The sequence below is a fragment of the Rhizobium sp. AP16 genome (genome assembly GCF_000281735.1).
In the GTDB taxonomy this organism is placed as follows: Bacteria; Pseudomonadota; Alphaproteobacteria; order Rhizobiales; family Rhizobiaceae; genus Rhizobium; species Rhizobium rhizogenes.
This window is the reverse complement of the sequence record NZ_AJVM01000018.1, coordinates 1-45,653: the sequence shown is the minus strand read 5'-3', so window position 1 is coordinate 45,653 and position 45,653 is coordinate 1. Positions and strand designations below refer to the sequence as shown.

Below are 45,653 nucleotides of genomic sequence, written 5' to 3'. Positions count from 1 at the left end.
TGCAGCCCTGGTCCGCCAGATAATTGGCGATCGCAGCAACAATCCCGCGTGTCGATTGACAGGAAACCGTGAGTACATAATGCGTCATGTCTCTTCTCTCTTCTGCCGGGGGGCGCCGGCCTGCTTTGGTGCCCGCCTGCTTAAATCAAATCGAAGGTATGGGGAACTGTCCCTCAACCCTGTTTCGGCTGTTACTTTAGGCGAGATGATCGGAAAAACCGTTCCCGTTGCGTCTTCGAACGGCGCATCCCCGCCTTAGCCGTTGGTGGCGAGCGAGAGCGTCTGCGGCTGCTTTGCCTGCGTGCCCTCGTTGAATTTCAGGAAGCCCACCAGAAGCCAGACCAGCCCGGCGGTCTTCATTGAGAAGATCGCCGTGGAACCGATCATCAGGTTCAGGAACAGGAAGAGGGAAAGGGCGTGGCCGAGGCGCCGCTGATTGATGGTCTCTCCTCCCGGATAGAGCGAGGCGTAGAGCCAGAACAGGATCAGGCCGAAGATGGTGGCACCATATATGATGTAGACATAGCCGCTGTCGTAGAAGATGCCGACCTGATCGAGCTGCAGGCCGATGGTGCTCTGCAGGTCCATGCCGAGGAAGGCTCTCACCGTACCGTTGATGCGGCCGACAAAATTATCGCCTGTAACGCCTGGCTTGAGGGCGTTAATGACGAAGCCGACGAGAATGATCAAGGGCATCGTCGTCAGGTCGAGTATTTTCGGAAGCCAGGGATAGATGAAATAGCCGGCGATGCTGATGAGGCTGAAGATCAGCATCGTGCGGGTATCGTTCGTCAGCAGGATCAGAATGACGGTCGACAGGAACAGCAGTCTGTCGGACAGTCGCAGCCGGCTGGAGAAGCTGATCAGATAGAGGACCATCACGCCGCAGAAATTGGCAAGCGAGACCTGTTCCAGGAAGATGGACGATGAGCGATGGTCTATCAGGCCGAAGGAGAACCGCCCTTCGAACCCCAGCGCACCACGGAACAGCCCGATATCGCTGTAGGTGGCGGGCGGCACGCCGCGCGTATTCTGGAAATATTCGGCCGGATGAAAGAGCGCGACATATTCCGTCACCGACACGATTTCGCAGATGAGCACGGCGAGCACGGCAATACAGGAAATCCTGAACGCCAGCTTCAGCGTGCGCTCGTTGCAAAGCCTGCCCATGATGGAGAACACGAAGATGATCATCACGTTGCGAAGGTGATCGACATAGGGCTGCTTGTTGATGGCGATGACGAAGACCGTCAGCACGATCGTGAGGAGCAGATAGAGGAGCGGCGCCATATCCTCCTCATAAATCCCCCTCTTCAATATATAGGCGAAGCTTGCCACCTGCAGGAGCACTTCGCTCATGACCACGGCGTTTGGCGTCAGCGGCGTGATGTTGTGATTGATGAAGGCGAGGATGCAATTATACAGGACCGCGAGCAGCGAGATGGCGAGAATGACGTAGTTTATGGGCTGCTTTTCGCCTGAGCTTTGCATGAAATATCCGGGGTCGTGGCGTCTCTGGCCGCGGGCACCATATCAGGCCGATGATTCGCGGCAAAGAGTCGGGTGCTCACTGCCAGTCAGTTTGCAGGCTTGATGAGGGCGCATGCTGACGCCAGCGAAACCTTCTTGCTCAGGCCATCCGCCAGCACTTTCATCTGTGGCTTGTCACGGCCGTCGCGCGGCTGGACGTTCAGCGGCTCGTCCGGCGCCCACCAGTCGCCGGCCGCCCAGTAGCTCCAGCCGAGCCAGACGTCGCTGTTGTCGTTCATGATGCCGAGCACCTGTTTGAGGCCCGCAAGACAGCCGTCATTGCCGGCCACGCCGAATTCGCCGAGGAAGCCGCGCTTGCCGTTCTTGCGCAGCCAGTCGGTGACGTCGTTCATACCTTTGGTGCCGTTGGCGGTGCCGTCGCAGGCCGGATGGGTACCGGAGCTGTCCGCATCGAGATATTGATGGAATTCGAAAGCGTAGAAATCGAGCGGATCCTTGACGCCGAGCATGACCGTGCCGTTTGCGCCGCCGCCAAGGACATCGGCAGACCAGCTATGCGCGCCGGTCCAGTTCGTGCCAGGCACGAGGATGAGGTTGCGCGCGCCGACGGTGCGGATGCTGCGGATGGCCGTGTTGGCCAGCTCCAGCCAATCGGGCGCCTTGATATCGTGCGGCTCGTTCATCAGGCCGAAGGAGACACCCTTGCGATTGGCGAACTCGACGGCGAGCCGCGCCCAGAAGTCGCCGAAGGCGAGATCGGTCGCCGGCATCTGCGGGAGCTGGATCTTGTCGTAGTAGCCGTAATTGTGCGGATCGAGGATGACGGCCATGCCATGCTTTTGAATGAGATCGACGGCATCCTTGAGGTTTTGCAGCTCCTTTCCGTCGAGCGGCTGGTTCAATACGGGCTGCAGCCGCTCCCAGCGAAAGGGCAGGCGCACCACGTTCATCCCCTTGCCCGCGAAATAGCGCACCGTGTCTTCGGAAGGGTAGATGTAATTGGTGCCGAGCACGCCGCCACGCTCGCCATATTCGGCGCCGGAGAGATTGATGCCTCGATAACAGAGCTGCGACGCAGCAAGGCTAGGGTCTGCCTCAGCGACGAAGGCGAGCATAACGGTAGCCGCAAGCGACCGGCGCAGCAGTCTCGTCATCGATCCGGCCATTGCAAGCTCCCGTTTTTCCGTCGCCTGTAAGCCCGCTTCATAGGGGCTGTCCGGTTGAATATTGATGAAGACAGGGGCTCCACGGAGCCTTACCGACGTTTGCGGGGGGACTTCCTGGGAATGTCCTTAATGGTCCGTTAGCCAAACATTTCTAAACTCCTGGCATCTGCTGCGCGGGATCCGCGCGAGCGGGTCCCTGGAAGTCTGGTATGAGTTCATTGGAACGAAACAAGCGATCGAGCCACTTTCCGAGTTGGCGCAGCAACGAGCCGTCCGAAGGGCAGGGCGAAGGCTTGCGCCTGCGCGGTCCCGTGGTGCGGCCGCGGGATTTCGTCCATGAGGTCCAACCCGTTGCCGCCGAGCAGTCGGTCGATACTGTAAAGCCGGCAATCCCGGCGCATCCGGAACCGCCGATTGCGATCGAGCCCAAGACTGAAGCCGCTTTGCCGCCGGAGGTCCGGCCGACGGTGGCAGGGGCAATCCCGGCTGCCGAGCCGGTTGTCGTTGCGCCACAGGTAGTTTCGCCAGCGCCTGTTGCCGACGCACCGCTTCTCGACCTGCGCTCCGCCGTCCGTTCGATCTGGGCGAAAAAGCGCCTGGTTCTGGCGCTTGCCGTGGCTGGGGCTGTGCTGGGTGCGGCCGCCATTCCGATGTTGCCGCAGAAATTCACGGCTGAGACCAGCCTCTATTTCGATCCTCGTCAAACCGGCGGCGTCGATTCGTCCCAGTCCCCGCCGATTGCGCCGGAACTGATCCTGACGATGATCGACAGCCAGACGCAGATCCTGTCCTCCGGCAAGGTGCTTGGCCGGGTGGTCGATGCGCTGAAGCTTGACCAAAATCCGCAATTTAACGGTGGCGCCAGTGGCGACGCTGCAAAATACATGGCGGTAACGGTGCTGGCGAAGGCCGTGCAGATTGCTCGCGAGGCCAGCACCTATGTCGTGTCGCTGAAGGTGACGACGCGCGATGCGCAAAAATCGGCTGCGATCGCCAACCAGCTTGTCGCCTCCTTCGTCGAGGAGGAAGGCAAGGCGGCGGCGAACAGCTATCAGACCAGCAATACCGCGCTGGACGGCAGGCTCGAGGATCTGCGCGAGCAGGTGCGAGCCGCCGAAAAGGCGGCCGAGGCCTATAGGGCCGACAACGACATGGTCGCCGTCGGCGGCAACCTGATGTCCGACAAGCGCCTGACTGCGCTCAACGACATGCTGGTGGTGGCGCAGCAAAAGACGATCGAGGCGAAGGCGCGCGCCGATGCCGCCGACAGGCTGAGCTTCACGGACGTCGTCTCCAACGGCCCTTCGGCAACGGCAACGGCCGCATCGACGCCGCTCAGCAGCCTGCGCCAGCAATATGCCGTGCTTGCCGCCAATGTCGGCAGTCTGCAAAGCCAGCTCGGTGCCCGTCATCCACGCCTGCTTGCCGCCAAATCCTCGCTCGATAGTCTCGCGACCGAGATCCGCAGCGAGTTGCAGCGGCAGACGACGTCTGCCCGCGCCGACTACGATCAGGCGCAGAAGGCCGAGCAGGATATCGCCAAGGAGTTGGCGGTGCAAAAGGCATCGCAGGTCAATACATCAGGCAAGCTGGTCGGTCTCAACGAACTCGAGCGCAAGGCTGCAGCCGCTCGTGACGCGTACCAGGCGGTTCTGAAGCGGTCTGGCCAGACAAGTGACGCCCGGGATCTGTCGCAGAGCAATATCCGGGTCATTTCCGAAGCCGAGCCGCCGTTGACGGCGGATGGGCCGAGCCGGAAGGTGATGATGGTGGCCGGATTGATTGCCGGCGCCTTGTTCGGCATGGGGCTCGGTATGGCCTTTGCCGTCCTCGTTGGCCTGTTTCGGCATCCGGTAATCCGCGGATATCTCGGAAAGTAATATTGTCGCCATCTTTTACGATAGATGTCCGCTTCAAGATCAGGGATGCAATTGCGTGCGCGCTGTTCTAAAAGTGAATGGACGCAGAGAATTTTTGCATTTTGCTAATGAAAGCATAAAGACAATCAGGCTGTGTCGTGCAATACATGATGGTGCAATTTATGCGAGAGAAGCGGTATGCTGGTCCGTCGACCGGCGCCTGGGGAAATTGACCGATGGTGCCCGCGGATAAGCTTGTCCTGCCGTTCCTGGCGCTGCCGCGCTCGACCAAGCGCGCGCTGGCGCTGCTTGTCGATGCCAGCCTGTGCGTGCTGACGGTCTGGTTTGCCTATTGTCTCCGTCTGGATGACTGGGTGATCCTGGAGGGCGTGGAATGGCTGCCCGCGATCGTTTCCCTGCTCGTCGCCATCCCGATCTTTATTGTCCTTGGCCTCTATCGCGCTATTTTCCGCTATGCCGGCATGTCGGCCTTCATGACCGTGGTCAAGGCGGTGGCGATCTATGCGCTCGCCTTCATGACCATTTTTACGGCGATCAGCGTGCCGGGCGTGCCGCGCACTGTCGGCATTCTACAGCCGCTCCTGCTGCTTATCGCCATCGGCCTGTCGCGCATGTGGACGCGATATTGGCTCGGCAATGCCTATCAGCGGCTCTTGAACCGCAATCAGCTGGCCAAGGTGCTGATCTACGGCGCCGGCGCCTCCGGCCGCCAGCTTTCCGGCGCCCTTGCCAACAGTGCCGAGCTGAATGTCGTCGGTTACCTCGATGACGATCGCAACCTGCATGGCAGCATCATGGGTGGCCTGCCGATCTATGATCCGACCGATCTCCCGGCGCTGGTGGTTTCCGGCGATATCAAGGGCGTGCTGCTTGCGCTGCCGAATGCGTCGCGGCAGCGCCGCAACGAAATTCTGGAAAGCATGCGCAAGGCCCGCGTTACCGTGCGTACCATGCCGGACCTGACGGCGCTCGCCCAGGGACGCGTCGCCGTCTCCGATCTCCGCGAACTCGATATCGAAGACCTGCTCGGCCGCAATGTGATCGCGCCCGATCGCGCCCTGATCGACAAGAATATCCGCGGCAAGGTGGTCATGGTGACCGGCGCGGGCGGTTCGATCGGCAGCGAACTCTGCCGCCAGATCCTGAAGAACGGCCCTTCCTGCCTGTTGCTGGTGGAGCAGAACGAATTTGGGCTTTATGCCATTCATGGTGAGCTGGAAAAAGCGGCGGCGACGTCTGGAAACAGCGAGATCCGCATCATCCCCTTCCTGGCCTCCATTCGCGACGACCGGAGACTGAGGCAGATCATGGAGGCCTGGCGGCCGAAGACCGTGTATCATGCCGCCGCCTATAAGCATGTGCCGCTCGTCGAATACAATCCCGTCGAGGGCATCCGCAACAATGTACTGGGAACGCTGACCACCGCCGAAGTGGCGCGCGACTGTGGTGTCGAGGACTTCGTGCTGATCAGCACCGACAAGGCCGTGCGCCCGACCAATATCATGGGCGCCAGCAAGCGACTGGCGGAGATGGTGCTGCAGGCGATGGATGCGGACCGCAAGCCCGGTGCCGACGGCACCAATTTCGCGATGGTCCGCTTCGGCAACGTACTCGGTTCCTCCGGCTCCGTCGTGCCGCTCTTCCGCCAGCAGATCCGCGACGGCGGTCCGATCACGCTGACGCATCCCGATATCACCCGCTATTTCATGACCATCCCCGAGGCGTCGCAGCTTGTCATCCAGGCTGGTGCCATGTCCGGCGGCGGCGACGTCTTCTTGCTCGACATGGGCGAGCCGGTGCGTATCGCCGATCTCGCGCGCCGCATGGTGGAATTGTCCGGCCTGACGGTCAAGGACGAGGATGAGCCGGACGGCGATATCGAACTGGAGATCACCGGGCTGAGGCCGGGTGAGAAACTCTATGAAGAGCTGCTGATCGGCGACAATCCACAATCGACGAGCCATCCGCGCATCATGCGGGCCAAGGAAGATTTCCTGCCCTGGCCGGAACTGTCAAAGAAGCTGGCCGCGCTTCAGGCGGCGCTTGATGAAAACGACGTGCCGCTGGCGAGGGGCTTGCTGCAGAGTTTGGTGTCCGGCTATGCGCCGAGCGGTGACGTGATCGATCTCGTCTTCCGCGAGCGTGAGATGGATCTGCCCCTCGACGAGCCGAGTTTCGACAACGTCGTACGGCTCTTGCCTTAGGTCTCGGTATTCTCCCGAGCCGGTTGGGGCTTGGCTTTGACTGTATAGCGCCAACGATGAAGCTGATCGCAGGCGCGGAACCAGTAGGCTGTTGCCCGTAGCAGGAAATGCCGCTTTACGGCACGGTAGTGCACGCGCTTGCCGATCGTCGTATCCGAGCGATGCGGGCTGAAGTCCGCAATATTTTCAAGGGTGGAAAAAGTTTCGACCCCGGTCGACCAACCGCGTTCGAGCGCGATGTCATAGGGCAGAAGCATCGGCTTCAACGTGATCAGCAGCTTCTTTGCCGCGGACCGGTTGACGATATAGCATGCAGCCGACCCCTGTGGCCCATGCATGCAGCGGCCGACGACATCGTTTTCCGTGGTTTCCGATAGCGGCTTGAAGCCGACCAGTCGGTGATTGACGAGCTTCACCAGGCGCGCGCCGCAAACGCTGTTCATGGCCGACAGCGCACGCGGGATCAGCCTTTCGTTGAGCTCGACATCATCCTCCATGATGATCGCTATCTTGTCGCCGCTGTCGATGAATTGCTGAAGGGCGAGCAGATGGCTGCGATAGCAGCCGTATTCCCCGGCCAGCAGCTTGCGTCCGTTGTGATAGACGAATTGCTGCTGCTGGAAATCGATGCGGTCGCCTTCCGGAATCGTGGCTCCGTCAATCGCGGCGACCCGAATGACATTCAGGCCATATCGAGCGGCCTGCCCACACAGTCTTTCCCAGCGCTCGCGAGAGCGATCGAGATTGATGACATAGATGCAGACCTGTGGTGCCAGACTGCCTGCGCCGGGTGCTTGCGTGTCTTCGATGATCCGATTGGCCTGTTCGAGAATCACCTTTACTCCCACAAGTAGAAATCTTGACAATGATAAACTATAGCGACACCCCTGCTAATATATAACAAGCTTCTTACTTTTCTCAAACTCGGATTGTACGGCAATTGCCCATGTTGAGGTAAAAGCATTCTCATCGCCGTAATTTACCGTGAACAGCTCTGTCGTTCACGTATGTGTTTCCGAGGCCGATTTTCCGGGGTCGGCTGTTGGCGCGCTGCGTGAGCGATATTATATTTGGGTTGGACGACGCGGCCATCGTCGCGCTCGCGCATGCGGAAGGATTGTAGGACGCCATGTGGACCAGATCGAAAATCGTCATTGCTGCTTTGCTCCTGGCAAACGCCATGCCGGTTGCGGCGCTTGCCGATAATCCGCTGCTTCCCAAGCCCTATGTCCGTCCCGTCTATCCCTATAAGAATCTGCCCGGGGTGATCGCGCCGAAAATGGCTGCGGACGAAAAATTCCAATGCCGCACGACCACCGTGCGCGTCCGCGATTTCCACGATGGCATTTTCTGGCGGGGCCTGCCGCGTCTCGGTTACGTCTGCGAGCAGAACGGCGTCATCTCCGAGAGCACCAGCAAGCCTAATTATCAATATTGGCAATACAACGGCCCGGGCAGATAATCCCTTTCGGTGTGCCAAAATAATCGGCAGAAGCATCAAATCTGACGCAATCGACCGCCTATCGCCTACGCAGGTTCATGCGTCAATCTGAAAATAAATTTCATCTTTTCCAGTATTTTATCGAAGCTCGTTGACGAATGCGAAAATTTGTCCCAAGTTGACGAAAATAAATTACGTCGTGGGAACGATACGAGTATGCGAGTGGGAATTATCGGACTCGGATTCCGTCTGGGATATCTGGGCTATGTTTTCAAGGCGATCGACGAGAATTTCGAAATCGCGGGCTATGTCGATCCGGCGCCGGCAGGCCTGCCCGGCTTGGTCGAAAATGGCATTTCGGCCGGCAAGGCCTATGCCACTCCCCAGGAGCTGATTGCCAACGAAAAGCTCGATTTGCTGATGATCGGCTCGCCGAACCATATGCATCTCGATCACATTCGTATCGGCCTTGAAGCCGGTCTGAAAATTTTTTCCGAAAAGCCGGTTGTCACCACCATCGAGCAGAGCATCGAGCTTGCGCGCCTGATGGCGAAATTCGGTCATGAGCAGCTGACTGTCGGCCTCGTGCTGCGCTATGCGCCGATGTATCGCGACCTTCTGGCCGCGCAGGCCGAAGGAAAGCTTGGCAACGTCGTTTCGATCGAGGCGTCCGAGCATATCGAGCCCTATCATGGCGCCTTTTTCATGCGCGACTGGCGCCGCTACGAGCATTATTCCGGCAGTTTCATGCTGGAAAAGTGCTGTCACGACCTCGACCTCTATAATGGCGTGATCGGAGCGCGGCCTGAGCGCGTCGCGAGTTTCGGCGGACGAAAGAGCTTCATCCCGGAAAACGATCCCGCCAAGGAAGGGATCAACGACCTGGAAATGTTCCATCGCAAGCCCAGCGGCTGGATGGGGTCGGACAAGGTCTTCGACAGCGACGGCGACATCATCGACTATCAGGTGGCGATCGTCGAATACGCCAACGGCGTCGGCATGAATTTCCATACCAATATCAACGTGCCGGACCAGTTCCGTCGCTTTGCCATCATGGGCTCGCGCGGCATGGCCGAGGGCGATTTCATCCGCGGCTACTTCAATGTTCACGAAATGCTCACCGGCAACAAGGTGATCGAGAAGACATACGCGACCCGGACGACGCTTTCCCAGCATTACGGTGCCGACGAGCAGATGGCCGCCGATATCATGGCGCATGTGAGGTCCGGCCTGCATCTGCCGGTCTCGACCCTGAACGCGCTGGAAGCCGGTATTCTGGCGCTGTCCATGGACGAGGCGCGCATGAAGAAGACGGTGGTGGACCTGCGCCCGATCTGGGACAGGTTCGACGAAGCGCTGCATTCTCGAGCTGCATAGAGAGGGGCGCAAGATGGGTGTTCAACGCAGCACGGTCATCTTCGCCTGGCTCCTGCTTCTTCCGGCTGTCCTCTACGTTCTCGTCATCGTTGCCTATCCGCTGGTCGACACCGTCATCCTGTCCTTCACCGATGCTTCACTGAAGAAGCTGACGAACTGGGTCGGCTTTGAAAATTATGCGAAGATCTTCAATGACACCTTCGCCTCGGTAATCGTCCGGACCTTCATCTGGACCTTCTTTTCGGTGTCGATCAAGATGATTATCGGCACTTGTGGCGCAATGCTTTTGAACGCGGCGGTTCCCGGCCGGGCGCTGTTCCGGGTGTTGACCATGCCGCCCTGGGTCGTGCCGATGGCCATCGGCATCTTCATGTGGGGCTGGATGTACAACGGCCAGTTCGGCATGATTTCCGGCCTGCTGCAGCGCTTTGGCCTCGTCGACAGCCCGGTAGCCTTTCTTGCCTATGGTAGCACGGCCTTCTGGGCAACGATCATCACGGACGTCTGGATCGGCGTGCCGATGGTGACGCTGTACATGCTGGCGGCTATGCAGGCGATCCCGCAGGATCTGCATGAAGCCGCCTGGACGGATGGCGCCGGCCGCTTCTATCGTCTTCGCCGTATCACACTGCCGCTGATGGTGCCCTCGATGGTCACCATGTCGATGCTGTCGCTGATCTCGACCTTCAATTCCTTCGACATCATCTGGATCTTGACACGCGGCGGCCCGAATGGCGAGACGACGACGATGATCATCGACACCTATCGCACGGCGATCGGGTCGTACAAATATGGGGAAGGCTCGGCCCGCGCAGTCCTGATCTGCATCTTCCTGTCGCTCTTCTGCCTCGCCTATTTCCGCCTGACCAGCCGCTTTTCAGCAGGAGCCAAGCGATGAGCCAGCCGATGATGATCAACCGCTACAGATGGTATGAGCTCGTCGGCATCTATGCCGGAATCCTGCTGTTTCTCACCTTCGTTCTGGCGCCTTTCGTCGAAGGGTTTCTGGTGTCGCTGAAGCCGCTGAGCCAGCTTTTTTCGTCACCTTACCGCTTCATTCCCGAAAACGGGTCGTTCGAGGCCTACCGGACGATGTGGACCAGCGTGCCGGGCTTCGGCTGGTATATTTTCAACTCCTTCCTGATATCCGGCACGATCACCATTATCGTGCTGGTGCTCGCAGTGCCGGCGGCCTATGCCTTCGCTCGCTTCGAGTTCAGGGGCGCCGGCCTGCTGCTTGGCGCTTTTCTTGCCGTCAAGATGTTCTCGGGCGCCGTCCTCCTGATCCCGCTGTTCCGGCTTATGCGTTCCTTCGGTGTGCTCAACACCTATTTCGCCATGATCGTGCCGGGCGTGGCCTTCATCATCCCAACCGGAATCTGGCTGCTGCACACCTATATGCGGCGCATCCCCCGGGAGCTCGATGAGGCCGCCTATGTCGACGGTGCGAGCCAGTTCTATACGCTGCGTCGCGTCATCCTGCCGATCGCCATGCCGGGCATCGTTGTGGTGGCGATTTCCTCCTTCATCGAGGCCTATGCGCAGCAGTTCATCTATGCGCTCACTTTCAATTCGAAGACCGAATACATGCCGCTGCCGGTAGGCTTGTTCGCCTATTTCGGCCGGCAGGAGGTCGTCTGGAACGAACTCATGGCTGCAAGCTTTGTCGGCATCGCGCCGGCGCTGGTCGTGATCTTCTTCCTGCAACGCTATCTCGTCAGCGGTCTGACCGCCGGCGCGGTAAAGCAATAAGCTAGACAATAACCACTAGAAAAAGGGGAGCTTAAACATGACAATCCATATCAAAACAGGGCTGTTCGCCCTTGCTTTGCTCGGCTCCACTGCGCTTGGCGCTGTGACCGTTCAGGCCGCCGACAAGGAGATCAGCTGGATCTATTGCGGCGACAGCATCGATCCGATCCATGTGAAATATATCAAGCAGTGGGAAGACAAGAATCCGGGCTGGGCGGTCAAGCCGGAAGTCGTCGGCTGGGAGCAGTGCCAGGATAAGGCGACGACGCTTGCCGCAGCCGGCACGCCGGTCGCCATGGCCTATGTCGGTTCGCGCACGCTCAAGCAGTTTGCCGAGAACGATCTTATCGTCCCGGTCCCGATGACGGATGCGGAGCAGAAGACCTACTATCCGGGTATTGTCGGCACCGTGACCTTCGATGGGCAGCAGTGGGGCGTACCAATCGCCTTCTCGACCAAGGCGCTCTACTGGAACAAGGACATCTTCAAGCAGGCAGGTCTCGATCCGGAAAAGCCGCCGACCACCTGGGCTGAGGAAATCGCCGACGCCAAGACGATCAAGGAGAAGACCGGTATCCCCGGCTACGGCCTGTCGGCCAAGACCTTCGACAACACCATGCACCAGTTCCTTCACTGGGTTTACAGCAACAACGGCAAGGTGATCGACGGCGACAAGATCGTGCTCGACAGCCCGGAAGTGCTGGCCGCCCTGCAGGCCTATAAGGATATCACGCCTTACTCCGTCGAGGGAGCGACTGCTTACGAGCAGAACGAAATGCGCGCGATCTTCCTGGATGGCAAGGTCGGTATGCTCCAGGCGGGCTCGGGCGCTGCCTATCGCCTGAAGGAAACGAAGATCAACTGGGGCGTTGCGCCGCTGCCGCTCGGCCCAGCGGCCAAGGGCCATGGGACGTTGCTCATCACCGACAGCCTTGCCGTCTTCAAGGGCTCGGGCGTCGAGGACAAGGCGATCGAATTCGCCAAGTTCATCACCTCTCCCGGTCCGCAGGGCGAGTATGAGCTACAGGGCGGCGCCGGCCTCACGCCGCTACGTCCATCTCCGCAGGTCGACGAGTTCGAGAAGAAGGACCCCTTCTGGAAGCCGTTCATCGACGGCATCAGCTACGGTGGTCCCGAGCCCTTGTTCAAGGACTATAAGGGCTTCCAGAACGTGATGATCGAGATGGTCCAGTCGGTTGTCACCGGTAAGGCCGAGCCGGCGGCTGCCTTGAAGAAGGCGGCGGCTGATCTCGAGCAGTATAAGTAAACCTTGCAGATCGTCGGGCCGCGCGCATTGCGCGCGGCCTTTCGAGCCCTGCCCGCCCTATGGCGGCGCCGTGCGGAGACAGAGTTTGGGACAGCTTCACCTTAATCAGGTCAAGAAATTTTACGGTCATTTCGAGGTCATCAAGGGCGTCGAGCTCGATGTGACGGATGGCGAGTTCATCGTCTTCGTTGGCCCGTCCGGCTGCGGCAAGTCGACCCTGCTGCGGATGATCGCCGGTCTCGACGATGTCACCAGCGGCGACATCATGATCAACGGCCAGCGCGTCAATGACTTGCCGCCGGTCAAGCGCGGCATCGCCATGGTGTTCCAGTCTTATGCGCTTTATCCGCATATGACGGTGTTCGAGAATATCGCCTTTCCGCTGCGCGTCGAAAAGATGCCGGAAGACAAGCTCAAGGCTCGCGTCGAGCACGCCGCCCGCATCCTGCATCTCGACCAGCGCCTGCAGCAGAAGCCGGGCATGCTGTCGGGTGGCCAGCGCCAGCGCGTTGCCATCGGCCGGGCGATCGTCCGCGAGCCAAAGATTTTCCTGTTTGACGAGCCGCTGTCGAACCTGGATGCGGCGCTGCGCGCCGATATGCGTATCGAGCTTGCCAAGCTGCACCGCCAATTGCAGGCAACGATGATCTACGTCACCCACGATCAGGTCGAGGCGATGACCATGGCGGATCGGATCGTCGTCCTCAATGCGGGCGAAATCGCCCAGACCGGCGAGCCGCTGGAGCTATATCATAAGCCGGCAAATAAATTCGTCGCCGGTTTCATCGGCAATCCCAAGATGAACTTTCTGCCCGTTATTTGCAGAGGCGTCAGCGAAGCGGGCGTCGAGGTCGATTACAAGGGCCAGACGGCACTGCTGCCGGTCGCGCCGCGCGACGGCGTGGTCGGCAAGGAGCTGACGCTCGGCATCCGGCCGGAGCACATACAGCTTGGCGACGGCGACATCTCCCTGACGATCATGCCGTCCGTGATCGAACGTCTCGGCGCGCAGACGGTCGCCTATGCGGCGCTGGAAGCGGATAGCGGCGAGAATTTCTGCGCCACGCTGTCCGGCAGCATCGCCATCCGCCCGGAGGTACCGCTCAAGACCGGCATCCGCGCCGCCGATTGCCATCTTTTCGATGAAGACGGCGTGGCTTTCGAACGTCGTGTCGAATTGACCGATATCGATATGGGGCTGTTGAGCCCGGTTGCCCCTTGACGCGCAAACGGTAAATCAGGGGCCACCCTCGTGGTTCGAGGCCCCGCCATCGCCAACGCTCTGGCGACCGGGCACCTCACCATGAGGATGGAGCTGGCTGCCCTGTTCGGCGCAAAAGCTCAGCCCTCACACTGAGGCGGGAGCGCAAGCGACCCTCGAAGGGCGAGGGCGGGTGAGACTCTCCTAGAGAAACCCCTTACCAGACCAGCCCACGCGCCGCGACGTCCTCGACGCGGGTGACGATGCCGTCGCGGTGGAAGACCATGCTGTCGAACAGGTTGGACACCACGCAGGTGTGGTTGGGAATGATGCGGACCTTGTCGCCGATCTCGGGGCGAGGGCCGGTGCATTTCGAAAGATCGATGACCCCATGCTCTTCCGAGAGACCGGTGATGACGGCCTCGGGATAGCCGACGACGACGCCGTGGTCTGAAAAACCGAGGAGATCGGAGGTCAGTGCCTTCGAGCCGGCATCGATGACGGCGCGGTCCGGCGTCGGGCGCGAGACGACGGTCGCGAGGATATGCATGGCGCAATCCTCCTCGCGGCAATGGCCGGCGCGCACCATGGAGCGGTCATTGTAGATATAGGTGCCGGCGCGGTGCTCGGTGGCAGCAGGCACCAGATGGGCGTCGAAAAGGCTCGGCGAGCCGCCATTGCTGACGATTGGGCATTCGATGCCGTTGCGCTTCAGAAGCGAGATGGTCTCGGCCAGAAAGGTCTGAGTGTCAGCGGCGCTGTTCGGCTTCGGATAGTTCATCAGTCCGCCGAAGACGAGGCCGGGCATGCCGGCAATATGTCTGGCGAGAGTTGCGGCCGCCTCCGGCGTTTGCACGCCGCAGCGCCCGCCACCCGTATCGCATTCCACCAGCACGGTCAGTGGCTTGCGGGTCGCGAACCATGCCGAGAGCCCATCGACGGTGTAGTTGCTGTCGGCCACGACTTTCAGCGCGGCGATGCGGTCGTTGAGCGCCGACAGACGGGCAAGCTTTTCAGCCCCGATGATGTTGTAGGTGATGAGGATATCTTCGAAGCCGGCATCGGCGAAGACTTCGGCCTCGGTGATCTTCTGGCAATTGATCCCCTTGGCGCCTGCCGCCACCTGGGCGCTCGCCAGCGCGGGGATCTTGTGGGTCTTGATATGCGGCCGGAAGTTCAGTCCATGCGCGTCCATGTAGGACTGTACACGAGCGATATTGCCCGCCATGCGGTCCTCGTCGATGATCGGGCGCGGCGTCGAAATGTCCTCGATACGATCGCCCGGCTTGGGGCTGATTTCCGAGACGATATCATGTGCCATGTCAGGCAATTCCCTCTTTTGCCGCGTGCGGATCGGCAACCATCGGCCAGATGTCCTTTGGCGCGCGGCGATAGGGCGTGCGCGCCGGATTGTTCGGATAGGGTGTTCCGGCCGAGCAGTAAAGGATTTCCGAAGCGATCTTGGAAAAGGAGGCATAGAAATGGTTGGTCGACTTGATCACCAATATCTTCTTCTGCGTGGGGTCGATGCCCATCACCGAGAAAAGCGTGGGATCGAAGCTTTGTGCCCGCGTCGAATTGAGGATGATATCGATGCCGTCGAGTTCGATATGGGCCGCGTCGCCGAAGGGCGCGAAGCTTTCACCGAAGCGCATCTCGGCATTGGCGACAAGGCGCATGATCTTGACGATGCCGTCGATGGGATTGCCGGTGCCCGGCGCCGATTTCGCGCCGAAGCGCAACGGGATCTCCGCGCCTTCGCCGGCGGCCATGCAGATCTGCACTGCCATCGGGTCCCAGATCGTGCCGATCGCCGTGTCGCGGGCACCTCGGTGGAGCAATTCCTGAAGGACAACGGTGGCGTCGCCCGCCGTGCCGCCACCGGGATTATCCCAGAGATCGGCGATGACGACCGGCCACGAAGTCGCGGCCATAGCCTCCGACACCGCCTGCTTCTCGTCGATCTGCGGCATGATGAAAGTGCCGCGCTTGGAAAAGAGTTCGAGGCCGAGGTCGCGGGCGAGAGCGGAGCCCTTATCCGGCTTGTTATCGGTGACGACCAGCAGCTTCGTACCCATTTCAGGGACGTCGCCGGCCATGAAGCCGTGGATGACGGAGATAGACAGGATATCCTTGTCGGCCTCTTCCATGGCCATGATCTTGTCGACGAAGGAGCGCATCGGCTCGCGCGAGGTCGGAAAGACATCGATCATCCGGCAATCGAAGACGGACATGACGGGCTTCACGCGGCCTTCCAGCGTGTCGACAGCGATGCGCCAGAGATCCTCGGCGCGATCGACGAAGTCCGTATGCGGGAATTCCTTGAAATAGACGAGGAAATCCACCGCCGCGAGGCGTTTTTTCGTCAGATGGCTGTGCGGGTCGAGCTCGGCGCAGAGCAGGATATCCGGCCCGACGATTTCACGGACGCGGGTGAGGAAATCACCTTCGGTGTCCTCATAGCCATCGGCGACCATCGCGCCGTGCAGGCCGAGCACGACACCGTCGACCGGCAGGGCGGCGCGAAGCTGGTCGAGGATTTCGTCACGTAGATCCTCATAGGTCCGGCGGTTTACCAGACCGGCCGGATCAGCCCAGGCGGCGGTGCCCTCGATCAGTTCCCAGCCCTTTTCGGCGGCGACCCTGCGGCCGACCGTGATCGGCGCGGAGCAAAGCGTCGGCGTTTCCGGATGCGTGCCCGGCGGCGCATAGAGAGAAGCCTCAAAGGCGCGCCGGTCGACACAGATCGGAGAAAAGGTGTTCGTTTCGGTCGCGAGCACCGCAGTAAAAATGCGCAACGCTGTCGCCTCTATTCCATCGGATTCGGCAGGTAACCGGTGAAGCCCGAGATCTTCCAGCGGCCCTCATGCAGGCGGCAGTAATAGAGTGTCTGCCATTTCAGCACATCGACGCCGCCATCGGCCTTCTTCAGGCTGCCGTCGAATTTCTTGCGCACCAGCGCCGTCTCGCCTTCGATCTCGATATCTTCGAGCGTCGTGGTGGTGAAAATGGCAGTGCGGGGGTCCTCGGCGAAAGACTGGCTCGCGAAGTCCTGCGCTTGGCGCAGCCATTCGTCGCGATAGGCGCTAAGTGTCGGAAAGGCGAGGCGCCATTTGTCCGGGCTGATCTCGCGGCGGCCGTCTATGCCGATAAAGCCGTCCTCGACGAAATCATGCGCCACCAGCGACCAGTCGGCGGCGAGAAAAGCGTCGATGTCGCGCGGCACAAGCATCTCCCAGATTGCATGGCGAGCGGTATCGTCGGTAGGGAAGGGATTTTGGAAAGGATCGCGCATTGGGCCAGCCGTATTTAAATTCTTTTCATAAATTACGATTTTCACTGGCCAAATTCCGCTTTCTATGGTCACTTGTCAACGTATCAAGAAAATAATTTGCAGGAATGGAAAATGCCCATCAAGCGTTATGGCTCCGGCCAGACGGGTGCCGGTGGTAAGCCGTTGCCCTTCGCGCGTGCTGTCGAGGCCAATGGCTGGTTGCATGTCTCCGGCCAGGTCGCCATGGAAAATGGCGAGATCATCGATGGCGGTATCATCGCCCAGACCCACAAGACGATCGGCAATGTCATCGCCATCCTTCAGGAGGCCGGCTACGGCCTGGAGCATGTCGTGCGCGTCGGCGTCTGGTTGGACGATCCGCGCGATTTCTGGAGCTTCAACAAGATCTATCAGGACTATTTCGGCGCTCATCCGCCGGCGCGTGCCTGCGTGCAGGCGTCGATGATGGTGGATTGCAAGGTGGAGATCGATTGCGTCGCCTATAAGACGCCGGACGCTTGATAGACGCCACGACAGGGGAGGGGCCGATGGATATTTTCACGACCATGCAGGAGGAGAGGGCGCGGCTTTCGCAATCGGAAAACCGCATCGCCGATATCGTCCTCAACGACTTCGAATTCGCGGTCAATGCCTCCATCATCGAGCTCGCCGGCAAGGCGGATGTCTCGCCGCCGACCGTCACCCGCTTCTGCCGTCGGCTCGGCTGCGACAGCTTTTCCGATTTCAAGGTCCAGCTCGCCCGCACCGCCTATGTCGGCATGCGCTATATCCGGCCCGAGCCGAAGAGCATCGCACCGGCTGATGTCGCCCAGGACATCATCACCAAGGCGCAGAATGCCCTCTTCCTGCTGCATCGCGGACTGGATATCCCGGCCATCGAGCAGGCGGCGAACCGGCTGGCCGGCGCCGAGATGATCTATGCCTTCGGCTCCGGCGGCAATTCCTCGATGATCGCCAGCGAATTGCAGAACCGGCTTTTCCGCCTCGGCCTTCGCGTCACCGCCAGCTCCGATCACAGCATGCAGCTGATGATGGCCGCCGCCGCCAAGCCGGCGGACGTGCTGATCGGCTCGTCCTTCTCCGGCCGCAATGCCGAGCTGGTACGCGCCTTCACGCTGGCGCGCGAAGCGAAGGTGCCGACGATCGCGCTGACGCAGAGCCAGAGCCCGGTGGCGCTTGCAGCCGACATCACCGTGCCCGTCGATCTGCCGGAAGGCGACAATATCTATCGGCCGACGTCGACGCGCATCGCCTATCTCGCGGTCGTGGATATTCTCGCCAGCCTGGTCGCCTACCGCATCCAGCCGCAGGCGACGGTGACCTTGCGCCGCATCAAGCAGCAACTCGTTGCCCATCGGGACGGCGACGACCGCCAGCTCCTCGGCGACTAAACCCTACTAAAGAGGAAGAGCCACATGAGCAGATCCGTCGCCATCGTCACCGGAGCCGCCGGCGATATCGGCCGCGCCATCGCGAGGCGCCTGGCGGATGACCACGATATCGTCCTGCTTGCCGATATCGACCCCGCCGCCGCTGAAGCTGCCGCTCGCGAGCTTGGGCCGGCGGAACGCTTCGTTGCCGTGAAGGTCGACGTCACCAGCGAGGCCGATACTGTCAACATGGCGAAGGTCGCGGCCGGGCTGGGCGTGGTCAGGACGCTGGTCAACAATGCGGGAGCGGCACGTGCGGTCAGCCTGCACGATACGACGCCGGAGATCTGGCGCGCTGACAATGCGCTTAATCTGGAGGCGGCCTTCCTCTGCTTCCGCGCCGCCGAGGACATGCTGAAGGCATCGAAGGGGTCGCTGATCAACATCGCCTCGGTCAACGGCATGGCCGTCTTCGGCCACCCCGCCTATAGCGCCGCCAAGGCCGGGCTTCTGCATTTCACCCGGCTGGTCGCGGTCGAATACGGCAAGTTCGGCATTCGCGCCAATGCCGTGGCCCCAGGCACGGTACGAACACAGGCCTGGGAGGCGCGTGCCAGTGCCAATCCGAATGTCTTCGAGGAGGCGCGCCGCTGGTATCCGCTACAGCGTGTCGTTGATCCCGCCGATGTCGCCAACGCCGTGGGTTTCCTGGCAAGTCCGCTCGCTGCGTCCATCACCGGCGTCTGCCTGCCGGTCGATTGCGGCCTGACAGCCGGGCAGGCGGAGCTTGCCCATACATTCTCACAGTCCGACCATTATTGAACGCTTGTTGTTATAAAAGGGAACAGACATGCAGCCAGCTTCCTATCATCTCGAACACACCTGGTCTCCCGAAGGCGGTCCGAACGGCCGCCTGACCTTCACGCTGATCAATCTGTCGGATGCGCCGCTCACGGGGTTTAGCATCGTCTATACGTCGCTGACGCGCGTCATCGATACCAAGGCGTGCGACAATGCCGTTTTCCTGCGCCGCAACGCCAATTTCCACGAATTCGCCCCGCCTGCCGGCCTGTCCGTTGCGCCCGGCGACAGCTGGACCTTCAGCGTCAGCGGTTTGCACCGCGTCGCGAAGCACTGCACTGATGGCGCCAAGTCCGCCTATCTGACGCTTGCCGACGGCAGCCATGTCGATGTCTCCATCTCCGACCTCCTGCTCGAAGGCCGTGTCAGCGAGCCGCCGCCGGTGCTGCTGCCGGAAGGCAAGCTCGACCTGCCCTTCGCCATCCAGCCCTGGCCGGCGGCGATTGACGTCAAGCCGGGCGAAGACTTTCCGGTCGCGCTCTACCCCGCCAAGGGAACGGATGGCGCCAGCCTGAAAGCGGTTGCGACGGCGCAGGCGCTCTTCCAGCGCCTGTTTCCCGTCAATCACACCCCGTTCAGCCTCATCTCTGTGCCACAGGGGCGGCCCCTGCGCTTCGTCGAACGGGCGGCCCTTGCCAAGGAGGCCTATGAGCTCGCTTTCTCGTCCACCGAGATCGTGCTTGCCTATTCCGCCGAGGCCGGTCGTCTCTATGGCCTGACGACGCTGGCGCAGCTTCTGGACGGCGCGCGGCGCGAACCGGGCAAGTTCCGCTTCCCGGTCACCGGCACAATTTCCGACCAGCCCCGCTATGGCTGGCGCGGCTGCCATCTCGATGTCTCCAGGCAATTCACGCCCAAGGATGATGTGAAGCGGCTGATCGATATCCTCGCCTGGCTGAAGCTCAATATCTTCCATTGGCATCTGACCGACGACGAGGCCTGGCGGCTGGAGATCAAGGCCTATCCGGCGCTGACCTCGACCGGCGTGCTGCGCGGCCCGGACGAGCCTCTGCTGCCGCAGCTCGGCAATGGCGCCGAACCCGTCGGCGGCTTCTATTCGCAGGATGATATCAGGGAGATCGTCGCGCACGCTCTGGCGCTCGGCATCGAGGTCGTACCGGAAATCGATATTCCCGGCCACAACGCAGCCACCCTTGTCGCCTTGCCGGATCTGACCGATGGGCAGGAGGCGCCGGAAAGCTATCATTCCGTTCAGGGCTACCCCAACAATGCCCTCAACCCGGCGATAGAGCTGACCTATGAATTCCTCGGCAAGGTCTTCGACGAAATGGTCGAGCTATTCCCTTCCGAATACCTTCATATCGGCGGCGACGAGGTGGCCAACGGTTCCTGGCTCGCCTCGCCAATGGCGCGCAAGCTGATGGAGCAGGAGGGCATCTCGGGCACCTTCGCGCTGCAATCCTACTTCCTGAAGCGGGTGAAGACGATGCTGACCGAGCGCGGCCGCAAGCTCTCCGGCTGGAACGAAGTTGCCCATGGCGGCGGCGTCGGCACGGAAGGCACGCTGCTGATGGCCTGGGAGAAGCCCGAGGTCGGCATCGAGCTAGCGCGCGAAGGTTATGATGTGGTGATGACGCCGGGCCAGGCCTACTATCTCGACATGGTGCAGGCGGAAGCTTGGCAGGAGCCGGGTGCGAGCTGGGCCGGCACCGTGCCGCCGGCGCATACCTATGCCTATGAGGCCGAGGGCGATTTTCCGGATGAGCTGAAGGATCGGCTGAAGGGCGTGCAGGCCTGCATCTGGCAGGAAAACTTCCTCTCTCGCGCCTATTTCAACCGTCTGGTCTTCCCGCGCCTTCCGGCCATCGCCGAAGCTGCCTGGACGCCTAGGGCGGGCAAGGACTGGCAGCGGTTTGCGGCCATCGTGCCACTCAGCCCAAGCCTGTAAGAACGACTTCCGAAAGCGTGACGCTGCCTGCGACATTGTGGGCAGCGCGCGATACTGTCACAAAAATGATATGGGGTACATAATAATAGGGTGCTTCTGATAGCGAAGTCTATGACTGAGAAGAGGAATCCCCCATGAAGAAGATTATACTGGTTGCGGCATTTGGGCTGTGCGCCTCGAGCGCGATGGCGATATCGCGCTATGATACCCAGGCCATGAGTTGCGCGGCCGTACACGACAAGGTCGCCCAGGAAGGTGAGGTCGTGCTGCAGCATCCCTCCAGCACCGTCAGCAACCTGACGGTCTATGATCGCTATGTGTCGAACTCGGCGGCCTGCGTGAACCGCGGCATCCCGACGAAGGTGTCGGTGCCGACGTCGGACGACCCGAGCTGCAAAGTGTTGCTTTGCGCGCCGGCCACGGGCAAGGGGCATAACCGCAAGGGCTGATATCGGATTTTATCCTTGGGATCGCCGTTGAGGCGATCCCAAGGAAGCAAGCGGGCAGACGGGTGCCGTTATCCGACCGCCTCGGCGATTACGGCCTTCACCTGCGCATATCGGCCACGAACCGATTTCTCGATATGGAGCGTGCCAGTGGGAAAGCGCGAATAGCTGGCGAAGCTGAGATCGATGAATGTCTCCAGCGAGATGAGACGATAATCATTGTGCATCTTGAAGAAGTAGGATCCCCGCGCGCCGAATGTTTCGGCAATTTCCGGATAGACCGGATAGCACGGCCCCTTGAGAAGATTGTCCATTGGCACGATGCCACCTTCGAACGTCTGAACGCCGAGGCGCTTCATGAAGGCGCGCGCAATATCATAGACGCAATGAATCTTCGGATGGTTCACCGAATACATGAAGGAATCGCCGCGAGACCAGTTCCGGAACGCGGATGAGATATCCAGCCCATGCTGCGCGAAATTGTTGATAAGATCCGTACGCTCTTCTTCCCAGCGCGTCAGGAAGCCGCATCGTTCAAACACATCCCGCCGAAATAGTTTGCGGGTCGCTTCTGCGGACAATCCGGCCTCATAAGCGGCCAATACGATCATTGAGTGATACGCGCTCATCGGCCCATCGAGCGGGCCGCCGCTTTCCGAAAAAGCATAGCAGACGTCGGGGTGATAAGCGTCGAACTCTATCGAGGGAATGATGTCGAGATTGCGCGCGGCCGTGAAATCGAAATCCATGGTCTGGAAATACGGATGGATGATCACCCTGAAATAGTCGGGCAAGGTTGCCCGGTATTTTTCGATACCATGCTGGAACGCATAGACATCAACCGCCTCGATATGAAACTTCGGATTGAGCAAATTCAGGGAATTCGCAAGCCCAAACGTTTGGCAGTTCGACAGCAGGAGCCATGTCTCCATCTAATCCGTCCTAAGATTTTGTTTTAAATAAACTTTCCTGCGCTGTGAGGCCGATTTCTTACATCGGTAAGGCCAGCGCGAGGAAGAGGCGTATAGATGTCACGCGCAACTATGTTTTTGCGACCTTGGCCTGTCTATATGAATAGCGTCACGGATGGGCAATTCGCGGCACGGGGGCGCCACCGGCGCCAACGGCCATAGGAATGATGTGCCAGACATGGAATGGCTGATGGGGGATGCGGAGGCCGATGGACGTCCTTGCATCGATGGATGGCGCAGCTGCCTGGGCAATTTCGCGCCCGCAAACCTAGCGGCTGGCGGGGAAAGTTATATCGAAGCCGTTCGGGGAAATATCATCGACATCCGTCTGGCCCCCGAGGGGGAACTTATCTGACAAAAATCGATGAAAGAACCAACGAAATCAACGTTGGAAAAATGGAATGGTGCCCAGAAGAGGACTCGAACCTCCACACCCTTTCGGGTACCAGCACCTGAAGCTGGCGCGTCTACCAATTCCGCCATCTGGGCGACGGACACGCATGTAAGGGGGTGGCTCTCCGGTGTCAACAGGGTTTTTGAAGTTTTCGTGTCAAACTGGAAAAAAGCGGTTGAAGCCCGGCCTATGCCCGGGCTTTCGCCCAGGCGCGGATGAGGCCAAGTCCCTGTTCCAGCAAGGCCTTTGCTTCGTTTTCTCCCGCTGCTTCGACATAGCAGCGCATTTCCGGGGCATTTCCGGAGGGCCGGAAATGAATGATGCGGCCATCGGAGAGCGTCACCCGCAGTCCGTCGATATCGCTCTTCGACGCAACACCTGAGACCGGCGCCAGGAAGCTTGCGAGATTCGCATCCGAGGCGCGTAGATAGGCCATCAAAGCGGCGCTGGTTTCGACCGGAAAATTCTCCAGCCGGTCGGCAGCGGCGAAGGGCAGACGGTAGCCGCCGGCAACGGCCGAGAGCGGCTGTCCGGCGAGCGCGGCGGCGTACAGCGTCGCAAGGATCGGAAGGAAGCCGTCGCGTGTCGGCAGGGGCTGTACCGGCTCGCCTTCGATGATGAAGCGGCTGGCCGTCAGCGTGCCGCCATTCGCCTCGAAGCCCATGACATTGGTCTTGCCGGCCGCCAGCGCCTCGTCCATGCCGGCGATGACGTAGGGCGAGCCGACGCGGGTGCGGGTGACCGAATAGGTGCCCGCGGCCTCGATGCCGGAATTGGAGGTGACCGGCGTCACCACCACCTCCGCGCCGAGGAAGTTTGCGGCGATAAGGCCAAGCAGGTCGCCGCGCAGAGGCTCGCCGGTCTCATCCGCCAGAAGCGGCCGGTCGCCATCGCCATCGGCCGAGACGATCGCATCCAGCCCGTGCTCCGGCGCCCAGCCCTTCAGCAGGCGGATGGTTTCAGCAGAGACCGCTTCGGTATCGACGGGAATGAAGCTTTCGGAGCGGCCGAGCGGCACGACGCGCGCGCCATAATGCGCAAGCACCAGACCAAGCAGGTCGCGCGCCACCGTGCTGTGCTGATAGACGCCGATCGTAAGGCCCTTGAGGCTGTCGGCGGGCAGGAGGGCGATATTGCGTTCGAAGTAGAGTGCTTCGGTCTGCGCCGAGCGATCTTCGCCGGTTCCGGGTGTCTCGTCCAGGTTCGCGTCGCCGATCGCCGCGGCTTCCGCACTGATCGCCAGTTCGTCCTGCTTGTCGATTTCGCCGTCCGGGCGATAGAATTTGATGCCGTTGCGGTCGGCCGGAATATGCGAGCCGGTGATCATCAGCGACGCGGCCTTGAGCTCCAGCCCGTAAAGCGCCAGCGCCGGCGTCGGCAGCGTGCCGCAATCGACCGGCGTGAAGCCGGCACGCTTCAGCGCGCCAATGCAAGTGGCCGAGATCGATGGGCTGGAATCGCGGAAATCCCGACCGACAAGGATGAGATCGCCGGGCTGTGCCTGGCCGCTTTTCAGCAGATGGCGGGCAAAGGCTGTGGCATAGAGAGCCGACGCCCGTCCCACGAGATCCACTGACAGGCCGCGAAGGCCGCTGGTGCCGAATTTCAAGCTGCTCACGCGCAATCTCCTCGTAATCTTTGCGCTTCTTATGAAACATGCCGGGAAAAGGATCAACTGATCGATGATGGCCAAATGCCTGCCATCGCGGCACTGGTTTTGTCCGGGGCGAGAACCCAAATACAAAGACGAGCCGTTGAAGAGGCGACGTTGCGTCGCCGAGATCGACAGTACGGGAGCCCGTCATGACTGTTTTCGCCAAAATCGCCTATGGTTGCGCTCTTGGCCTCGCCTTGTTGTCACCCCTGGATGTCAGCCATGCGGCCTCGAAAAACCCGACGATCGTCATCCCGCCCCGCGCTAATGGATCTGTCCTTTGCGACTATCGCGGCTGTTTCGGTTTCGGGCGGCAGCAATGGTATCGCCGCCCCGGCCAGCCAATCCCCAATCCGCCGCCGGCTCTCGGCGGCAGGAATCGTTATGACAATCCCGGGATCGTCATCCCTCCGCGCAACAACTATGTCCCACCGAAGACCAATTATCGTGCGCCTGTCGATAATAGCACCCGCCATCGGGTGTGGTGTGCCGACCGCTATCGGACCTATAATCCGGGGACGAACCTCTACACCACGCTCCACAATGGTTTTCAGGCCTGCCGCTCGCCCTATCAATGATCGAGCTTGGCCGGCCGGCGATTTCAACGCCGGTTCGCGTCTTTTGCCGACGTCTGCAGATGAAAGCGAAAATAAATCGCTTGCTTTTGGCGCGACTTAGGCGGTCCGTAAGATGTCATCGCTTCCATGTGGTCGCGATCCAAACAAGGAGCCTGAAATGGCAAAGGGTCAAGTAAGAGGAAATCGCGAAACGCGAAAACCCAAGAAGGACAAGACAGCCGAAGCTCCAAAGCCGCAGCCGGGCTTTGCCGTCAAACAGGCTGGAACCCCGATGGGCTTCGGCAAGAAAGACAAATAACGAGACGGAGGCGCGCCTATCCGGGCTGCGCCTCCTCCAAAATATCTGTCAGCTCTCCAGCGATGCGCGGTCCGTATGGCCGAGATCGCGATCGGGATCGATGACATCGCGCACCCGCTGCTTCAGCTCCTTCGGTCCCGGAAAGCCGCCGTCGCGCTTGCGCTCCCACAGCAATTCGCCGTCGATACGGATTTCGAAGACGCCGCCGGTGCCTGGCAGTAGCGCCACTTCGCCCAGGCTGTCGGTGAACGTCTGCAGCAGCTCCTGCGCCATCCAGCCGGACCGCAGCAGCCAGTTGCATTGGGTGCAATAGAGAATGGTGATCCGCGGCTTGTCGCTCATCGTCGGCTTCCTTGTTGTCTCCTGACATTTAGGCGCAGCTTCGGCCGGCCGCAAGCACCCCGCTCTTGCGCCATCGATCCGCTCATGGTCATCTTCGCCAGGGGCAATTTTCGGGAATCTCGGGAATGCGGGTCGCAATCATTGAGAATATGAAGAACACGCCGATTGGCGCCCTTGGCATGGCGCTGAAGGAGGTAGGGGCGGAGCTTGAATGGTTCCGGGCATGGGACGGCGAGAGGCTTCCACAGGATGTGACGTCGCATGATGCGCTCGTCGTACTCGGCGGCGAACAGAATGCCCGCGATGACGAGACGCATCCCTATCTGCCGGAGCTGGCGCAGCTGATGCGCCGGTTTGAGGAGGCCGACAAGGCCGTGCTCGGCATCTGCCTCGGCAGCCAGATCCTGGCGCGCGCCTATGAGGCCGAAAATCTCATCGGTGCCGCCCGCGAATTCGGCTGGAAGACGGTCGGCGTCACCGAGGAGGGCAAGGCTGATCCGCTTCTAGCGAGTGTCGGCGACGAATTCACCATCTTCGAATGGCATTCCGACACGTTCACGCTGCCCGCCTGCGCCGTGCGGCTTGCCACCAACGATATCGCCCGCAACCAGGCTTACCGCATCGGCCGTGCCACCTACGGCACGCAGTTCCATTTCGAGGCCAATGCCGATGTGGTCGAAGGTTGGCGGAAGGATTTCAAGGAGACGATCGAACGCATCGAGCCTGGCTGGCAGGAGCGCTTTCCCGAGATCGCTGCGCAGCATGCGGCGGCGGCCGAGACGGCCGGGCTGGTGATCGCGCGGGCCTGGGTGAGGATGATTGGCGTAGCGGTGGAGCAGCGCGAGGAGGTAGCGCTCTGACGAACGGAAGCTGCCGGAGTTGATATTAAGCGGCCGCGCCGGGAGGCGTCGGCTCGACACTAGGCTGCCCGGCATCAGATCTTAGCGAAACGAGGATCAAGAACCGGAGGAGACCAACCTATGACCCAGCCAGAATTACCCTGGGAAGGCGGATGCCGTTGCGGGCAGGTGCGGCTGAAGGTCAGCGCCAGGCCGCTGCTCGCCATGGCCTGCCATTGCACCGGCTGCCAGCGCATGTCCTCCAGCGCCTATTCGCTCAGCATCGCCATTCCGAGCGACGGTTTCGAAGTCACGCAAGGCGAGCCCGTCATCGGCGGGATGCGCGACGAAAAGCTGAAGCATTATTTCTGCCCAAGCTGCATGAGTTGGATGTTCACCCGCTTGGAGGGGCTCGACTGGTTCGTCAATCTGCGCCCGACCATGCTCGACGACGCCAGCTGGTTCACGCCTTTCGTCGAGACCTGGACAAGCGAAAAGCTTCCCTGGGCTGCGACTCCGGCTAAGCATAGCTATGCGGCACTGCCGGCGATGGAGGATTTCGAGGTGCTGACGAAGGAGTATATGGGGCAGGGGTGAGGCGAGCCTCACTCATCCCCCATCTTCAGCGCTGCAATAAACGCTTCCTGCGGGATTTCGACCTTGCCGAACTGCCGCATGCGCTTCTTGCCTTCCTTCTGCTTGTCCAGCAGCTTGCGCTTGCGCGAGGCGTCGCCGCCATAGCACTTGGCGGTCACGTCCTTGCGCAGCGCCTTCACCGTCTCGCGGGCGATGATGCGCCCGCCGATGGCGGCCTGAATCGGGATCTGGAACATGTGCTGCGGGATCAGGTCCTTCAGCTTCTCGCACATGACGCGGCCGCGCTTTTCCGCCGCCGAGCGGTGGACCAGCATGGACAGCGCGTCGACCGGCTCGGCATTGACGAGGATCGACATCTTGACGAGATCACTGTCGCGGTAATCCGTGAGATTATAGTCGAAGGAAGCGTAGCCCTTGGAGATCGACTTCAGCCGGTCGTAGAAATCGAAGACGACTTCGTTGAGCGGCAGGTCGTAGGTGATCATCGCACGGTTGCCGACATAGGTCAGCTCGGTCTGGACGCCGCGCCGGTCCTGGCAGAGCTTCAGGATCGAGCCGAGATATTCGTCCGGCGTCAGGATCGTCGCCTTGATCCATGGTTCGCGGAATTCGGCGATCTTGACGACATCGGGCATGTCGGCCGGGTTGTGCAGCTCGATCTCGGTGCCGTCGGTCATGGTCAGCTGATAGACGACCGAGGGAGCCGTCGCGATCAGGTCGAGATTGAATTCGCGTTCCAGGCGCTCCTGGATGATTTCCAGATGCAGCAGGCCGAGGAAGCCGCAGCGGAAGCCGAAGCCGAGAGCGGCGGATGATTCCATTTCGAAGGAGAAGCTGGCGTCGTTGAGGCGCAGCTTGCCCATGGCCGAGCGCAGATCCTCGAAATCGGCGGCATCGACCGGGAACAGGCCGCAGAAGACGACCGGCTGAGCCGGCTTGAAGCCCGGCAGTGCCTGGGCGGTCGGGCGCTTGTCCTCGGTGATGGTGTCGCCGACGCGGGTGTCGGCCACTTCCTTGATCGAGGCGGTAATGAAGCCGATCTCGCCGGGGCCGAGGCTTTCGACGGTGAGCATTTTCGGCGTGAGAACACCGACGCGCTCGACCTGGTACTTCACGTCCGTGCCCATCATGCGGATGGTCTGGCCCTTGGTCATGACGCCGTCGATGATGCGAACGAGAACCATGACGCCGAGATAGGTGTCGTACCAGCTGTCGACCAGCAGCGCCTTCAGCGGTGCCTTTTCGCCACCGGGGCTCTTCGGCGCCGGCAGCTTATGCACGATGGCTTCGAGAACATCGGGGATGCCGAGACCGGTCTTGGCCGAAATCAGCACGGCCTCGGAGGCGTCGATGCCGATGACCTCTTCGATCTGGTCCTTGATGCGGTCGGGTTCGGCGGCAGGCAGGTCGATCTTGTTGAGGACGGTGACGATCTCGTGGTTGTTGTCGATCGCCTGATAGACGTTGGCGAGCGTCTGCGCTTCCACGCCTTGGCTGGCGTCGACCACCAGCAGCGAACCTTCGCAGGCCGATAGCGAGCGCGAGACTTCATAGGCGAAGTCGACGTGGCCGGGCGTGTCGATCAGGTTGAGGATATAGGTCTCGCCATTGTTGGCCTTGTAGTGCAGACGCACGGTCTGGGCCTTGATGGTGATGCCGCGCTCGCGCTCGATCTCCATATTGTCCAGCACCTGTTCGGACATCTCGCGTTCAGCAAGGCCGCCCGTCGTCTGGATCAGACGATCGGCCAGCGTCGATTTGCCGTGGTCGATATGGGCCACGATGGAGAAGTTGCGGATGTGCGAAAGCGGAGTGGTGGAATTGGTGCTCATGCGCGCCATATAGCAGCGCCGCCCCGCGCCGCAAAGCGGAAAAGCAGGGTTTTGTTAGGGATATCCGCATGGCCGCAGGCATTTGGGGTTGCCGTCACAATCGGTGGCATAATCCGGCTTGATTCCATCATTGGATCATGTATTTCTCTTATAGTAGAAATTCGATGCAAGTGATGTGCTGATGATGGATGACGATCTGGAAATCGCGATTGGCGCGCGCATCAAGCAGTTGCGCATCGCCCGCGGAATGACCCTGGACGAGCTGGCAAATGCCTCTGCCGTCAGCCGGGCGATGATCTCGCGCATCGAGCGCGCTGAGGCGAGCCCGACGGCTTCGCTGCTTGCTCGGCTGTGCGCCGCACTCGGCCTGTCGCTCTCGAGCTTTTTCGCCGAGGAGGAAGAGGACGTTTCGCCTCTGGCCCGGAGCGACGCCCAGCCGATCTGGCGCGACCCGGAAACGGGATATGTCCGCCGCGCGGTCTCGCCGGCCGGCACGCAATCACCCGTCGATCTCGTCGAGGTCACCTTTCCCGCCGGCGCCCGCGTCAGCTTTCCGCCGAATGCCGCCAGCCGGGGCATGAGCCAGCATGTCTGGCTGTTCGAAGGCGAAATGGAAATTACGGTCGGCGAGGCCGTGCATCGCCTCATGCCCGGCGACTGCCTGTTCATGGGCATCGGCGATGGTCACGTCTTCCACAATCCCGGCGACGAGCCGGCGCGCTATTGCGTCGTCCTTGATCGCCCCAGGTCATAATCCAAGGATAATTTCATGCCCGATATCCGTCTTCTCTCTGCTTCAGAAGCTCGCACTGTTTCCGCCGAACTCTGCGAGGTGCTTGCCGATTGCGTCAATGGCGGTGCTTCCGTCGGCTTCATGCAGCCCTATGGGCCTGATGATGCCGCGCCCTATTGGCGGGGGGTGGCCGACAGTGTCGAGGCTGGTGCGACCCTGCTGCTCGTCGCCGTCATCGAGGGCAAGGTGGTCGGCACCGTGCAGATCGGCGCGGCGCAGATGCCGAACCAACCGCATCGCGGCGATCTGAAGAAATTGCTGGTGCATCGGTCCGCTCGCGGCAAGGGCCTTGCCCGCCTGCTGATGGAGGCAGCGGAGCGCGAGGCGGCCAAGCACGGCAAAACCCTGCTGGTGCTCGACACGGCAACCGGCAGCGACGCCGAAGCCATCTATCCCCGCCTCGGCTGGGAGCGCGCCGGCGTCATCCCCGATTATGCCCTGTGGCCGCAGGGCGGGTTCTGCGACACGACGCTCTTCTACAAGCGGATCGTTGTGTAAGTTTCAGCGTGAAAACGCGGCAAGGGCGTCTTCCAATCTCGCGCCTGGCGCCCAATGCATCGCCTTCCAGCCGAATTGCCGCGCTGCTTCTATGTTGGCGGGATAATCGTCGATGAAGGCGATTTCGCTGGCGTCGATGCCGACGCGCTCCGTTGCCAGCCGGAAGAATTCCGGAGCCGGTTTCTGGTATCCGAGCATGGCGGAATAGAAAATCCCGTCGAAATGGGAGGAGAGCCCGAGATTCTCCATCAGATACGCCGCGCGCCGATGTTCCTGATTGGTCGCCAGGAACATCGGGATGCCCGTTGCCCGCAAAGCGGCGAGATCGGCAAGAAGCGCCCGATCCAGCCGGGAATCGTTTTCGAACCAATAGTCGATCAATGCTGTGGCGCTAAGTCCGGGTGCGATCTTCGACAAGACGCTGGCGAGCCGGGGTTCCAGGTCCTCACGGCCTGTGACGATGTTGCCCCAGTGGGTCTGGAAGAATTCCCTCTGGATCAGCTCGCGACTAAGGCCGAGATCGCGTTCCAGATCGGTGAAAAGGTGCAGGCCATCACTGGGCCTGCCATGAACCAGTACGCCGTCGACATCGACCATCAGGACTTTCATGCTGCGCGACTCTCCCAATTGACGCAAAGGCAGGAGGAAGGTGCCGTCGTTTCCCGTCGCGTTCAAGGGCGCAGGCCGCTCTTTTTTCCTGACTGCGATCCATGTAAGCCTTGGGGCTATCCAGTAAACTTCGCAGGCGAGGGGGCCGATCATGCGTGTCATTTATTCGGAAGATCACAAGCTGAGGGACGCCAAGACCGAGCTGCATGACGGCCAGCTGGTGACGCCCTTCGAAGCGCCGTTCCGCGCCGAATGGATTCTGGCGGCGGTGAAGGAAGCGGATTTTGTCGATGTCGTGGCGCCCGAGGCACATGGGCTGGAGACGGCGCGCAAGGTGCATGATCCCGCCTATCTCGATTTTTTGGGCACGGTCTGGGAGCGTTGGGTCGCGGCCGGTTACAAGGGCGAGGCGATCGCCAACTCCTTTCCGGTGCGCCGCACCAGCCAGCGCGTGCCGGAAAACATCGTCGGCATGATCGGTCATTATGCCAATGCCGCCGATACCTCAATCAGCAAGGGCTCTTATGAGGCGGCGATCGCCTCGATGCGCTGTGCCCTGACGGGTGCCGATTGGCTGCATGCCGGCAATCGCTTCGCCTTCGCGCTCTGCCGCCCGCCCGGTCATCACGCCGGCTTTGATCTCTTCGGCGGCTATTGCTTCATCAATAATGCCGCCGTCGCGGCGCAGCGCCTGCGCGATCACGGCGCGAAGAAGGTGGCCGTGCTCGACGTCGACTTCCATCATGGCAACGGCACGCAGGACATCTTTTATCAGCGCGGCGACGTCTTTACCGCTTCGCTACATGGCGACCCCATCCACGCCTTTCCCTATTTCCTCGGCCATGCTGATGAGGAGGGCGAAGGCGAAGGGCTGGGTGCCAACCGCAATTATCCGATGCTGCGCGGCACGTCCTGGACTGTCTGGTCGGAAGCGCTTGTTGATGCACTCACCCGCATCAAGGCGTTTGGCGCGGAAGCGATCGTGCTGTCGCTCGGCGTCGACACTTTCGAACGCGATCCGATCTCCTTTTTCAAGCTGACCTCGGAGGATTTCATCCGCATCGGCAAGCTTGTCGCCGGCGCCGGCCTGCCGGTTCTCACCTGCATGGAGGGCGGCTATGGCGTGCCGGAGATTGGCCTGAATGTCGCCAATGTGTTGAAGGGCCTGGAAGCCTGATACGCTCCTATCAGGGCGACTGATCCAACCGATGAAAAGTTTGAATTTGCGCCTCCATCGCTTGCCGTCTACAAGCCGCGCAGGACGGGAGCGACCATGGACCAGAAGATGATCGAGAGCGGCACGGATGGTGGCGCGGTGCTGATGCCGCATCCCGATGTGCCGGCGTCTTCGGGTGGTGTTGGTGCTGGCGTCCTCATGTGCCTGCTGTCGATGTGCTGCATCCAGTTCGGCGCGGCGCTGTCGTCCTCCGCCATTGCCACCTACGGACCGGCCGGGGCGACATGGCTCCGCTTGTCTTTCGCTGCGGTCGTTCTGGCGATCATCGTCCGGCCGAAGGTCATGCGCTACAGCCGCGCGCAGTGGCTCGGTGCGCTGACACTCGGTACCGTGTCGGCGCTGATGACGCTGTCCTTCTTCTCGGCGATCGAGCGCATCCCCTTGGGCCTCGCCGTTGCCATCGATTTCCTCGGGCCACTGCTGGTGGCAACTCTCGGCTTTGGTTTAAGCCGCCAGCTTGCCTGGCCGCTGATTGCCGCTATCGGCGTGCTCCTGCTCGCCTATGATGGCGAGGGGTGGGTCGGCAATCTCTCGGGCATATTATTTGCCTGTGGCGCGGGCACCGGCTGGGCCTGCTATATCCTGCTGACGAAGAAGGTCGGCAGCGTTTTTAGCGGCTTCGAGGGTCTCTCGATGTCGCTGATCATCGCCGCCATCGTCGCGACACCCTTCGGCTTTGCCTCCGCCGTTCCGCATTTGACCGGCTATGGTTTCATTGAAATGGCGGGTTTGGCACTGCTCGTGCCGCTTCTGCCTTATGCGCTGGAAATGGTGGCGCTGCGGCGCATGCCGACATCCTCCTTCGGCATTCTCATGAGCCTGGAACCGGCGATCGGTGCTGTCGCCGGCTTCGTCATCCTGACGCAGCCGCTGACCCCCTCGCAGATGTTCGGTACGGGACTTGTCGTCGCCGCCAGCATCGGCGCGACGGTCTTTGCTGCGAGAGCCTGAGGTTTACGGCTTCTTCGCCGGATCATCCACCGCCGGATTGTAGAACAGCGACAAGGTCAGGCTCTTGGCGATGCGCTCGGCCGTTGCCATGAACCAGACCTTGGCTTCGTCCGTCGGGGCTATATCGTCGAGCGTCTGGGAAAACAGCACCAGCCATTCTGGAAACAGATCGGGCGCGATGCCCTGGACGCCGAGATGGGCCTGTACCGGCTTGCCGCCATAGGCGCCATTCTTGAAGGCGACGGAGGACCAGAAGCGTTTCATCTTGTCCATATGGTCCGGCCAGCGCCCGGCCAGGCGGCCGTCGAAGACCGGGCCGAGCCGGGGATGCGTTTGGATGCGGCCGTAGAACGTATCGACCAGCCGGTCGATGAAGGCCGCGTCGATGCCGATGCGCGTCATCTCGGCCTCCGCCCTTTCGCGGATGCCGGCCAGATGGGCGGCACGGCCCTGTAGGTCATTGTCCATGTCATGCTCCTGGCCCCGTCGCACGCAAGTTTTTTCTGCGGCACTGGGCTTGTGTCGGCTCCTATGTACGCCATTTCCCTGCGCAACCAAGTGTCTCATGCTGCCGTCGCAATAATCTGGCAAAGTCACCACGCCCGTTTCGCTGTCAGCTCGCCTTAAAACGGCATCTCCTGCTTCGGGATCATGCCTTTGCGCTTGACCCATGCACTCAGCCACTTTAGAATTAGAATAATTCTAAAGATGGAGATTTTGATGTTGCTCGGTTTCTTCCGCTCGCCGAAGCGTTCCTTTGCCTCTTTGTCCGAACAGGAAATTCTCGCCGTCGCCATTGCTGCTGAAGAGGACGATGCGCGCATCTTTCTTGCATATGCCGATACCCTAAGAGCCCAGTATCCCGACTCCGCCAAGGTGTTCGAGGATATGGCCGAGGTCGAGGACACCCATCGCAAGACGCTGATCGACATGCACCGCCGGCGTTTCGGCGAGCGCATCCCGCTGATCCGGCGCGAGCATGTCAGCGGTTTCTACGATCGCAAGCCGGATTGGCTGCGCAAGAACCTGTCGCTCGACGCTATTCGCCAGGAGGCGGAAGCGATGGAGCAGCAGGCCTATAATTTCTATGTCGAGGCGGCCAAGCAGGTCTCGGATGCATCGACGCGCCAGCTTCTGGGCGATCTCGCTCTTGCGGAGCAGGGGCACGAGGAAGTCGCCCGCATGCTGGGCGACAAGCACACGCCGCAATCGGTCAAGCAGGAAGAAGACGCCAGCGCCCACCGCCAGTTCGTGCTGACCTATGTGCAGCCGGGCCTTGCCGGGCTGATGGATGGCTCCGTCTCGACGCTGGCGCCGATCTTCGCGGCCGCCTTTGCGACGCAAAACACATGGCAAACCTTCCTCGTCGGCCTGTCGGCTTCCGTCGGCGCCGGCATTTCCATGGGCTTTACGGAAGCTGCCCATGACGACGGCAAGATTTCCGGCCGCGGTTCGCCGATCAAGCGCGGCCTTGCCTGCGGCATCATGACGGCGCTCGGCGGCCTCGGCCACGCGTTGCCCTATCTCATTCCGCATTTCTGGATGGCAACCGTCATCGCCGCCATCGTCGTCTTCTTCGAGCTCTGGGTGATCGCCTTCATCCAGAACAAATATATGGAGACGCCGTTCCTGCGCGCCGCCTTCCAGGTCGTCGTCGGTGGTTCGCTGGTGCTGGCGGCGGGCATATTGATCGGAAATGCCTGAGGCCGGACGGCAAGCGCGATTGGAAAAGCAAAGGGCCGGCAGAAGTGCCGGCCCTTTTTATATGGGTTTGGTTTTCGCGGGCCTTATTTGACCGAGCCGACCAGAACGTCGGTGCCGTTCTCGATGGTGACCCAGCGGCCTGCATTGAAGCTCGCCTGGCGCTTCAGGTAGGAATAGGGGGTCTTGTACCAGACCTTCACCTCATCCTCGAGATTGTCGAGAATGTAGTCGCCCTGCTTGGTGCGCAGCGTCAGCACGGCATGGCCTTCGCCATCCGGCTTGCGAACGACGGTCATCAGGAGGTTGGCGGCGGAAACGCCCTTCTGCATGAGAAGCTTGCGCTTCAGGAGAGCGAAATCCTCGCAGTCACCTGCGGTCTTCGGATATTCCCAATATTCTTCCTGGCCGTAGACTTCCATGTCAGTGGCAGGCGTGATGGTCTTGTTGACGCGCAGGTTCACCTGATTGACCAGCGCCCAGGTGTCGGCGTTGAGGTCGACCGGGCCGGTGTTGCGGGTCGGGCCGCACTCGTCGGTGTGGCGCTCGCAAAATTCATAGTGACCGATAGGCTGGGAGGTGACGTTGCCGATAGCCATCGACGCGGTCTTCTGCGGGGCCGGCATGGCCGACGACGACATGGCAACTATAGCCGCAAAGGCAACGAATACGCCCTTAATACGCACGCCCACTATCCTTGTATCGTCCCTGCATTTGTTAACAAATTGTTAATGTAGGGGGGTGCGTAAAGTCAATCGTTACTTAAGTGTTAACGGCGGAACCCGGCCATATGGTTAATTTCAGCACAATCAAAGGGATAGTTGCCACAATTGAATGCTTCTTGTGATTATCGAGATGTCGCGCGAATCCGGCTCGGCGAGCGGGCTGCTCGCCGATTTTGATCATCTCTATCTATCTGTTTTTATGGAAGATTATTCAGCGCCAGGGTCTCTACTGCGACCAGCATGCGCTCGATATCCTGCGGCCGGGACAGGCGATGATCGCCGTCGCGCACAAGTGTTAACACCACGTCGTCGGCCGGCAGGTGCTCGACCAGTTTTAAGGAATGGGCGAAGGGCACATCCTCGTCCTGCATGCCTTGCAGGATATGGACCGGGCAACCGGTCTCGACGATGCCGGTCAGAACGCGATTGGTACGGCCGTCCTCGATGAGGGCGCGCGTGAAGATATTCGGCTCGGAACTATACTCCGAAGGCTCCTTGAAATAGCCGCGCTCGGCCAGCGATCTGCGCTCGGTGTCGGAAAGGTTCGGCTCGATGAGATCGATGGTGAAATCCGGGGCGGGGGCGATCAGCACCAGGCCGTGGATGACGGGCGCCTTCTTTTGCTTGCGCAACTCCTGGATCAGCCTGAGCGCGATCCAGCCGCCCATCGATGAGCCAACAAGGACGATGCGCTTCGGCTTGGTGTGGTCGATGACGGCGAGCGCCTCTTCCAGCCAGCGCGAGATCGTCCCGTCGGTGAACTTGCCGCCGGAGCGGCCATGGCCCGAATAGTCGAAGCGGATGCAGCCGAGCCCGAGCCGTTCGGCGAGCGCATCGAGTTCCAGCGCCTTGGTGCCGCTCATGTCGGAGCGATAGCCGGAGAGCCAGACGAAGGTGGCACCCTTCGCGCCCTTCCGGGCTGCGCGTTGCTGTATGGCGATCTGCCGCTGATCGTCGCCGGCGCCAACGGAAAGGAAGGTCGGCTCAAGGCTGGCTAGTGCTTCGGACATCAAGAAACTCCCGGAATTTTCCGCTCCTTAAAGCAGATTCGCGCGCATGTGGCCCCAAAAATTCTCTCGATCTTTGCAGGCATCCTGTGCTATCCGAGCTTATTACTGTGTCCTTTGCGCATCTTGAGACTGCGCGGCATAGTAATGACGCGCGGGAGGTGCTTTTTTCCTGGCGCCATGCTATTGACTTCAACACAGCTTTTACGACATTTCCGTCAGTTGCGCCGACGGGAGCGAGAAGCTGCAGCTATCCGTAACAATTCGTGGAGAATACGACCATTCGCAGACCCTTTAAAACTGATGCGCCCGTGAAGGATGGGCCGCGTTCCAACAGGGAAATTCGCGTTTCCAAAGTTCAGCTTATTGCTGCTGACGGCCAGAATTTGGGCGTCGTCCCGACCGACGAGGCGTTGAGAATGGCAGAGGAGGCCGGTCTCGATCTCGTTGAGATTTCCCCCAATGCTGAAGCGCCTGTGTGCAAGATTCTCGATCTGGGCAAGCTGAAATACGCAAACCAGAAGAAGGCGGCCGAGGCACGCAAGAAGCAGAAGATCGTCGAAGTCAAAGAAATCAAGATGCGCCCGAACATCGACACCCATGACTATGAGGTGAAGATGAAGGCGATTGGCCGTTTCTTCGAAGAAGGCGACAAAGTGAAAGTGACCTTGAAGTTCCGTGGCCGTGAAATGGCCCACCAGGAACTCGGCATGAAGCTTCTCCAGCAGGTCAAGGAAGACACGGTTGAGATCGCCAAGGTCGAAGCCGAGCCCAAGCTCGAAGGCCGCCAGATGATGATGGTGCTTGCGCCAAAGTAAGGCGCGGGCAGAGTTTAGAGGTCGGAGCCGTCCATTGGGCGGCTTTTTCCTTTTTATGCCCTGGGGTTGATGCCTGTCATCGATCTGCAAAGATTCACGCGTCTCGCCCGTTGCACTCTAAGGCAACTGCGGTTATAAGCGCGCGTCCGAACTGACCGGCAGGGCATGCCGTGGCAGTTCAGAATGCTGGTGGGATGGTTCATCACCGTATCCACCGTTCAACAACAAACGCTCCGGCACCTTGTCGCAGCCCGGCCCAGCCGGATCTGTGGGAAGGGCTTTTTAACAAAGCGCGCCAGGAAGCATCGAAGGAGTAGCAAAATGCCCAAGATGAAGACGAAGTCCTCTGCCAAGAAGCGGTTCAAGATCACCGCGACCGGCAAGGTCAAGGCAGCCGCTGCTGGCAAGCGCCACGGCATGATCAAGCGTAGCAACAAGTTCATTCGCGATGCCCGCGGTACCATGGTTCTCGCAGAACCGGATGGTCGTAAGGTTATCAAGAATTACTTGCCGAACGGTCTCTAAGACTATTCGTAACGCTATAGACTAAGGAGATCATGAAATGGCACGCGTAAAAAGAGGCGTAACCTCGCACGCCAAGCATAAGAAGGTTCTGAAGCAGGCTCGTGGATTCTACGGCCGCCGCAAGAACACCATCCGGACCGCCAAGGCCGCTGTCGATCGTTCCAAGCAGTACGCTTATCGCGACCGCAAGGTTAACAAGCGCAATTTCCGCGCTCTCTGGATCCAGCGTATCAACGCTGCCGTCCGCGAACACGGCCTGACCTATGGCCGCTTCATCGACGGCCTGACCAAGGCTGGCATCGAAGTCGACCGCAAGGTTCTGTCCGACATGGCAATCCATGAGACGGAAGCTTTCGGCGCGCTCGTCGCCGCCTCGAAGAAGGCTCTGGAATACCTCAAGGACGCCGGTACGAAGAACGAGTTCGAAGCAGCCGTTAACTAACGCCGCTTCGCACGTCTTTCGTAAATTCATTATGAAACCCGCGCTGGCGAAACCGGCGCGGGTTTTGTGTTTTGCAGCATATGCTTTCCATCGTGTCAGGCGGTCCTGTCGGGCGGAACCCCGGAAAACGGATCGTGCATCGGGCGGCAAGTGCCAAGCACCGCTTTCTTGGCGGCTTTTTGTCATTTGCCCGGTTGATTGGCCGCTTGCACATGGGTAGTGATCTGCAGCGCCTCATCGTTGCCACAAGCTTTATGATGCATGCGTTCATCCATTATTCCGCGGACTGAGCGGCGTTCCAAGCCCGCCGCCCGCAAGGCAGGACCAGATGACGGAACTCGTAACACTTGAAACCCAACTCATGGCCGAGGTGGCCGCGGCGACCGACGAGCAGTCGATCGAAGCCGTGAGGGTCGCCGCGCTCGGCAAGAAGGGCTCGGTTTCGGAACTGCTGAAGACGCTGGGCTCGATGTCGCCGGAAGAGCGGCAGACACGCGGTGCTGCGATCAACGCGCTGAAGAACTCCGTCACCGACGCCATCAACGCCCGCAAGGGCGCGTTGAAGGATGCCGCCATCGATGCGAAGCTGAAGGCGGAGACGGTAGACGTCAGCCTGCCGGTGCGTTCTTCTCCGGCTGAACGCGGCCGCATCCATCCGATCAGCCAGATCGTCGATGAGATCACCGCGATCTTCGGCGATATGGGCTTCTCGATTGCCGAAGGCCCTGATGTCGAGACCGATTATTATAATTTCACGGCGCTGAACTTCCCCGAAGGGCACCCGGCCCGCGAGATGCACGACACCTTCTTTTTCCAGCCGGACGAGAAGGGGGAGCGCAAGGTGCTGCGCACGCACACCTCGCCGGTGCAGATCCGCACCATGGAAGCGCAAAAGCCGCCGATCCGTATCATCATTCCCGGCAAGACCTACCGCCAGGATAGTGACGCCACGCATTCGCCGATGTTCCATCAGGTCGAGGGCCTCGTCATCGACAAGACGGCGAACGTCGCGAATATCCGCTGGGTGCTGGAAGAATTCTGCAAGACCTTCTTCGAGGTCGACAATGTGACGATGCGCTTCCGCCCGTCCTTCTTCCCGTTCACCGAGCCCTCCTTCGAGGTCGATATCCAGTGTGACCGTTCCGGCCCGATCGTCAAGTTCGGCGAGGGCACCGACTGGATGGAAATCCTCGGCTGCGGCATGGTGCATCCGAACGTGCTGCGCCATGGCGGCCTCGATCCGGATGAATATCAGGGCTTTGCCTGGGGCATGGGCCTCGACCGCATCGCCATGCTGAAATACGGCATGCCGGACCTGCGCGACTTCTTCAACGCCGACGTCCGCTGGATGAACCATTACGGCTTCCGCCCGCTCGACATGCCGACGCTGTTCGGCGGTTTGAGCGCGTAAGCAAGGATCGATGACATGAAATTCACACTCTCCTGGCTGAAAGAGCACCTGGAAACAGACGCCACGCTCGATGAGATCTGCGCCCGCCTGACGATGATCGGGCTGGAGGTCGAAGATGTCGACGACAAGGCGGCCTTCAAGCCCTTCGTCATTGCCAAGGTTCTGTCCGCCGAAAAGCATCCGCAGGCCGATCGCCTGAAGGTGCTGATGGTCGATACCGGCGCCGGCAAGCCGATCCAGGTTGTCTGCGGCGCGCCGAATGCGCGTGCCGGCCTCGTCGGCGCGTTTGCCGCGCCCGGCACCTATGTTCCCGGCATCGACGTGACGCTGGCGGTCGGCAACATCCGTGGCGTCGAAAGTCATGGCATGATGTGCTCCGAAAAGGAGCTGGAAATCTCCGACAGTCATGACGGCATCATCGATCTGCCGGAAAACGCACCCGTCGGCACCAGCTTCGCCGCTTATGCGGGCCTTGATGATCCGATGATCGAGATCAACCTGACGCCGAACCGTCCGGACTGCACCGGCGTCTACGGCATCGCCCGTGATCTCGCTGCCTCCGGTCTCGGGACGCTTAAGCCACGCGCCGTTCCTTCCTTCGCTGTCGAGGGCGAGACGCCGACGGACGTGAAGATCGAGCTTGACGATGTCAGGCTCTGCCCCGGTTTCGCGCTGCGCCTTGTGCGCGGCGTCAAGAACGGCCCGAGCCCGAAGTGGATGCAGCAGCGGCTACAGGCGATCGGCCTTCGCCCGATCAACGCACTGGTCGACATTACCAATTACATGACCTTCGATCAGGGTCGGCCGATGCACGTCTTCGACGCGGCCAAGGTCAAGGGCAACCTTGTCGTTCGCCGCGCCAAGGACGGCGAGACCGTGCTGGCGCTCGATCAACGCGAATACAAGCTCGGCCCGAACAATGTCATCATCGCCGATGACAACGGCATCGAGTCGATCGGCGGCATCATGGGTGGCGAGCATTCCGGCTGTGATGAAAACACCGTCGACGTACTGATCGAATCCGCCCTCTGGGATCCGATGAACATCGCCAAGAGCGGCCGTGGCCTCGGCATCATCACCGATGCCCGCTACCGTTTCGAACGCGGCGTCGATCCGGAATATATGGTCCCCGGCCTCGAGCGCACCACCGAGCTGGTGCTCGCGTGCTGCGGCGGCACGGCCGCCAAGGCCAAGGTCGAAGGCTATAAGGGTTATGACGCCAAGATCGTCGATTTCCCCTTCTCCGAAGTCAAGCGCCTGACCGGGCTCGACGTCTCGACGGAAGAGGGCAAGTCGATCCTGACGAAACTCGGCTTCTCGGTTTCGGGCTCCGGCGAGCGCGTCTCCGTCGCCGTTCCGCCATGGCGCTCCGATGTCGACGGCAAGGCCGATCTGGTCGAAGAGATCATGCGTATCCACGGCGTCGACAACATCAAGCCGCAGCCGCTCGCCAGCCACAATGTCGTCAACGGCAAGATCCTGACGGTGTTGCAGATCCGCACCCGCACGGCCAAGCGCGCGCTCGCCTCGCGCGGCATGCTGGAAGCCGTCACCTGGTCGTTCATCTCGGAAGATCAGGCCAAGCTCTTCGGCGGTGGATCGAACGCGCTGAAGCTTGCCAACCCGATTGCTGCCGATATGTCCGACATGCGCCCGTCGCTGCTGCCGGGCCTGCTCTCGGCCGCGCAGCGCAATGCCGACAAGGGCTATGGCGACGTCGCGATCTTCGAAGTCTCCGGCACTTATGAAAACGACCGGCCGGAAGGCCAGCGCCGCGTTGCCGGCGGTATCCGTCGCGGCACGGCGACGCTCGCCGGCGCCGGCCGTATGTGGTCGAACGCCGCCAAGGGCGGCGGCAAGCCGGTCGATGTCTTCGACGCCAAGGCCGATGCGCTGGCGGTGCTCGAAGCCTGCGGCCTGCCGATGGGCAATATCCAGATCGAGCAGGGCGGTCCCGCCTGGTATCATCCGGGCCGCTCCGGCACGATCAAGGTGGGTCCGAAGGTCGTGCTCGGCTATTTCGGCGAATTCCATCCGAAGACGCTGGAAGCGCTCGACGTTACCGGTGCACTGGCCGGCTTCGAAGTCTACATCGACGCCATGCCGGAACCGAAAAAGAAGGCGACACGCACCAAGCCTGCGCTGGAGCTCTCGCCCTTCCAGGCCGTCAAGCGCGACTTCGCCTTCGTGGTCGACAAGTCGGTGGAAGCCGGCGCCATCATCCGCGCCGCCACCGGTGCCGACCGCAAGCTGATCACCGGCGTCAACGTCTTCGATATTTTCGAGGGCGCCTCGCTCGGCGAGAATAAGAAGTCGATCGCCATCGAAGTCCAGATCCAGCCGGCCGAGCGCACGCTCACCGACGAGGATTTCGAGGCACTGACGCAGAAGATCGTCGCCAATGTCACTAAGACGACGGGTGGTGTTTTGCGGGGGTGAGACGTCTTATCCGTGATTGTTGAGTTCGCGGAGGGTGCGGCACCCCCCTCTGTCACTTTCGTGACATCTCCCCCATAAGGGGGGAGATCGGTGACTCGCGGCGCTCTCTTGTCTTAAGCCGACATCGTATCTGTTGAAACTGCAGTTTGTTGGTTTGAAAAAAAACGAGCGGCGTACTTCCAATGATCTCCCCCCTTGTGGGGGAGATGTCACGAAGTGACAGAGGGGGGTATAGAGGTGCGGCATAGACGGCGCTTCCGCGATTTTCCCTCACCGATGTAAATGATAGACCTTGTTGACGACGCTCCAGCGCCCGTCGATTTTCACCAGTGACAGATAGTCCGAAAACCGCATCCCGGCGAATTCGTCGACGACCTTGACGCTTGCCGCATCGCCCTCGATGTCGATCAGTTCGATCTCCATCAGCGGTATTGTGCCGGGCGGGGCACTGCCTTCTTCCACGATGGCCGCGATGAATTCGTCGCGGGTCATCCATTCCACCGCGCCTTGATAATTGCCGATGATCGCCGCGCGTGGATGCAGCGCCTTGCGCAGCGCCGGCTCATTCGCGAATGCCATGCCATCGACATAGAGATGAACAACCGCGCGGATTGCCTGCTCTTCCGACATCTCGTCATTCCTCGCTTGAGTATCCGGTAAATTAGCACAGACGTCCCCGACTGGCAAAAGAAGGGCGGCATGATCGCGAGGATGTGACGAGTGCTATTCCACGAAGACCCGCACGCTGGCGGCGCGGCCGGCGGCGTCGATGACGGTCAGCGTTGAATAGCCGGCGCCGTCGGGCACCCATTGGTTGGTGCGGCGGCGGGAAAGATCGGGCAGCGGCTTGCCGTTGGCGAGCCAGCGGAACGGCGCACGTCCGCCCTGCAGCTTCAGCGCCAGCGGCATGATCGAACTGGCGTCGCCATTGGCGCCGAGATCGACGCGCGCGCCCTCCGGCGGATAGACGATCTGCGGGGCCGGCTCGCGGGTCGAGGCCGACAGCAGGCCGGCCGCGGTGACGGAAAAGCGCCGCTGACTGATCGGCAGTTGGGTCGCGGAAATACGCACGGCGCCCATGGGGGGTGAGGGGAAGGGTGTGATGGCCACACCCGATTTGGCGAAGGCCTCGAACAGGATGGGTGCCGCCGAAACGTAACCCGCCAGTCCCGGTACCGCGCCATTGTCCGGCCGACCGACCCAGACGCCGAGCACATGCGCCCCGTCATAACCGATCGACCAGGCGTCGCGATTGCCGTAGCTGGTGCCGGTCTTGTAGGCGATGCCGAGCTGCTTGCTGCCGCGCGGTGCAATGATATCGGACAGAATGTCGGTAATGTTCCAGGCCGCCACCGGCTCCATAAGCGGCTGGCCCTCGATCGGCCCTGGCTGGTCCTGAATGCCATCGCCGATCCGCATCGGCTTGCCGCGATTGGCGAGCCCCACATAGAGCTGTACCAGATCCTTGAGCGTGATACCGGCGCCGCCAAGGCCGATGGCAAGGCCCGGTGCCTCATTCGGCGGCAGTACCGGCTTCACCTCGGCGCGGCGGAAGCGCACCAGCAGCCGCGTCGGCCCGACGGCGTCAAGCAGGCGCACGGCCGGCACGTTCAGCGATAGTTGCAGCGCCTCGCGCACGCTGACGTCGCCCTGGTAGGTCATGTCGAAATTGCGCGGACGGTAGCCGTAGAAATCGGCGGGACGGTCCTCGATGATGGTTTCCTGGGCGACATATCCTTCTTCGAAGGCAAGGCCATAGATGAAGGGTTTTAGCGTCGAGCCGGGGGAGCGCAGCACGCGGGTCATGTCGATCCAGCCGGAGCGGCTGGAATCGAAATAATTGGCCGAGCCGACCTCGCCGACGATATCGCCGGTTTGGACGTCGGCCATCACCATCGCAACCGAGACCTTCGGCCCAAGCCGTCTCGCGGCCTCATCGGCGACGGCTTCCAGGCCCTGCTGGATATCCCGGCGCAGTGTCGTGTGATGCTGGATAACGCCCGGCTGCTTGCGCAGCGCCATCTCGGCCAGATGCGCCGCATAGGCCGGCAATTGCCGACGCTTGGCCGGCACCGGAACGAGGGCTGCCCGCTCCGCCTCGCCGTCACCGACGACATCGACAACCGCCGCGCGGGCGAGCACGCGCTTGCGGGCAGTTTCGGCACTGGCGAGATTGCGGTCGGGGCGGCGCCTTTCCGGCAATTGCGGCAGGGCAACCAGCAGGGCCGCCTGGGCGATGCTCAACTGCCGGGGCTCCTTGCCAAAATAGGCGAGGCTTGCGGCACGCACGCCCTCCAGATTGCCGCCATAGGGCGCATGCGTCAGGTAGAGGTCGAGGATCTGTTCCTTGCTGAGTCGTCGCTCGATCTGGATGGCGCGGGCGATCTGCAGCAGCTTGGCCGTCACCGATCGCTCGCTGCGCGGCTCGATCAGGCGCGCCACCTGCATCGATAATGTTGATCCGCCGGAAACGATGCGACCATGGGTGACGAGCTGGAGGAAGGCGCGGCCGAACGCCATCGGATCGACGCCGTGATGGTCGTAGAAACGCCGGTCTTCATAGGCGACCAGCATGCGCAGGAATTGCGGATCGACATCGCCGACATCGGTCTTCAGCCGCCAGCGCCCCTCAGGTGTAGCAAAGGCGCGCAGCAGGTTGCCATTGGCGTCGAGCACCTCGGACGAGACGACGCCGGCTCTGTCCAGCGGCGGCGGAAAGGCGCGGTCTGCGGCGACAAGGCCAAAAGCCAGCACCGCCACCGAGAGGGTCGCCGCACCAAGACCGATCGCAATTTTCCACCGCGCCTTCATGACCTCTTCTTACTGCTGCTGCGCCGCCTGAACCTCCATGCGGCCCATCGCCGTGCGGGCCGAGAACTGCGGACGATACATGTCCTCGACGCTTGCGGCCGGATGGTCGTAGGTGCCGGGGGTAACGGCGCGCACGACATAGGCAAGGCTCAGATCGCGGCTGCCCCATGACTCGTCGAAGGCAGCGACGAAACGGTCGTTGCGGAATTCGACATGGGCCGGCTGCACCTCGCTCAGCCAATCGAAGTTCGATAGCTGCGCGCTGTTGACGATGCTCGGATTGTCGATCTCGAAGCCGGCGGGCAGGAGGTCGGTCACGAGAATGCGCGAGGTCCAGCTATTGGCTCCCGTAATATGCAGCACCACGACGTAGCGCTCGTTCTGCTGCGCCTGTGTGACATTCGCCTCCTCGCCGTCGAGCGTGTAATATTTGCGCTCGATGGTGAAGCCGTTGCCGCCGGCCGGCAGCGGCGATACCGGGGCCGCGACCGTGGTCACGGCGGCAGCCAATGGCTGGGGGG

The 45,653-nt window shown here is 61.0% G+C and carries 44 protein-coding genes and 1 tRNA gene; 27 read left to right on the top strand and 18 right to left on the bottom strand.

Annotated features, from left to right (window positions below; translation table 11 throughout):
* Nucleotides 1-255: 255 nt before the first annotated feature.
* Both PMI03_RS10300 and PMI03_RS10295 read right to left on the bottom strand, forming a co-directional pair.
* Nucleotides 256-1,491: a hypothetical protein gene (locus PMI03_RS10300; RefSeq protein WP_007692679.1), complete on the bottom strand. Its 1,236-nt coding sequence runs from the start codon at nucleotides 1,489-1,491 to the stop codon at nucleotides 256-258.
* Between the two features lie 86 nt (nucleotides 1,492-1,577).
* Nucleotides 1,578-2,657, bottom strand: a complete 1,080-nt coding sequence (locus PMI03_RS10295; protein ID WP_007692677.1) for a glycoside hydrolase family 5 protein — start codon at nucleotides 2,655-2,657, stop codon at nucleotides 1,578-1,580.
* A 209-nt stretch (nucleotides 2,658-2,866) separates the two neighbouring features.
* Here PMI03_RS10295 and PMI03_RS10290 point away from each other — a divergent pair, with 209 nt between their 5' ends.
* On the top strand, nucleotides 2,867-4,537 hold the full coding sequence (locus PMI03_RS10290; RefSeq protein WP_007692675.1) for a GumC family protein: 1,671 nt from the start codon (nucleotides 2,867-2,869) through the stop codon (nucleotides 4,535-4,537).
* A 215-nt stretch (nucleotides 4,538-4,752) separates the two neighbouring features.
* Nucleotides 4,753-6,741, top strand: a complete 1,989-nt coding sequence (locus PMI03_RS10285) for a nucleoside-diphosphate sugar epimerase/dehydratase (protein ID WP_007692673.1) — start codon at nucleotides 4,753-4,755, stop codon at nucleotides 6,739-6,741.
* Here the strand turns inward: PMI03_RS10285 and PMI03_RS10280 are convergent.
* Entirely contained in the window at nucleotides 6,738-7,577 is an 840-nt protein-coding gene (locus PMI03_RS10280) for a glycosyltransferase family 25 protein (protein ID WP_007692671.1), read from the bottom strand. The genes PMI03_RS10285 and PMI03_RS10280 overlap by 4 nt on opposite strands.
* Nucleotides 7,578-7,870: 293 nt before the next feature.
* Between PMI03_RS10280 and PMI03_RS10275 the strand changes: the two genes are divergently transcribed.
* The 6 genes from PMI03_RS10275 to PMI03_RS10250 all read left to right on the top strand — a co-directional run bounded on the left by PMI03_RS10275 (nucleotide 7,871) and on the right by PMI03_RS10250 (nucleotide 13,800).
* Nucleotides 7,871-8,203, top strand: coding sequence for a hypothetical protein (locus tag PMI03_RS10275; protein ID WP_007692670.1), 333 nt, complete (start codon nucleotides 7,871-7,873; stop codon nucleotides 8,201-8,203).
* Nucleotides 8,204-8,398: 195 nt separating this feature from the next.
* A complete protein-coding gene (locus PMI03_RS10270) occupies nucleotides 8,399-9,559 on the top strand; it encodes a Gfo/Idh/MocA family protein (RefSeq protein ID WP_007692659.1) in 1,161 nt (386 codons plus the stop codon).
* Nucleotides 9,560-9,572: 13 nt separating this feature from the next.
* Entirely contained in the window at nucleotides 9,573-10,457 is an 885-nt protein-coding gene (locus tag PMI03_RS10265) for a carbohydrate ABC transporter permease (protein WP_007692657.1), read from the top strand.
* A complete protein-coding gene (locus PMI03_RS10260) occupies nucleotides 10,454-11,311 on the top strand; it encodes a carbohydrate ABC transporter permease (RefSeq protein WP_007692655.1) in 858 nt (285 codons plus the stop codon). Before PMI03_RS10265 ends, PMI03_RS10260 begins: the two co-directional genes overlap by 4 nt.
* Nucleotides 11,312-11,348: 37 nt before the next feature.
* The gene (locus PMI03_RS10255; protein ID WP_007692653.1) at nucleotides 11,349-12,578 is read left to right on the top strand and encodes an ABC transporter substrate-binding protein; all 1,230 of its coding nucleotides are present in this window, start codon (nucleotides 11,349-11,351) and stop codon (nucleotides 12,576-12,578) included.
* Between the two features lie 85 nt (nucleotides 12,579-12,663).
* Nucleotides 12,664-13,800: an ABC transporter ATP-binding protein gene (locus PMI03_RS10250; protein WP_007692651.1), complete on the top strand. Its 1,137-nt coding sequence runs from the start codon at nucleotides 12,664-12,666 to the stop codon at nucleotides 13,798-13,800.
* 196 nt (nucleotides 13,801-13,996) lie between these two features.
* Here PMI03_RS10250 and PMI03_RS10245 read toward each other — a convergent pair whose 3' ends face one another.
* Genes PMI03_RS10245 through PMI03_RS10235 form a run of 3 tightly spaced genes read right to left on the bottom strand, consistent with a single transcriptional unit; the run spans nucleotide 13,997 to nucleotide 17,074 of the window.
* Nucleotides 13,997-15,100 (bottom strand): D-TA family PLP-dependent enzyme, encoded by a 1,104-nt coding sequence (locus tag PMI03_RS10245; RefSeq protein WP_007692650.1) that lies wholly within the window; start codon nucleotides 15,098-15,100, stop codon nucleotides 13,997-13,999.
* A gap of 1 nt (nucleotide 15,101) precedes the next feature.
* Nucleotides 15,102-16,577: a M81 family metallopeptidase gene (locus tag PMI03_RS10240; protein ID WP_007692648.1), complete on the bottom strand. Its 1,476-nt coding sequence runs from the start codon at nucleotides 16,575-16,577 to the stop codon at nucleotides 15,102-15,104.
* A gap of 11 nt (nucleotides 16,578-16,588) precedes the next feature.
* On the bottom strand, nucleotides 16,589-17,074 hold the full coding sequence (locus PMI03_RS10235; protein WP_039973767.1) for a hypothetical protein: 486 nt from the start codon (nucleotides 17,072-17,074) through the stop codon (nucleotides 16,589-16,591).
* Between the two features lie 111 nt (nucleotides 17,075-17,185).
* Between PMI03_RS10235 and PMI03_RS10230 the strand changes: the two genes are divergently transcribed.
* The 5 genes from PMI03_RS10230 to PMI03_RS10210 all read left to right on the top strand — a co-directional run bounded on the left by PMI03_RS10230 (nucleotide 17,186) and on the right by PMI03_RS10210 (nucleotide 21,663).
* Nucleotides 17,186-17,575 (top strand): RidA family protein, encoded by a 390-nt coding sequence (locus PMI03_RS10230; RefSeq protein WP_007692644.1) that lies wholly within the window; start codon nucleotides 17,186-17,188, stop codon nucleotides 17,573-17,575.
* Between the two features lie 26 nt (nucleotides 17,576-17,601).
* Nucleotides 17,602-18,465 (top strand): MurR/RpiR family transcriptional regulator, encoded by an 864-nt coding sequence (locus tag PMI03_RS10225; protein ID WP_007692643.1) that lies wholly within the window; start codon nucleotides 17,602-17,604, stop codon nucleotides 18,463-18,465.
* Between the two features lie 24 nt (nucleotides 18,466-18,489).
* The gene (locus PMI03_RS10220) at nucleotides 18,490-19,266 is read left to right on the top strand and encodes an SDR family oxidoreductase (protein ID WP_007692642.1); all 777 of its coding nucleotides are present in this window, start codon (nucleotides 18,490-18,492) and stop codon (nucleotides 19,264-19,266) included.
* A gap of 28 nt (nucleotides 19,267-19,294) precedes the next feature.
* Nucleotides 19,295-21,214: a beta-N-acetylhexosaminidase gene (locus PMI03_RS10215; protein ID WP_007692641.1), complete on the top strand. Its 1,920-nt coding sequence runs from the start codon at nucleotides 19,295-19,297 to the stop codon at nucleotides 21,212-21,214.
* Nucleotides 21,215-21,348: 134 nt separating this feature from the next.
* A complete protein-coding gene (locus PMI03_RS10210) occupies nucleotides 21,349-21,663 on the top strand; it encodes a hypothetical protein (protein ID WP_007692640.1) in 315 nt (104 codons plus the stop codon).
* A 68-nt stretch (nucleotides 21,664-21,731) separates the two neighbouring features.
* On the opposite strand, the gene PMI03_RS10205 is transcribed toward PMI03_RS10210, so the two are convergent.
* From PMI03_RS10205 to PMI03_RS10190, 3 genes are all read right to left on the bottom strand, one after another.
* Nucleotides 21,732-22,592: a WcbI family polysaccharide biosynthesis putative acetyltransferase gene (locus PMI03_RS10205; protein WP_007692639.1), complete on the bottom strand. Its 861-nt coding sequence runs from the start codon at nucleotides 22,590-22,592 to the stop codon at nucleotides 21,732-21,734.
* Nucleotides 22,593-23,033: 441 nt separating this feature from the next.
* A tRNA-Leu gene (locus PMI03_RS10195) sits at nucleotides 23,034-23,120 on the bottom strand.
* Between the two features lie 92 nt (nucleotides 23,121-23,212).
* A complete protein-coding gene (locus PMI03_RS10190; RefSeq protein ID WP_174005634.1) occupies nucleotides 23,213-24,634 on the bottom strand; it encodes a phosphomannomutase in 1,422 nt (473 codons plus the stop codon).
* A 194-nt stretch (nucleotides 24,635-24,828) separates the two neighbouring features.
* Between PMI03_RS10190 and PMI03_RS10185 the strand changes: the two genes are divergently transcribed.
* Together PMI03_RS10185 and PMI03_RS31610 are read left to right on the top strand one after the other, a co-directional pair.
* A complete protein-coding gene (locus PMI03_RS10185) occupies nucleotides 24,829-25,257 on the top strand; it encodes a BA14K family protein (RefSeq protein ID WP_007692631.1) in 429 nt (142 codons plus the stop codon).
* A gap of 157 nt (nucleotides 25,258-25,414) precedes the next feature.
* Nucleotides 25,415-25,555: a hypothetical protein gene (locus PMI03_RS31610; RefSeq protein WP_007692629.1), complete on the top strand. Its 141-nt coding sequence runs from the start codon at nucleotides 25,415-25,417 to the stop codon at nucleotides 25,553-25,555.
* Nucleotides 25,556-25,603: 48 nt separating this feature from the next.
* On the opposite strand, the gene PMI03_RS10180 is transcribed toward PMI03_RS31610, so the two are convergent.
* On the bottom strand, nucleotides 25,604-25,897 hold the full coding sequence (locus tag PMI03_RS10180) for a SelT/SelW/SelH family protein (RefSeq protein WP_007692627.1): 294 nt from the start codon (nucleotides 25,895-25,897) through the stop codon (nucleotides 25,604-25,606).
* A gap of 125 nt (nucleotides 25,898-26,022) precedes the next feature.
* Here PMI03_RS10180 and PMI03_RS10175 point away from each other — a divergent pair, with 125 nt between their 5' ends.
* Both PMI03_RS10175 and PMI03_RS10170 read left to right on the top strand, forming a co-directional pair.
* Nucleotides 26,023-26,757 (top strand): type 1 glutamine amidotransferase, encoded by a 735-nt coding sequence (locus PMI03_RS10175; protein WP_007692625.1) that lies wholly within the window; start codon nucleotides 26,023-26,025, stop codon nucleotides 26,755-26,757.
* Between the two features lie 120 nt (nucleotides 26,758-26,877).
* On the top strand, nucleotides 26,878-27,333 hold the full coding sequence (locus PMI03_RS10170) for a GFA family protein (RefSeq protein ID WP_007692624.1): 456 nt from the start codon (nucleotides 26,878-26,880) through the stop codon (nucleotides 27,331-27,333).
* An 8-nt stretch (nucleotides 27,334-27,341) separates the two neighbouring features.
* Here PMI03_RS10170 and lepA read toward each other — a convergent pair whose 3' ends face one another.
* Nucleotides 27,342-29,174, bottom strand: coding sequence for a translation elongation factor 4 (gene lepA, locus PMI03_RS10165; protein WP_007692623.1), 1,833 nt, complete (start codon nucleotides 29,172-29,174; stop codon nucleotides 27,342-27,344).
* A gap of 175 nt (nucleotides 29,175-29,349) precedes the next feature.
* Between lepA and PMI03_RS10160 the strand changes: the two genes are divergently transcribed.
* Nucleotides 29,350-29,919 carry a helix-turn-helix domain-containing protein gene (locus PMI03_RS10160; RefSeq protein WP_012650810.1) on the top strand — a complete coding sequence of 190 codons (570 nt, stop codon included), beginning with the start codon at nucleotides 29,350-29,352 and terminating at the stop codon, nucleotides 29,917-29,919.
* Between the two features lie 15 nt (nucleotides 29,920-29,934).
* Entirely contained in the window at nucleotides 29,935-30,456 is a 522-nt protein-coding gene (locus PMI03_RS10155) for a GNAT family N-acetyltransferase (protein ID WP_007692621.1), read from the top strand.
* Nucleotides 30,457-30,459: 3 nt separating this feature from the next.
* Here the strand turns inward: PMI03_RS10155 and PMI03_RS10150 are convergent, their stop codons facing one another.
* Nucleotides 30,460-31,065 carry an HAD family hydrolase gene (locus PMI03_RS10150; protein ID WP_007692620.1) on the bottom strand — a complete coding sequence of 202 codons (606 nt, stop codon included), beginning with the start codon at nucleotides 31,063-31,065 and terminating at the stop codon, nucleotides 30,460-30,462.
* Between the two features lie 151 nt (nucleotides 31,066-31,216).
* Between PMI03_RS10150 and PMI03_RS10145 the strand changes: the two genes are divergently transcribed.
* Nucleotides 31,217-32,242: a histone deacetylase family protein gene (locus PMI03_RS10145; RefSeq protein WP_007692619.1), complete on the top strand. Its 1,026-nt coding sequence runs from the start codon at nucleotides 31,217-31,219 to the stop codon at nucleotides 32,240-32,242.
* A gap of 96 nt (nucleotides 32,243-32,338) precedes the next feature.
* Nucleotides 32,339-33,253 (top strand): DMT family transporter, encoded by a 915-nt coding sequence (locus tag PMI03_RS10140; protein ID WP_007692618.1) that lies wholly within the window; start codon nucleotides 32,339-32,341, stop codon nucleotides 33,251-33,253.
* Nucleotides 33,254-33,256: 3 nt separating this feature from the next.
* Here the strand turns inward: PMI03_RS10140 and PMI03_RS10135 are convergent, their stop codons facing one another.
* Entirely contained in the window at nucleotides 33,257-33,721 is a 465-nt protein-coding gene (locus tag PMI03_RS10135) for a group III truncated hemoglobin (protein ID WP_007692617.1), read from the bottom strand.
* A gap of 252 nt (nucleotides 33,722-33,973) precedes the next feature.
* Between PMI03_RS10135 and mbfA the strand changes: the two genes are divergently transcribed.
* A complete protein-coding gene (gene mbfA / locus PMI03_RS10130; protein WP_007692616.1) occupies nucleotides 33,974-34,957 on the top strand; it encodes an iron exporter MbfA in 984 nt (327 codons plus the stop codon).
* A gap of 83 nt (nucleotides 34,958-35,040) precedes the next feature.
* Here the strand turns inward: mbfA and PMI03_RS10125 are convergent, their stop codons facing one another.
* Nucleotides 35,041-35,640 (bottom strand): transglutaminase-like cysteine peptidase, encoded by a 600-nt coding sequence (locus PMI03_RS10125; protein WP_007692615.1) that lies wholly within the window; start codon nucleotides 35,638-35,640, stop codon nucleotides 35,041-35,043.
* A gap of 236 nt (nucleotides 35,641-35,876) precedes the next feature.
* Nucleotides 35,877-36,689 (bottom strand): carboxylesterase, encoded by an 813-nt coding sequence (locus tag PMI03_RS10120; RefSeq protein WP_007692613.1) that lies wholly within the window; start codon nucleotides 36,687-36,689, stop codon nucleotides 35,877-35,879.
* A gap of 278 nt (nucleotides 36,690-36,967) precedes the next feature.
* On the opposite strand from PMI03_RS10120, the gene infC reads away from it, so the two are divergent.
* The 5 genes from infC to pheT all read left to right on the top strand — a co-directional run bounded on the left by infC (nucleotide 36,968) and on the right by pheT (nucleotide 42,321).
* Nucleotides 36,968-37,504 (top strand): translation initiation factor IF-3, encoded by a 537-nt coding sequence (infC, locus tag PMI03_RS10115; protein ID WP_174005636.1) that lies wholly within the window; start codon nucleotides 36,968-36,970, stop codon nucleotides 37,502-37,504.
* A 321-nt stretch (nucleotides 37,505-37,825) separates the two neighbouring features.
* Complete coding sequence (rpmI, locus tag PMI03_RS10110; protein WP_003544621.1) at nucleotides 37,826-38,029, top strand: 50S ribosomal protein L35; 204 nt, start codon at nucleotides 37,826-37,828, stop codon at nucleotides 38,027-38,029.
* Between the two features lie 37 nt (nucleotides 38,030-38,066).
* The gene (gene rplT / locus PMI03_RS10105; protein ID WP_007692608.1) at nucleotides 38,067-38,471 is read left to right on the top strand and encodes a 50S ribosomal protein L20; all 405 of its coding nucleotides are present in this window, start codon (nucleotides 38,067-38,069) and stop codon (nucleotides 38,469-38,471) included.
* A gap of 328 nt (nucleotides 38,472-38,799) precedes the next feature.
* Nucleotides 38,800-39,882, top strand: coding sequence for a phenylalanine--tRNA ligase subunit alpha (pheS, locus tag PMI03_RS10095; RefSeq protein ID WP_007692600.1), 1,083 nt, complete (start codon nucleotides 38,800-38,802; stop codon nucleotides 39,880-39,882).
* Nucleotides 39,883-39,897: 15 nt separating this feature from the next.
* Entirely contained in the window at nucleotides 39,898-42,321 is a 2,424-nt protein-coding gene (gene pheT, locus PMI03_RS10090) for a phenylalanine--tRNA ligase subunit beta (protein ID WP_007692598.1), read from the top strand.
* Between the two features lie 270 nt (nucleotides 42,322-42,591).
* Here the strand turns inward: pheT and PMI03_RS10085 are convergent, their stop codons facing one another.
* The 3 genes from PMI03_RS10085 to PMI03_RS10075 all read right to left on the bottom strand — a co-directional run.
* Entirely contained in the window at nucleotides 42,592-42,951 is a 360-nt protein-coding gene (locus PMI03_RS10085) for a nuclear transport factor 2 family protein (RefSeq protein ID WP_007692596.1), read from the bottom strand.
* Nucleotides 42,952-43,044: 93 nt separating this feature from the next.
* Complete coding sequence (gene pbpC, locus PMI03_RS10080) at nucleotides 43,045-45,132, bottom strand: penicillin-binding protein 1C (RefSeq protein ID WP_007692593.1); 2,088 nt, start codon at nucleotides 45,130-45,132, stop codon at nucleotides 43,045-43,047.
* 9 nt (nucleotides 45,133-45,141) lie between these two features.
* Nucleotides 45,142-45,653: hypothetical protein (locus tag PMI03_RS10075; protein WP_007692591.1), on the bottom strand; the 512-nt coding region annotated here is incomplete at its 5' end.

Excerpts from the sequence above, each read along its gene's own strand:
- PMI03_RS10300 (WP_007692679.1), bottom strand. The coding sequence starts at position 1,491 with ATGCAAAGCTCAGGCGAAAAGCAGCCCATAAACTACGTCATTCTCGCC.
- PMI03_RS10295 (WP_007692677.1), bottom strand. The coding sequence starts at position 2,657 with ATGGCCGGATCGATGACGAGACTGCTGCGCCGGTCGCTTGCGGCTACC.
- PMI03_RS10290 (WP_007692675.1), top strand. The coding sequence starts at position 2,867 with ATGAGTTCATTGGAACGAAACAAGCGATCGAGCCACTTTCCGAGTTGG.
- PMI03_RS10285 (WP_007692673.1), top strand. The coding sequence starts at position 4,753 with ATGGTGCCCGCGGATAAGCTTGTCCTGCCGTTCCTGGCGCTGCCGCGC.
- PMI03_RS10275 (WP_007692670.1), top strand. The coding sequence starts at position 7,871 with ATGTGGACCAGATCGAAAATCGTCATTGCTGCTTTGCTCCTGGCAAAC.
- PMI03_RS10270 (WP_007692659.1), top strand. The coding sequence starts at position 8,399 with ATGCGAGTGGGAATTATCGGACTCGGATTCCGTCTGGGATATCTGGGC.
- PMI03_RS10265 (WP_007692657.1), top strand. The coding sequence starts at position 9,573 with ATGGGTGTTCAACGCAGCACGGTCATCTTCGCCTGGCTCCTGCTTCTT.
- PMI03_RS10260 (WP_007692655.1), top strand. The coding sequence starts at position 10,454 with ATGAGCCAGCCGATGATGATCAACCGCTACAGATGGTATGAGCTCGTC.
- PMI03_RS10255 (WP_007692653.1), top strand. The coding sequence starts at position 11,349 with ATGACAATCCATATCAAAACAGGGCTGTTCGCCCTTGCTTTGCTCGGC.
- PMI03_RS10245 (WP_007692650.1), bottom strand. The coding sequence starts at position 15,100 with ATGGCACATGATATCGTCTCGGAAATCAGCCCCAAGCCGGGCGATCGT.
- PMI03_RS10235 (WP_039973767.1), bottom strand. The coding sequence starts at position 17,074 with ATGCGCGATCCTTTCCAAAATCCCTTCCCTACCGACGATACCGCTCGC.
- PMI03_RS10230 (WP_007692644.1), top strand. The coding sequence starts at position 17,186 with ATGCCCATCAAGCGTTATGGCTCCGGCCAGACGGGTGCCGGTGGTAAG.
- PMI03_RS10225 (WP_007692643.1), top strand. The coding sequence starts at position 17,602 with ATGGATATTTTCACGACCATGCAGGAGGAGAGGGCGCGGCTTTCGCAA.
- PMI03_RS10220 (WP_007692642.1), top strand. The coding sequence starts at position 18,490 with ATGAGCAGATCCGTCGCCATCGTCACCGGAGCCGCCGGCGATATCGGC.
- PMI03_RS10215 (WP_007692641.1), top strand. The coding sequence starts at position 19,295 with ATGCAGCCAGCTTCCTATCATCTCGAACACACCTGGTCTCCCGAAGGC.
- PMI03_RS10210 (WP_007692640.1), top strand. The coding sequence starts at position 21,349 with ATGAAGAAGATTATACTGGTTGCGGCATTTGGGCTGTGCGCCTCGAGC.
- PMI03_RS10205 (WP_007692639.1), bottom strand. The coding sequence starts at position 22,592 with ATGGAGACATGGCTCCTGCTGTCGAACTGCCAAACGTTTGGGCTTGCG.
- PMI03_RS10185 (WP_007692631.1), top strand. The coding sequence starts at position 24,829 with ATGACTGTTTTCGCCAAAATCGCCTATGGTTGCGCTCTTGGCCTCGCC.
- PMI03_RS31610 (WP_007692629.1), top strand. The coding sequence starts at position 25,415 with ATGGCAAAGGGTCAAGTAAGAGGAAATCGCGAAACGCGAAAACCCAAG.
- PMI03_RS10180 (WP_007692627.1), bottom strand. The coding sequence starts at position 25,897 with ATGAGCGACAAGCCGCGGATCACCATTCTCTATTGCACCCAATGCAAC.
- PMI03_RS10175 (WP_007692625.1), top strand. The coding sequence starts at position 26,023 with ATGCGGGTCGCAATCATTGAGAATATGAAGAACACGCCGATTGGCGCC.
- PMI03_RS10170 (WP_007692624.1), top strand. The coding sequence starts at position 26,878 with ATGACCCAGCCAGAATTACCCTGGGAAGGCGGATGCCGTTGCGGGCAG.
- lepA (WP_007692623.1), bottom strand. The coding sequence starts at position 29,174 with ATGGCGCGCATGAGCACCAATTCCACCACTCCGCTTTCGCACATCCGC.
- PMI03_RS10160 (WP_012650810.1), top strand. The coding sequence starts at position 29,350 with ATGGATGACGATCTGGAAATCGCGATTGGCGCGCGCATCAAGCAGTTG.
- PMI03_RS10155 (WP_007692621.1), top strand. The coding sequence starts at position 29,935 with ATGCCCGATATCCGTCTTCTCTCTGCTTCAGAAGCTCGCACTGTTTCC.
- PMI03_RS10150 (WP_007692620.1), bottom strand. The coding sequence starts at position 31,065 with ATGAAAGTCCTGATGGTCGATGTCGACGGCGTACTGGTTCATGGCAGG.
- PMI03_RS10145 (WP_007692619.1), top strand. The coding sequence starts at position 31,217 with ATGCGTGTCATTTATTCGGAAGATCACAAGCTGAGGGACGCCAAGACC.
- PMI03_RS10140 (WP_007692618.1), top strand. The coding sequence starts at position 32,339 with ATGGACCAGAAGATGATCGAGAGCGGCACGGATGGTGGCGCGGTGCTG.
- PMI03_RS10135 (WP_007692617.1), bottom strand. The coding sequence starts at position 33,721 with ATGGACAATGACCTACAGGGCCGTGCCGCCCATCTGGCCGGCATCCGC.
- mbfA (WP_007692616.1), top strand. The coding sequence starts at position 33,974 with ATGTTGCTCGGTTTCTTCCGCTCGCCGAAGCGTTCCTTTGCCTCTTTG.
- PMI03_RS10120 (WP_007692613.1), bottom strand. The coding sequence starts at position 36,689 with ATGTCCGAAGCACTAGCCAGCCTTGAGCCGACCTTCCTTTCCGTTGGC.
- rpmI (WP_003544621.1), top strand. The coding sequence starts at position 37,826 with ATGCCCAAGATGAAGACGAAGTCCTCTGCCAAGAAGCGGTTCAAGATC.
- rplT (WP_007692608.1), top strand. The coding sequence starts at position 38,067 with ATGGCACGCGTAAAAAGAGGCGTAACCTCGCACGCCAAGCATAAGAAG.
- pheS (WP_007692600.1), top strand. The coding sequence starts at position 38,800 with ATGACGGAACTCGTAACACTTGAAACCCAACTCATGGCCGAGGTGGCC.
- pheT (WP_007692598.1), top strand. The coding sequence starts at position 39,898 with ATGAAATTCACACTCTCCTGGCTGAAAGAGCACCTGGAAACAGACGCC.
- PMI03_RS10085 (WP_007692596.1), bottom strand. The coding sequence starts at position 42,951 with ATGTCGGAAGAGCAGGCAATCCGCGCGGTTGTTCATCTCTATGTCGAT.
- pbpC (WP_007692593.1), bottom strand. The coding sequence starts at position 45,132 with ATGAAGGCGCGGTGGAAAATTGCGATCGGTCTTGGTGCGGCGACCCTC.